Consider the following 57,671-nt stretch of genomic DNA (forward strand, 5'->3'; position numbering starts at 1 on the left):
AGTCCGAAGTTGGAGTGGCGCCGTAGGTGCCAAATTATGGTTTTGAAGAGGTGAGTAGTGAGTGGTGAAGAGTGAAAAGGTAAAAGACGGAAGTCGGCAGCTGGACGACCGAAGAAGGAGTGGCGCCGTAGGTGCCAAATTATGGTAACAGAGAAGATCTTAAAATTTTTTGGCGGCGCGAACAAATGGTCAAAAATGCATCTGCCGATGAACCGCCGCCTGAATGGAACGGTGAATATATCGGGCATATTGGTTCCTCAGTAATAAAGAAGTGTTAAAATACGGAGACGTTAAAGGGTAAATGTTAAAGGTTAAAAGACAGGAGTCGGAAGTCAGGAGACCGAAACGGAAGTCCGAAGTTGGAGTGGCGCCGTAGATGCTAAACGTTGGTTTTGGAGAGTGAATGGTGAAGATCGGAGAGCAACGACGATCCCGCGCTAGCGGGGGTGAATAGTGAATGTCGGAGTGCAACGGAGATCCCGTGACAACGGGGTCGGAGAGCAACGACGATCCCGATTTATCGGGGGTGAAAAGAAGAGAAGTCCAGCGTTGTAAATTCATGCACGTTAAGGCGAAGAGGATCGCCATAGCCTGTGCAACCGGGGCCCCTCAGGCCGAAGGGAGCGTAAAAACGGCGGTTGGTCGAGCGCAGCAAGTTCCGACGTTTTAGCTCGCAAGGCCGTAAAGGGTCGGCGAGCAGGCAAGGCTTGATCTTTTGTTTCTTTTCCATCGAGGGAAAAGAAAATTAGATTGATTTTCAAGGGTCGAGGAGTAATGAAGGGATAGTGGACAGCACTTTTCAAAAGCAATTTGCCGGGTTGCGCCGCCAGATCTTCTTACGCTAAGATAAACAGAGGAAAATAAATGGATCACAGAGGCACTGAGAACATATAGAAAAAAGAGAACCCGGTAACCATTAAAAACCAGAAGGAACACCAATAGGTTGTTGTGCAGATTTCCTCCTACCTATCGCCCTTTCAGGGCTTTAAATAATGACTGATTTGCACACAGGCCTACGCTCCCGATAAATCGGGATCTTCGATACGCTTTGGCCAGTGCTTTTACCTTTCGGAGCTTCGCCCCTGTTGTTTATGCAGAAGAAAGATTAGGCCTGAAAGGCCTGCCTGTAAAAGCACAGGGCGCAGCCCTGTGTGAACGCAAAGAACCACTTAGGGCTGAAAGTCCGACATGTTTCCTTGTCGAGCGGACGTCCTCGCCATCATTCTGCACGCTCGGCATGGCTGACCAGCTACCACTACGATGCAGGGTTTTCGTTATGTTTTTCCATGGCACGGCTTACGACACACAGACGAGAAACACATCTGCGCGAGCTGGTGTTCTGCTCAATTTCACCTTCGTCGAGCGCGCAAGCTCGGTTCAACATTCACTTTCCCTGTAAACATTGGTAGTGCAGCTAATGGGTTATATACTAGACGACAGTGATCAAAATAATTTTAAAATAATTGATAAAAAACTGGATTTTTTAAAAATATTGCTTTAATTTTGCTTAAAGGTTCTTTGAAATAGTCGGCGTAGCAAAACTCTATTACTATGAATAGAATATTTGAATCGAAGTTATCAATGATTCACGATGTTTTAGCTGTAGTTGCTAGTTTTTCCTCTATCCTTATGGCAAATGTTAAGGTTGAAGGAATAGTTCACAGAATTCAACTGTTATTAGGACACGCAGAGCAGCATAGCGCAGTATTGGTGATATCGACAAAGGATTATACCACAAAAAAGAAAAATCTCAAGAAAGATCTTTTGCGCGATGCCAAACTGATTTTTGCTGCTTTTAAGATTCTCTTTGCAGAAGGTAAGGCACTGGATGAAAAAATTCAAATACCTTTGTTTATGAAGGGTATTGTTCATTCGACTTACCAGAAAATGTACGATGAATTATTTGAACTTAATAAAGCGGTGGAACGCAATAAAGTTGATTTAATTGCTGCTGGATTGGAAACCGAAATCATTGATCGGATCAACCTGCAACTGCCCAATTTAAAGGCGATGCTCGATATGCCTAGAGAGGGCCACACCATAGCAATCAATGCTCGTCTCGAGAAAGAGAATGCCATGAATGAGATAATGCTTATTCTGAAAAACGAGCTTGATCCCCTAGTTCAACTCCTGGGGGCAAAGAATCCTGAGGTGATGACAAACTACGATACTGCTCGCAGATGGATTAAACCTACCTCTAGTAGAAGATCCAGTGCCAAGGATGCCAATAGTTCCAAATAGTATTGGACATCCTATTTGTAAGAATTTTTTAAACCATTTACGCACGACTATATCTATTTCGAACCCCCGTAAGTAGTTTGCTTACGGGGTTTTTTTGTTACCTGTTGATTGTGGAACAAGCCGTAAGAGGTTAAACGTTAAAGGGTAAATGTTAAAAGACGGAGACGTTAAAGGTTAAAGGGTAAATGTTAAAAGACGGAAGAGGTTAAAGGGTAAACGTTAAAAGACGGGAGACGTTAAAGGGTAAAGGTTAAAAGTAAAAAGACAGGAGTCAGGAGACCGAAGACCGAAGACCGAAGTAGGACTGGCGCCGTAGGTGCCAAATTATGGTAACAGAGAAGACATTAAAACTTTTTGGCGGCGCGGACAACTGGTTGACAATGCATCTATCGAAGTTTCACCGCCTGAATAAAACGGCGTATAGGAGAATAATATCCAATCAAAACGACCACTATGTATCAGATATGTAGAGTCCTAACTGATTATTTGTGGATTTTATCGGCATATTGTCTCATTGAAAAATTGACTCATAGTCCCATTTCTTTCCTTTCTAATTATGACTTCTTCACCATTTTTTCGCACTTTTACCAATCGATATTTCGACTTATCTGTTTTAATAAAACCTACGTGCACCAGCCCAGTGTAACTGACAGGGCGAAGCTGTGAGTGAGTTAAAGGTTAAACGTTAATAGTTAAAGGATGTTAGGTGCGAGGCGCAGGCATAAGATGGAAGACGGAGACGTTAAAGGTTAAAGGACGGAAGTCAGGAGACCGAAGACCGAAGTTGGACTGGCGCCGTAGGTGCCAAATTATGGTAACAGAGAAGATAACAAAACTTTTTAGCGGCGCGGACAAATGGTTACAAGTGCATCTGACGATGAACCGCCGCCTGAATGGAACGGTGTAAATGGATAAAATTGCTTTCAGGTTGCAATAACCAGCTATGGATGAACCGAACAGCGTGAGTTCGCCGAAGGCAATAGTAAAACTGTTGCAGATGTGAGGAGAATAGCAAAAAGTTAATAATCAGGCATTTTATTAAGGTTTGAAATGACAGAGACAGATATTCGTAATGTTATTATAGCTGGTGAAGGTGAACGAATTGAGTTTTATAACCCAGGCAAACTTTATGGTGGAATAACCGTTGATAGCTTATTGTCGGACAACTATATATCGCAAACTAGAAATAAATTAATTGCCAAGGCATTTAAGTAGGTCGGGTTGGTTGAGCGATATGGATCGGGTATAAAACGAATCTTAAGTATATGTAGAGATTATGGTTGCATTAGACCAATATTTGAGGAGATATTTGATGGATTCAGGGTTACTCTTTTCAAGAATAGCTTAAATGATACCGATCGTGATACCGATCATGATACCGATCATAGATTAGTCATGATAATTAGGTTTGTTCAGGAGATTGGTAATATTACAACTAAGGAGTTGGCGAATAAATGTGCGGTATCGCAGATTACGATAAAAAGAGATATTGAGAAGCTGAAGTCACAGAATAGATTAAGGAGAGTAGGCTCAGCAAAAGGTGGATATTGGGAGGTTACAAATTAAGGCTGATTGAAAAGATATAAGACAATAGAATTTGCTATACCAGAATGGTGTTTGCAAGTTCGCCGAAGGCAAAGGACGGAAGACGTTAAAGGGTAAACGTTAAAAGGTAAAAGACGGAAGACAGAAGACTCAAGGTGGACTGGCGCCGTAGGTGCCAAATTATGGTAACAGAGAAGATAACAAAACTTTTTAGCGGCGCGGACAAATGGTTACAAGTGCATCTGACGATGAACCGCCGCCTGAATGGAACGGTGTAAATAAATGATATTGTTTTTAGGTTGCAATAGCGGCAAAGGTATACCGAACGAAGCAAACTAGCCGCAGGAAAACGATAGTAAGTGCAAAGGGGATGGTTCTATTCTGCGTTTTGGAATCAAATAGGCTTAATGACAAGTAATTAAGGTATATATATAATGAAAAGGATACTTGTAACCGGTGCTGATGGTTTTATTGGATCGCATTTAACCGAGTTGTTACTGTCGAATGGATTTGAAGTTAGAGCTTTGGCTCAATACAATTCCTTCAACCATTGGGGATGGTTAGAAGATATTAGTAATAGTAAAAATCTAGAAATTGTTACCGGAGATGTCAGAGATCCCTTCTTTTGCGAGGAGATAGCTATTGGCGTTGATACTATTTTTCATCTTGCGGCATTAATCGCTATTCCTTATTCTTATAAGGCTCCTCAAAGCTATATTGAGACAAATGTTACAGGTACTTTGAATATTTGTAATGCTGCGCTTAAGAATGGTGTAAAGAGAGTATTAGTAACATCTACCTCAGAGGTGTATGGTACAGCTCAATATGTTCCTATTGATGAGAAACATCCGAAACAACCTCAATCGCCATACTCTGCTTCAAAAATCGGTGCCGATGCAATGGCATTAAGTTATTTTAATGCCTTTAATTTGCCCGTTACTATTGTTAGACCATTTAATACCTACGGTCCAAGACAGTCGGCTAGGGCAATAATACCAACAATAATAACGCAGATAGCTGCAGGAATTAAAGAGATTAAGCTGGGGGATCTCACTCCAACCCGAGATTTTAATTATGTAAGAGATACATGTCGTGGTTTTTTGGCTATTGCTCAATGCGATGATACTATTGGTCGGGAAGTAAATATTGCCTCCAACTATGAAATATCAATGTTCGATACGCTAGGCATTATCAAGGATATTTTTGGAAGTGATACTCAATTTATTTCCGATGAGAAACGGTTACGGCCTCAGAACTCTGAAGTATTACGCTTATGGGGCGATAATTCGCTTATCAAACAGATGACCGGATGGAGTCCTGAATACGATATTCGGAAAGGGATGGAGGAGACCATAAAATGGTTTACCAATGCCGATAATCTTAAAAAATATAAAACTGGGATTTATAATGTCTAGTAAATCAACGTAAAATACTGTTACCTGTTTAGATATGACAAAAAACTTTGATGAAATAGTAACTTTCATCCGTACGCTATATAATAAACCCGAGGGTTTTATTGCGCTGCATGAGCCATGCTTCATGGGTAATGAAAAAAAGTATTTAGCAGAGTGTATCGATACTACCTTCGTTTCGAGCGTTGGGCCATTCGTAACCCGTTTCGAGGAGATGGTGGCCACCTATACGGGCGCAAAGCATGCTATTGTTTGTGTAAATGGAACAGCTGCACTTCACATGGCTCTTATGCTGGTGGGTGTTGAGGCCAATGATGAGGTAATTACCCAACCGCTGACCTTTATTGCAACGGCCAACGCTATTAGCTATACCGGTGCAAAACCAGTGTTTGTAGATGTGGACATGGATACGCTTGGGATGTCTCCTAAAAGTCTCAGTGTCTTTTTAGAGGAGTTTGGCGAGTTACGCGATGATGGGTTTTGCTATAATAAAGAAACGGGTAGACGAATCTCCGCTTGCGTTCCTATGCATACCTTTGGGCATCCTTGTCGGATTGACGAGATTGCTGCTATTTGCAAAAAATACAAAATTCAACTGGTGGAGGATGCCGCCGAGAGCATTGGCTCTACCTATAAAGGTAAGCATACCGGAACCTTTGGTGCTGTTGGTATTCTCAGCTTCAATGGTAATAAAACAATAACCACTGGAGGTGGTGGAATGATTATTACCAATAATGATGACTTGGGTAAAAGAGCAAAGCATCTAACCACCCAAGCAAAGCTGCCCCACCGATGGGAGTTTAACCACGATGCAATTGGTTATAATTACCGCATGCCGAATATAAATGCGGCCTTGGGAGTGGCTCAAATGGAGGTGATTGATAGAATTATAGTCAGTAAAAGAGGCATAGCGGCTCAGTATACTGAATTCTTTGCTGCAAATGGCATTGATTTCTGTAATGAACCACAGGATTCAATCTCCAACTATTGGCTAAACTCTATATTATTAGGTAGTAGAGAAGAAAGGGATAGGTTTCTTGGTTACATGAATGATAACGGTATAATGAGTAGGCCTGCTTGGACATTAATGAATAAACTACCTATGTTTGAAGGTAGCCAAACTGACTACCTGAAAAATGCTGTTCTTATAGCAGAGAGATTAATTAATTTACCAAGCAGCGTAATAAGTTGAAAAGCGAAGGAAACATGAGAATTGGAGGTGAATTTGAGATAAATCCAAAAGATCTTAAAGGTTTACCCGACTTTTCCCCAAAATCTAATATATTGCTTTATTCGAATGGAAGATCTGCTCTAATGGCAATTCTTAGTCACATAAAAAAAACTAATCCTTCAATAATTCATATCCCCTACTATATTTGTCCATCTGTAGTTTTTGCTTGCGAAGCAAGTGATTTCCAAATCCATTTTTATGAATTAAACTCATCTTTTTCATTTCCCATAGAAAATTTAGAATCAATTAAAAAAAATGAAGTTCTATTATGTGTTAACTATTTTGGATTTATAGAAAGTAACCTATTGTTTCAGCGAATAAAGGAAGATAGACCTGATATTATTATAATTAGCGATCAAGTTCAATCCTTTTGGAAAAATGAAGATATTTGGCCTGACTATTCGTTTACAAGTTTTAGAAAGCATTTTCCTACACCTGACGGGGCAATTGTGGTTGCCAAGAATACAGAACTGAATCATAATAAATATTTTGATACAAACACTTTCTTTTGGCCTAAGTTTATTGGAAGTGTGCTAAAGCACTATCATGTTCACGATAGCGTATATTTAAAATTTCTGAAAGAAGGAGAATGTAAAATTGATGCAACTAATGAAATTACCAAGGCCTCTGAAATAGCATATTATATTTTTGAAAATACTAATTTTGAAACCATTAAACAAAAAAGGAAGGAGAATTATAAATTAATTTTTGAGCTAGGAACAAAGCATGGGCTTAACTTTCTCTTTCCTTACAATGAAAATACTGTTCCCCTTTGTGTCCCAATAATACTAGAAAGTAGAGACAGCGTTAAAGCCTCCTTACATTCTTCAAATATCTTTTTACCTATTCATTGGCCATTAGCAGATTATAATTCAACATCTTTAATTTCTCAAAGAATGGCAGAAAAAGAACTGTCTTTAGTAATTGACCAACGCTATTCTACTGCAGAAATGGAGTATCAAATAAACTGTTTAATAAAATCGTTGTGACATGGAAGATAGAGTTTACTTAAGAGCCTTTGAAGTTGATGATTATATTCTGATTAATCGATGGAGACGAGATCCTGAAATCATTAAATATCTAGCTGGTAATGTTTTTTTTGTTTCAAGCGAAAGGGAAAAGAAATCAGTCGAAAATAAAATATTCGATGATTCTGTTAATCTTTATTTAGGAATTTGTGAGAAAAACACAAATAAACTAATTGGATATACCAATATCAATAATATAGATTTAAGAAACGCTAAAGCGGAATGGGCAGGTACATTCATTGGAGATAAAGATTTTGCTGGACAAGGTTATGGAAGAGAAGCTTCTATTTTAATGCTTAGTTTTCTTTTTAGTCAGTATCCAATACACAAATGTTATGGAAGGTGTCTTGAAGAGCATCCAACAACCGCTAAACTATTCATCTCATTGGGATTCACTCAAGATGGAGTTCTACGAGATGATGTTTTTAAAAATGGCGAGTTTAAGAATGTTTTAATGTTTTCAATATTAAGAGACGAGGTTAATGGTCAATTTTGAAATAATCAATTTATCAGATTCTGTTAAATGGAATAAATATCTTCATCGATTGCCTCAAAAACTACAAGATATTTATTTTACTCCTGAGTATTATCGGCTATATGAAGAAAGAGGAGAAGGTCTGGCGCAATGCTATGTATTTGAAGATGGTAGTGGTCTTGCTCTTTATCCTTTTTTAAAAAACAATGTCAATAGTTTAGGATATAGTTTAGATAAAGAATACTTTGACATTCAAGGGGCATATGGTTATAACGGTGTCATATGCAATACAAATAATTTTGATTTTATTGATAAGTTTAATAAATCATTTCAAAATTATTGTAGAGCAGAAAATATTATTACTGAATTTACCCGATTTCATCCTATAATTGAAAATCAAAGGTTTGCAGTTAATCATCTTCAGATACTTTTTGATAGAGAAACGATAGCTATCGATCTTACTCAAAGCTATGATGAAATATGGTTTAAAGAGTATTCCTCCAAGAATAGGAATATGATTAGAAAAGCGGAAAAACTAGGTTATACAAGCAAGATTATAACACAACCATCAAGGAATGAGATAAACAACTTTATTTCCATTTATCAGAGAAATATGGAAATGGTTGGGGCCGAAGATTACTACTATTTCAACAAAGAGTTCTTTTACAATATATTCTCTTTACAGAAAGGGTTTGTATATTTGTTTAATATTGAAGATTGCAATAGACAGGTTGCCAGTTCTACTATTTTTTTTTATTATGGTGATTTTTTTCATTATCATCTTTCGGGTAGAGCCCCAAGTGCAGATAATTCTGTAAACAACTTTCTTTTGAATGAAGCAGTTAAATTTGCAAAAGATATGGGGGCTAAAACATTCCATTTAGGTGGAGGAAGATCATGCGCACCAGATGACAGTTTGCTAAAGTTTAAAAGCAATTTTTCAAAGACATACCTGCCATTTTACATTGGGAAGAGGCTACATAACCATGATGTTTATGATGAAGTGGTAAGGCAATGGGAAGCTAGGTTTCCAGAAAAAAGTGAAAAATATAAGAATCACGTATTAAAATACAGGTATTAGGATGTCAAAAGTAATTATTATTGCCGAAGCTGGAGTTAATCATAATGGAGACATCAATTTAGCGTATAAACTCGTTGATGCGGCATCAGAAGCTGGTGTTGACTACATTAAATTTCAGACCTTTATATCAGAGCTTATTGTCGACAAAACAACTCAAAAAGCAGATTACCAAAAAACAAAACTAAGGGAAGGGGAAACGCAATTCGAAATGATAAAGAAGTTGGAGTTATCATTTGAAGATTTCCACAAAATAAAAAAGTACTGCGATAAGCGAAAAATTAAATTCCTTACTTCTGTTGCTGACTTCACTAGTTTGGAAAAAATTGATGAGTACATACTTGACTACATAAAAATTGCCTCAGGAGAGTTAACCAATAAACTATTTCTTAGAAAAGTTGCATTAAAGAAGAAACCAATCATTTTATCAACAGGAATGGCAACTCTGGGTGAAATTGAAGAGGCACTTTTTACTCTGCAGAACGAAGGGATACAAAGGAGTGATATTATTGTTTTGCATTGCAATACAGAATATCCAACACCTATGAACGACGTTAATTTGAAAGCAATGCAAACTATTGCAGATGCATTTAAAATTAAGGTTGGTTATTCAGATCACACTTTAGGGCTAGAGATTCCCATTGCTGCTGTTGCGCTTGGTGCTAAAGTAATTGAGAAGCACTTTACCCTTGATAAAACCTTACCTGGCCCCGACCATAGTGCTTCACTTGAACCGCACGAACTGAAAGCAATGGTAGTTGCTATTAGAAACGTTGAAAAAGCAATATCTGGCTCTGGTAGAAAAGAACCAAGTGATTCAGAACTTAAAAATAGGGTAGTTGTTCGTAAGAGTATATTCACCTCTAAAAAAATTTTTAAAGGTGAAGTTTTTACAGAATCAAATATTACGATTAAAAGACCCGGTGATGGGATAGCAGCTGTAGAGATAGATTTGATTTTGGGCAGAACAGCTGCCGTTGAATTAGAGCAAGGGAGAAAATTAGAATTCAAGGATATTCAATGGTGAAAATTGGAGTATTAACTAGCTCTAGGGCTGATTTCGGTGTCTATTTACCACTACTAAAAGCATTTTTAAAGGATACTGACATTGACTTTGAAATAATTGCATTTGGAACTCATCTCTCAAATTTGCATGGATATACAATCGTTGAAATTAAAGAGAATGGGTTTGATGTAAAACATGCTATTTCATGCATGCTTGCCGATGATTCAGAAGTTGCTATTGCAACTTCTGCGGCTCTTACATCAATGAAATTTGCTGAGTTTTGGGCAAATCATAAAAATGAGTATGATATTGTGCTTTGTTTAGGTGATCGATTCGAAATGTTTTCTGCAGTTATTGCTGGTGTACCTTATGGCGTAAAATTTGCTCATTTATATGGTGGAGATTATAGCAAAGGGGCTATTGATAATGTTTATCGAGATGGTATGACGCATGCGTCGATTATGCATTTTACATCTAATCAAAAGTGTGCCGAAAGGGTTTTGGCTCTGACTGGATCCAAGGACAGAATTGAAGTAATTGGCATTTTGAGTTTGGATGAATTAGAAAAAACACACCTTCTTACCATTGAAGAATTTAGAAGTAAGTGGAAGATTGACTTAAGTAAGCAAACTTTACTCATTTCATTTCATCCCGAGACTGTTAATGCTGATAAAAACATTGCTTATGCTCGGATCGTAAAAACGGTGCTAGAAGAACTATATAATCAATATCAATTAGTAATAACGATGCCAAATGCTGATACTAATGGCTCAATTTTCCGAAAGGAATTCGAATTATTGAAAGCAGCGAATCCAAAAAACGTTTTTCTAATTGAAAATTTTGGTAATCAATCCTACTTTACGTGTATGAAGCACTCTCTTCTATTGTTAGGGAATTCATCCAGTGGGATTTCAGAGGCAGCATCATTTAATAAATACTTTATTAATATAGGAGAGAGGCAAACTGGTAGAGTGTTAGGAAAGAACATAATAAGTGTTCCTTTTTCCCCAGAGCTTATTCTAAATAAAACCAAAGCGACTCTGGAATTAGGGGAATTTAAAGGGGAAAATATATACAAAAGCGAGGGAGCCGTTAATCACATTATTTCAAAACTTAAATCCATATCAATTTGAACACTTACAGGAAGCATTTACTTGCAAAAGGGAGCAGCATTAGGCAAGCACTTGAGCGTTTAAACGCCCTTGCTATTGATGCAATAGTTTTTATTGTCGATGAACAGAATAAACTTTTAGGTTCACTTACCGATGGCGATGTCAGAAGAGGATTACTTAAAGGCTATACTATAAGCAATATGGTTGATGATATTGTTCAACCATATCCAAAGTTTATCAGGAAAGGGGATCATGATATCTATAAGGTGATTAAGTTCAGGGATAATAATTTTCGTATTATTCCTATACTTGATGAAAATGATTGTGTTGTAAATGTCATCAATTTTAGATTATTAAAATCCTATTTACCTGTTGACGCCGTCATTATGGCTGGAGGTAGAGGCGAAAGGCTCAAACCACTTACCGATAAGACTCCAAAGCCCTTGTTGAAAGTTGGAGACAAACCAATCCTTGAACATAACCTAGATCGATTGTCTTTATATGGAATTGATGATTTCTGGATAACCGTAAACTATTTAGGCAAACAGATTGAGGATTATTTTGAGAATGGCCAGAAAAAAAATATTGTGATACAATATATTTATGAAAATGAACCATTAGGAACTATTGGGGCTGTATCCAAAATAAATAATTTTTGTCATGATTTTATCTTGGTTGCAAATTCAGACCTTTTGACTAATATTGATTACGAGCATTTTTTCTTAGATTTCATAAAACAGGATGCAGATTTTTCTGTTGTTACTATACCTTATGCTGTTGATATACCTTATGCTGTATTAGAAACAAACAATGGGAACGTGATCAGTTTTAGCGAAAAACCTACTTATACCTATTATTCCAACGGTGGAATTTATCTGTTCAAGAAAGAAGTTTTGAGCCGTATTCCAATCGAAAAACATTTTAATGCCACCGACCTGATGGAAAATCTTATTCAATCAGGTAAGCGAGTAATATCTTATCCCATAACTGGTTATTGGCTTGATATTGGGAGGCCAGAAGATTTCAATAAGGCACAAAGGGATATAATGGCAATAAATTTCAAATGAAACCTCTAATTGTAATACCTGCACGTGGTGGCTCAAAAGGAATACCTCGAAAGAACATTAAACTCTTAGGTGGTAAGCCACTAATTCAGTATACAATCGAGGCTGCACGAGAAGTCTTTGATGATTCAGTGATTTGTGTTTCGACAGATGATATTGAGATTAAAGATATTGTTGAATCGCTTGGACTTATTGTTCCATTTGTTAGGCCAGTAGAATTTGCTCAAGATACGACTGGCTCTTATGTCGTATTGCTTCATGCTATCGATTTCTATGAAATGAATGGCTACAGGCCTGACACTATTATATTATTGCAACCAACCTCACCTTTTCGAACAGGAAAGCATATTCGCGAAGCACTTAAGCTTTATAGGGACGATTGCAAGATGTTGATTTCTGTTAAGTATGCAAAATCTAATCCATATTATAATTTATTCGAGGAAAATCCGGATGGGTTTTTAGTCAAATCAAAAGCTGCCGATTTTACAAGACGGCAAGATTGCCCCATTGTTTATGAAATTAATGGAGCGATCTATGTAATTAATGTTGAAGCACTTAAAGAAAGACCTTTAGCACAATTTTCTCAAATAAAAAAGTATGTTATGGATGAAATAAGTTCACATGATTTAGATACTTTGTTTGATTGGGACTTTGCTGAATACTTTGTGAAAAAATGAAAACAGAAACAAGAGAGCCAATTTCTCCTTTAGATTGTTTTTTTGACCCAATAAAGGACAATAAAGGTAGTTATTTAGTGTTCAATATGTTTGATTTTGATTTTTTTAGCAAACAAGGTTATAATGTAAATCTCGAAGAAATTTATTTAGAGGGAATTTTTCAAAAATGGAAGGAGACAATTATTGAAAAGGAGACAAGAATAGCATATATTGAATTATCAAGCCTCAAATATACTATTGATTTAAAAGCATTCTGTTTATATCATTCTAATTTGGATTCGTATAAAAATATTTGTGAGAAAGTGGTTAGCGAAAAACTTAATAGATCAATCATATTTAAACCATTACCATTTAAAAATAACAATGTATTGCACGAAAATTCTTTTGTTTCTTTCGTCCATAAAATTCATAAAATTAGTAGTCAGATTAAGGAGTTACTATTATATCGATCAATACTTATTGAAGATCATAATTCTATATTGCAGCCGAGGGGGAGTTTTAATATATTTAGCAACCGCATTTTTAATATTATTTTTAAAAATAAAGTTCAAACGCTCTCAAATCGATTATGGGATTTACATGGAGAATACTTTCTTGAAACCCCTGATTTTTTTAAAAAGCAGTTACAAAAATTGGTTGCCACTTTGCTCTACTTACATTATAAAAAATTCAAAGAAATTCATTTAAGTAACTTTACAGCACCAAGCCAACAGGCAGCAATAATTTACGCAGAGGGAACAGGAACAAATTACAGTGTCGTTCAACATGGTAGATGGATGGTGCATCATCTTCCAAGCCCTTTGCATATAGAATACTGCAAGCCTTCTGTTTTTAATATATGGGAAAAAGAATTTCTTCAAAGCATTGGTGAAAACTTAGCATTGGTGAAAACCCGACCTAAATCTCGGTTAGAGATAAATGCTCCAGATACTATTGAAGATTATATCTTGATTGCAACATCTACACCCATGTTTATTGATCTAGATATTTATTATAAGTTTTGGACATTGATATCTGAAATTCAAAAAGAATTCAAAAAGATAATAAAAATCAAATTTCACATCCGCGACAATTTAACACCTCTTTTTATTGATTTTTTTGAAATAAAGACAATTTGTTTTATTGATCGAATAGAGACTGTTCCTAAATATGCTTTAGTAGTTAACTCAACTATATATTACGAATTAAAAGAGTATACAAAAGTTTTTGACTACAAAACAAACACCAGCAAAGAAGAAATTACTGCATTTCTTAATTCTTAAACTCACTTCATTATTGTAAATGGTTAATCCTTTTAATAAAATCAAGAGCAACTCTTTTCTTGCTGCGATAATTTATCGTTATTCTGCCTCTTTATTTTTACAACTTACTGCTTTTGTTGTAGGAATGGTTGTGTCGAAATTACTTGGGCCAGAGATGTTGGGCTATTGGGGCTTATTTCATATTGTCACAAACTATTATGTTTTTTCTAACCTAGGTGCAACAAATGGTTTGACCAGAGAATTGGGACTTCTAATAGGGAAAAACGAACGAGGTTCAATAAAAAATAACATTGGTGCGGCTAGTGCCGTACATATTATTTTGCCTGGTACAGCTGGTGTAATCTTAATTGGATATAGTTTTTTTCTTGTTAGCCCATTGAGTTGGATTTTTCTTTTTGCGGGTATAGTCGGCTTTGTACAGTTATATGAAGAAACACTTATAAGAATCACCAATGCATTTGAAAAACATAAGACGTTGGCTGGAATTTCTGTTTTTCGTTCACTTATTTCTTTTTTAATTGTAATACCATTGGTCTATTTTTTTGATTTACAAGGCAGATTAATGGCAGCGCTAATATTAGCCATAATTGGACTCTTAGTTACTTATAAGTATTTGCCGGTGCCTCTGAGTATTAGTTTCAATAAAACCCACATCACTAATCTTATTTCTATAGGCTTTCCAATAGCATTAACTGGCTTTTTATCTGCAAGTTTTTTCTTGGTTGACAGGCTTGTCATTACAAGATTCCTTTCAATAGAAGATCTTGGCTTTTACACTTTTGCTTTTTACCTTGTAACGGTTGTTATAAATATCAAATCCAATGTAGCTGGTATCTTATATCAAAGACAAAATATTATTTTTGGGGCAGATGGGGTTATAAGCAAACAACGATTATTTGAAGTATCAAAAAGTTCTGCATTGTTTACCACCGATCTTACAGGTGTATTGTCTGGACTAATTCTTATTGTCTTTTCTTTTTTTGTAAAATACTTTATGCCTGAGTATCTCAACTCCATAACAATAACCTATATAATAGTTTTCAGTCAGGTTATGGGAAGCATTAATGTGTTTAATACAGTGGGTAAACACACACATTACCTCTTGATTATGGCTGCCTCCCTTGCCATCAATGTTGCATTATGCATTATCTTTGTAAATCTATGGGGTATTATTGGAGTGGCCTACGCTACTTTTTTATCTTTTATCTTTTTAAATATCGTGATAAATTTCTTTAACTTAAAATATTTTGATTTGTCATATTTACAAAACTTCAAACTTATTTTAAGGATAATAGGGGTACCTCTTTACTGTTATGTAATTGCAAAAGGTATAGAGTATTTTCTATTTAAGAATCTTACCACACATATATGGTATGATATTGGTCTAATGGTTTTTTTAATTTGTGGTTACATTTTTTTTATGATTCCTCTTTTTTTTCTGCTAAAAGGGCATCTTAAATTTTTAAATCAGGTAAAACTTGAAGAACAATAGTTTGACAAATAGATTATATTTCAAAATTTATTTTAGAGACAAATAAGTTATGAGTTCAAATCCACGTATTGTAATAGTGTCTGAAGCCTTTCCACCCGATTACTCTGGGGCTGGTTTGGGAGCACAATTTTTAGCTAAAAGCCTTAATAATAAAGATTTGCTTTATAGAGTAATTACTCGAACAAAGAGTAGGTTTTCCGATGAAAATTCTCCATTCTATATTGATGAAATCAAATTTTACCGTATTGTCTATTTTCAACAACTTTTAAATCGTGTTACAAATAATCGTTATCTTAAACTTTTGATTCTGTTACTAGATTTCCCTTTTGTTTTTATCAAAACTACTTTCTTTTTCTTTCGTAACAAAAACCATGTTGACGTATTTTTCTTCGTATCTACAAAGTGGATATCATTAGTTCTAAGTTTTTGGTGTGTCTTGTTTAAGAAAAAGTATATTATAGAAACAACACTACTAGGGCATGATGATCCAATTGTAAATACAACAAAAAAATATATTTGGTTCAAAAGAAAAATTAAGAATTATCAGTTCAAAAATGCATCTGCTGTTACTAATATATCAATGCTCCTTGCAAATCAATGTCACAAATTTGGGCTTCCATCAAAAAAGGTTTTCACTATACCTTATTCCGTAAATCTTAGTAAATTTCATTCAGTTGAATATGATTATAAAATAGAGCTTAAGAAGAGACTACTTAAGAATCACTTAAGTTATCCAATTATTTTATTTACCGGAGTGCTAATTGCGCGAAAAGGCATTGATATTGTTTATAATACATTTAAGGAAATCCTTAAGGATTATCCTGACGCGGTTCTGATTTTTGCAGGACCTCAAGGTGCTCCAGGACAGGAATTACACTTAGCTGAAATTATTAGGGATATTAAAGCCGAGGGTATTGAAAAGCATGTTGTTTTTTCCGGTGCAGTTACAAACATTGAGGACTATTTCAATATTGCTGATCTATTTTTTTTCCCTTCAAGGGAAGAGGGTTTTGGACGAGTTTTCATAGAGGCAATGGCTTGTGAACTACCCGTGGTTACAAAGGAAATAGTAGGCATAACAGATTATATCTTTGGCAACAATGAAAATGGAATAGTTGTTAAAAGCGAGCATACTACTGATTTTGTTAATGCAATAAAAAATGTATTGGAAGATTCAGATCTTAGAAACACCTTAATAAGTAATGCCCGTATAAAAGTTAATACCGAATTTTCAGATAAGGAAGTGTTAAATAAATATTTAGGGCTCTTTGAATGGGTATTGAACACAAAATTAAATTTTCAAGATTGATTATTCGCAAAAGGTATTTATTAAGAGTATTTTTGAGCACAATCAAAAACAGGTAATGTCATGCTTTTGTTTTATTATATTTTCTTTGGTGTCTCAATTATATGGCTTTTTGTTAAAAAGAGCGATTTTATTGTGTGGTTGCCTCTTTTTTATGTTATTTTGGACTCAAGTTTTTCTTTTTTCTTAACTCTTTCAATAGTTACTTTTTTAAGACCCATTGTTTTTCTTATTATTTTGTTTTTTTATTTGAAAATCAATTCATTTAATATATTCACTAAGTACCTATATGTTTTCTTTACTTATACTCTAGTATTAGTTCTTTTTTCAAGTCAACTCTTTTATTCTTTTAAGGGTTTCCTGCAAGTGTTTATTTCAATGATGTGCTTTCCTGTAGGATACATTTACTTCGACTCTGTTTCGAAACTTCGACGTCTCAACAAATCAGTTCTTTATCTAATTATGTTCTCCGTTTTCTCATCGGCTTTAGGATATATATTTGGGATAGGTAGGATTTTCGAATATGATGTTTCAGAAGAACAAACTATCGGTATTCTTGGTAGTAGTGGACTCTATTCTGCAGCATTAGCTGTGGGGATTTTGCCTTTGTTATTATCAACAACAACTCGTCGCCTCTGGCGATGGGTTTTGTTTTCCTCATCTTTAGTTGTATATATTTTTATACTTCTCAATGTACGCCGCACGGCAATTTTTATTCCTGTTGTAGGATTATTAACCTATGCTTGGTTTACTCCGAATAAATCTAAGATTTTCTCTGGAATAATTGTGGCTATTGCTGTTTTGTTATTGGCCAGTCCTTTATACTTTGATAAATTGATGAGTAGGTATAATGTTAGAGCCGATGCTGGTCGCTTTGACGAGGATTTTTACAAGACAGAAAACCGTTATATTGAAAATATTAATGTATTTACAGAGGTTTTTAGTTTTGACGATCCAGTAAAAAGTTTTTTTGGTGAAAAGATCTATGCTAGCGGAAGATTTGACGATAAGAAATCAAGAATGAATCATAGTGATCCAGCAAATTTAATGGCTGGAACTGGAATTGTTGGTTTTCTTCTTTACATCATAGTTTATATAGGTTTTTTTAAGTTTCCTCGTTTCTTCAAACACAAGGTTTCTTCGCTAATGCAGATATATAAAACGACTTACTATAGCTTACTTTTCATGTCACTATTTGTTTCACTTAATGGAAGTCTTATGCTTGTATCATTGCGCTCAATTTTATTTCTTTATTTAGGGGCAATGTTAAGCTTAATGTGTCAAGAATCTCAAAACAATGAATCTGTTTAACCTATGAATTATCCCACAATAATTATTTCAACTGATTTACCTGTACAAAATAGTGATGGTAAATTTAGTTTGTTAGAAACTGTTGGCTTTAATATTGCTTACAATAAAAGTGTTGAAGGGAAAATATTTATTTATGAAAATGCCAATATCTTAGTTTTAGCGCATTGCAACTATGGTTTTTTGAGTTTACTAAAATTGAAAGATTCTATTTTTTTTCAATCTGAATTACAAATAATTGAATCTTTGAAACTATTGCAATGGGGTTTTCTTTCCGTTTGCAATAAACAAGACAAGAGTATAGTTCTTTATAATGATATATATGGTTTATACCCTTTGTATTATAGTAACAATAATGACAAAATATCCATATCGAATGATTTTGATGAGTTGGCTTTAATGCAAAACTCTTTAACTATAAATAATAATGGTGTATATGACTATTTATTATTTAACTATACCTTAAAATCACGTACACTCTTCAACGAAATAGTTCACTTAGAGGGTGGCTCAAAAATATTTAAAGATAAAAGTGGACTATGTATTTCTGTAGTTTTAAATGTGGCTGATCTGATCAAGCAAGCACATCCCCTTGTTACAATTGAAGATATGTGCGCTAATTTAAGTGATCATGTTCGTGATAATATTGAATTAAGTTTACCTATTCAACTGCCATTAACGGGTGGTTTTGATTCAAAGATCATATTGTCCCTTTTACTGCATAACGATCATGAATTTAGTGCATATACTTTTGGCGATAAAAGTAGCCCTGATTGTGTAACTGCAATGTCAATTGCCAAAGAATACAGTATTAAGCATAGGCATATTAGTTTGTCTGAAGAATACTTGTGTGATATAGAAAAAAACATAAAACAATTTATACGTGATTATCCTAATGCTCCAATGCTTGATACTCTAATGTATTACCAAATGGTACGTGATATATTTCCTCCCTCAAATATTGTAACAGGTAAGATGGGAGGAGAATTGATTGTTGGCCCAGTTTTAATTTCTGAGTTAATTACAACTCGAGTCGCATCGCTATTAACTTTATGTAAAAATGGTCAAGAGTTAATTTCTGGTTTAATGATTAATATTGAGGAGGTTGGGTTTGTAGACCGTGATCTGTTCATGAATAATATTAATGAGTATACTCAATCGCTTTCATGTTATAGGAAAGGTGAATCCAATGTTGAAAACTTGAACATTGCATTGTTCTTATTGAAGGAAACTTATGCAAAGTTTTTTGGTCCTGTTTTTTGCGTTCTTTTTTATAAGCATAATCTTATTAATCCACTAGTAGATTTAAGTTTTGTAATAAAACTATTGAATTCGAAGTTCAGTTTTTTGAAGAAGAAGCCATTCTCAAAAGAGCCGTTTTCTCATTTTATGTCAAGGAGATTGTATCCTCTTTTAGTTAGAAATATTAGCCCTTCCGTTTTAAACACGCCGATGGATCGAGGATATAATTTGAAAGATTTTCTTCATTGGTACAATTTCCCAAAGCCATTTCTGAATTATTTCACTCGCCATTTTCTACCGAAGAAACCTGTCAAAAAGCCTCTAGTGAGCTACATGCCAAGCATTAAAGGTCTGGTTAAAGAGAGACTGATTTCATCTTCTGTATTAGACTTGAATATATTTGATAAGGATGAAATCCTAAGGCAGATTACTGACATGGAAAATGGGAGAACTTCTCGATTCCAAGACCAGCGATTGATTCAACTTCTAACCCTTCATTATATTTTTAGCAGGTATACAAATAAAATAATAGTATGATTACTTTGTTGTTTACTAGAACTCGAAATGCAATAATTGCCATTAAAAGCAAACTATTTGTTTGTTGGTATGGATCAACCAAGAATGTGAAAATAGGTAATCAAGTCCGTTTTTTCAAGAAGCCATCAATATATGTTACTGAAGGATCTTCACTTTATATCGGGGACAATGTGATCTTGAATTCAGATAATTTCCGCTACCACTTAAATATGCATTCTCCGTGCAAGATTTTAATAGACAGATCCGGAGCAGAGGTTTATATTGGATCAAATTCGAGAATACATGGATCATGTATACATGCTTACAAAAAAATAGTAATTGGTAAGAATTGTTTAATTGCTGCAAACTGTCAGATAATCGACGGTAATGGTCATAGTTTATCTTTTCCGGATACAGCCAATAGAGTAAATACAATCGGCAATTCTCACGCTATTATTATTGAAGATAATGTTTGGTTAGGTACAAATGTTGTCGTATTGCCAGGGGTTACAATCGGTCACGGTAGTGTAATATCTGCAAATAGTGTTGTTCATAAAGATGTTCCACCAATGGTTGTTGCTGGAGGTAATCCGCTCCAGATAATTAAGAGTTTTGAGTAAAATCAGTAAACTATTTTTTACAAAAATAAATGATGAATGCGATTAATATCATCCTAGACTATAAAAAAAGGTTCGAGACCAAATATACAGCTGTTCCATACCGCAGTGGATTTGATAAAGATTTATTGCAGCACTACTTTATGGAGCAAGGCTATGCTGTTTGTTTTACGACATTTTCGGAGATAGATTTTCGAGACGAGAAGCTTAAGGGTAAAGTTTTCTTATACAGCTCATCGGAAGATCAAGATGGTTTTTATAAGACCTATATTGAGGATATGGTGCTAGGGTTGAAACTGGCCGGAGCAATTGTAGTTCCTGATTATATATACCTTAAAGCGCACAACAATAAACTTTTTATGGAAATATTGCGCGATACAATGGGGCACGAAAGTGTAAAAAACATTAAGTCACGCTATTTTGGAACGTTAGAGGATCTACAACGAAGCGAGGATGCACTCAATAACCTCAATTGTGTTATAAAACCAGCGATGGGAGCAATGAGTAAAGGGGTTTCTAGAGGGGCTTCTTTTCATGAAATTTATGATCACTCTAAAACAATTAGCAGAGCACCCTTTCACGTTGGGGAGATAAAAGATTGGTTAAGAAAATTTAAGCATAAAGGATATATTGTTGACTCAAAATACAGGAAGAAATTTATTGTTCAAAATATGGTTGAGGGGCTTGATGGGGATTGGAAGATACTCATCTATGGTGATAAGTATTATCCATTAAACCGAAAGAATAGGGAAAATGACTTTAGGGCTAGCGGGGGAGGTAGGTTATCCTATGTAAAGGAACTTCCGGAAGGATTACTCTCTTTTGCAAAAACGGTTTATGAATCATTTAATGTTCCTAATCTTTCAATCGATGTTGCCTTCGATGGGAGTGGCTATTACCTGATTGAATTTCAAGCCTTATATTTTGGAACCTATACCATCGAGAAATCTGAGTTCTATTTTATGAGAAGGGATAATGAATGGGGGATTTGTGAGGAACGTTCAATTTTGGAAAGGGAGTATGCCCGGAGCATTAGTGCGTTTGTATCAAAGCTTCCGTTGGAATAATAATGCTAGGCAATTTGAGTATAGATTTACCGAAAGCAGTTCGGTAAAAATATTTTGTCACCTGCAACGATTTTAAATTCATCTATGCATATTCTCTTTATTTGTCGAAGTAAAGTTGGTTTTGATCAGAATATTAGCCCAATAGTTAAGAACCAAGGGGATTCTTTAGTCAAAAATGGTCATCAGGTTGATTATTATCTTGTAGGAAAGGGCGTTGTTGGGTATGTTCAATTAGTTGTAGGCTTACGTCGCTTGCTAAAAACTAATAGGTATGATATAATACACGCACATTATTCCATTACGAGCATTTTTACAACACTTGCAATTCCAGGTAGAAAGTTAGTTGTATCACTTATGGGTAGTGATACAGAACGAAAAGGATTAATGTTATTTTTTATTAAAATATTCTCACGGTATTGTTGGTCGAAAGTAATTGTAAAAACCGAAAGGATGAAAATTCGGTTTAATAGTGAGAGAATTACAGTTCTACCCAATGGTGTTGATTTTGATCATTTTTCTATCTTGCCTAAAAATGAAGCATTAGCAGCAGTTGGGTTTTCTGCAGACAAAATAAATATTCTTTTCTTGGCCGATTCCACACGTAAGGAAAAGAATGTTGGTTTAGCTCGCGATGCTGTAAGTTTATTACATGATCATTCGGTTGTTTTGCATGAAATATATCCGGTTTCGCACAAAATGGTACCCTATTATCTCAATGCTGCTGATGTTTTGGTTCTTCCTTCTTTGTATGAAGGATCTGTAAATATTGTAAAAGAGGGAATGGCATGTTGTACACCTATTGTGTCTACCGATGTTGGTGATGTTCGGGAAAATATATCAACAGCAGCAGGGTGTTTCATAGCAAATGGACACTCAGCTGACTTTTCTAAGAAAATTAAAGAAGCCATACTTTTCGGGAAGAAGACTGATGGTAGGGAGCATATTAAACACTTGAATAGTTGTGCTATTGCCGAGAGGTTAGTCTTAGTTTATAAATCAGTATTAAAGTCATAACCATGTTGCGAGTTGCACTATCTCATGATGTTGATCGTATAAGAAAGTCACATCAATATATTACACGTATTGGCCGATCCTTGGCTAAACTAAACATAAAGGGTGTTTTCAATCAACTTCGGGATATAGGAAGGAGCGATCAGTATTGGGGATTTGATGAGGTAATTAAAATAGAGTCGGACTTTGGAGTAAAATCCACATTTTTTCTCTTAAATGAATCTATGAGATTGGACATTTGGAAACCATCTTCATGGAAATTATCGTTGGGCCGATATAAGATAAATGAGAAGCGTATTACAAATATGATTAAATGGCTCGATTCGAATGGATGGGAGGTTGGCGTACACGGTTCATATCACTCCTATAATAATTCAAAACTGTTGGCCCATGAAAAGGGAGTTCTTGAGGATATTGTTGGGCACGAAATAATTGGAATACGCCAACACTATATCAATTTAGATGATTCTACATGGCAAATGCAATCTGAAGTTGGTTTCAAATACGATTCTACATGGGGGTTGGGTGACGGAATTGGTTTTAGGGAGAATCGAATAAAACCTTTTACACCTTTTAATAATTCGTTTTATGTAATTCCCTTTGCGGTAATGGATAGTTGTTTTGCCTCAACACTAGATCGTTGGGAGCAGTTAAATAATCTGATTGAACTGTCCATTAAAAATGAATCGATTCTAGTTATTAATTGGCATACCAACAATTTTAGTGAACTTGATTTTCCTCACTATAAGGATAATTACATACGAATTATAGAAACTTGCATTAATCGCAGTGCTAAGTTTTACACTTTAGAAGATTATTATAAAGAGATATCTGCAATGAATTCTTAACTTAATTAGATTAATTACACTTGTAATCAATTTTTGTATGGAAACACAAAGCGGAATAGAGTATTTACATGCACAACCTGAAGATTCTGAAGAAATATACAATTTTCATTTATCTTATTTTGGTGACATAAGGTCTAAATATGTATGGCAGTGGCAGTATGGGGATTTCAATCCTAATCAATCTGTTTTAGTTGTTGGAAAAGTAAACAAAAGGGTGATTGCAACTCAAGGTGCAATGGCTATCAATTTAATCATTAATGGAGAAAGGCAAATTACTGGGAAAAATGAGTCCCTATTAATCGAGACTGAGTTTAGGAAAAAAGGAGTATTTACAGCATTCTATGATTATGCTTTTGACGAATATCGCAAGGTAGAAATTACTTGTCTTTGGGGATTTACTAAGGCTATTGGACCGTTTAAGTATGTTGGATTCTCTTTTGATAGAATTATAGAAAGAGCAATATTCCCAATTAGTTATAGTAAAGCAATTAAGTTATCTAAGGTTGATACAATGCCATTTTTTAAAGGTATAATCTATCGAATTGGAGCAGTCGTATTATCTTTATATGCTAGGTTATCTTTAAGTTATTATACTTGTTTTCTCAAGGTGAGTCAAAATGTTAAAATCGTAAGTCATCTTAGGCGTAAAAATGATATTATTGATTTCTTTGCTCTTTTACGACAAAATTGCCCGGATCTAATTCATATCCATATGGATTCAAGTTTTCTAGATTGGAGAATCAATAACTCTCCTAATGAAATTGAGTGCTATTATGCCTATAACCAAGATAGTTTAAGAGGATACTTGATGGTTGAGAAAAACAAGGATTATACGGAGGTATTAGATTTTAATTTTCTCACAAAGGAGGATGGCCGTTCCCTGATAAGTTCTCTCATGAATTATCTTACTAAATCAAAAGCAGAATTCGTAATATATAGCGGAAATAAGTTAAACGATCAAAATAATTTGGTATTTGAACTACTCTTCCGTTATGGATTTTTTAGAATTAAGGGGCCGAATGGATTTGTTTTAAAAATTCTTAATAATGTTGAGAATTCTAAAAAATTCGACTTAAAGAATTGGTATATTACTAACTTATGGAACGAGGGCAACTAGCGTATATATGAATGGTGTAATCATTATCGAAGGTCATGTTCAAGGATTGTCTAATACACGAGCTCTTGGAGAGCAAGGCATTCCTGTGATTGTAATCGATAAGAATAACTGCTTGGCTAGGTATTCTAAGTATTGTAAAGGTTACTTCAAGTGTCCTAACTATAATAGCGATGATTTTGTTCCGTTTTTATTGGAACTAGCGGCAAAGGAGAATCTAGATGATTGGCTGCTGCTGCCATCTAATGATCATGCCGTTTGGTCAATTGCAAAAAACAGGGATTTGCTTTCTTCTGTTTTTAAGATTGTTACACCAGAACTTTCGGTTGTCGAAAATATATACGACAAATCAAAATTGCTCGATGTTGCGGTATCATGTGGTGTAGAGATACCCAGAACTGCATATTTACAAACTTCGCAAAGCAAAGTTGACCAACTCGTTTTTCCGGTGATTACAAAAGGACGTCAGGGCCTCTCTTTTTATAAGGCAACAGGGCGCAAGGTCTTTTTTGCAAATACAGAGGCGGAACTTGCTGCTCAATTAAAGCAAATAGAGTTGGTATTCCCTATTGAGAATACATTTACCCAAGAATTCATTCCTTTCGACGGCAAGAATAAGACACTATCATTTACTGCATTTTGTATAAAAGGAGAAATAAAAACATTTTGGATAGGAGAGAAGTTACGAGAGCATCCCATTCGATTTGGTACCGCAACCTATGCAACAAGTGTTGAATGCGAGCCTCTGCTTGAAATTAGCAAATCACTGTTAGGTGCTCTTAACTATTCGGGTGTTTGTGAAGTCGAATATTTATTGGATCCTCGTGATAACCGGTATAAATTGATTGAGATTAATGCACGAACCTGGCTTTGGGTTGGATTGGCCAAGGCTTGCGGTGTTGATTATGCTACAATTCTATATCGATTTGTTAATAATTTAGAGGTTGAATATCCAAAGAAATATGCTGTTGGTATAGGTTGGGTAAACTACATCACCGATACAGTATTTAGTTTTTCAGCAATGGCTAAAGGCAAACTGAGCATAAAAACTTATCTTCGCAGTTTTAAGGCGAAAAGGGTAGATGCCTTTTTCTCTTTTAAGGATTTAAAACCGAGCATAATGTTTTTTATGCTTGCCGTGTATATTGCAATAAAAAGGAGTTAGTTTTTTATTATTAAACATTCACAGCTATGAAGGAATTGGTAATTGTTTTAACAACGATACTACTCTCAACCTCAATGTTTATCTTCTGGGTGGCAAAGGGTGGGTTTAACAAGAAGTATTTATATACTGATAATATTATATTAGGGATTGTGTCGTCGCTAATAACGCTTGGAATATATTTTTTGATTGATATACCATTTTGGATGATTGTTCCATTTGTTAGTGGAACTGTGGTTTTAATTTTATTTATTCTTCTTTTTCTATATCGTTTTTTTAGGAATCCCACCAGAATTATTCCAGGCGGAGCCAATGATATTGTATCACCGGCGGATGGTCGGATAATTTATATAAAGGAACTGGAAGCCAATCAAATTCCTGTTACGGTTAAAAAGAAGCGAATTGCAAATATTAAGGAGATCACTAAAACTGATATACTCGAGCAACCGTGTTATCTCATTGGAATTGCAATGACCCTTTTTGATGTTCACTATAACAGAGCCCCAATCGATGGTGAAGTTGTTTTAGTAAAACATACAGAAGGCACATCTATTGGGCTAAATACACCTGAGTCTACTTTGACTAACGAGCGGAATACTACCGTTTTTAAACGAGCGGATGGTGTTATGGCCGGTGTTGTCCAAATTGCGGCTCGCGGTGTGAATAGGTGTATTGTGATGTCGAAAGAGGGTGAAAAGATGGAGCGAGGCCAAATATTTGGTAAGATTAGATGGGGTTCGCAAGCCGATCTTATCATTCCACGTAATTGTGAGATATTAGTAAGAGAGGGTGAACAGGTTCACGCTGGATCTACTGTAATTGGTAAATTGTTAGTTGACTAGAGACAATTATGAATATACTTTTTGATATAGGACACCCAGCACATGTGCATCTTTATCGATACGCCATTAGCAAGTTAAAAGCAAATGGTCATAAAGTAATAGTAACTGTCAAAGAGATTCCAAGCGCAATTGACCTGCTAAATAAGTATGAAATACCGTATGTTTCACTCGGTAAGAAATTTGATCATATTTTACTAAAGGGACTTACTCAACTCAAATACAACTTCAACCTTTATCATATTGTAAGACGAGAGAAAATCGATATAGCAATTGGTTCATCAATTACCATCACGCATGTTTCGAGGATAACGCGTATGTGTTCAATTGTATTGGATGATGATGATGCGAATGCGGTTGTTCTTTTTTCAAAGTTGGCACATCCTTTTGCACACTCCATTCTCTCGCCTGCTGCACTGAAGCATGATAGGCTTCGTATTAAGGATGTTACCTATAAGGGAACTCATGAGTTGTTTTATCTGCACCCAAACTATTTTAGCCCTGATCCTCATGTGTTGGAGGAACTTGGTATTAATCAGAGTGATAAATTCTTTGTGCTAAGGTTTGTTGCTGTGAAAGCATACCATGACTTGGGTCAAATGGGGTTGACTACGGCGCAGAAACTTCAAATTGTAGAAACGTTGAAACCATTTGGCCGAGTTCTCATTACAACTGAGCGTGAAATAGAACCTGAGTTAGCTGAGTATGCACTTAAAATCTCACCAGAACAGATACATCATCTTTTATACTACGCCACGCTTTATGTTGGAGATAGCCAAACAATGACATCGGAAGCCGCAATCCTTGGCACACCTGCCTTAAAGTGTAATAGTTTTGCGCATAAACTCTCTGTTCCTAACATGTTGGAGACTCAATATAATCTATGTTATGCATTCCAACCCGATGAGTTTGAGCAGATGATTCAAAAAATGAAAGATCTCCTTGCTAATCCGGATTTAAAGAAGAGTTGGGAGATTAAGCGTCGTCAATTCTTAGACGAGAGTATTGATCCAACTGAATTCTTAACTTGGTTTATTGAGAAATGGCCTAATAGTGCTAATGTGCTAAAGGAGAATGGCGATTATGCAAATCGGTTTTAATAAATACTAGAGATGAATCCTTATGAGAGATTTTACAATTATTCAATATACTAAAATGCTTAAAACCCTGCTTGCTCAGGGTTTTTCTTTTCAACCCTTTTTCGCATTTATCGAAAACCCTAATCCGAAGGTAATTATGCTTCGACACGATGTTGATAAATTACCAGAGAACTCCCTGAAAACTGCCCAACTTGAGGCTTCTTTGGGTATAAGAGGTTCTTACTACTTCCGAACGGTTCCCTGCAGCTACAGCGTGGAAATTATCAGGGAGATTGCTCGCTTGGGGCATGAGGTGGGGTATCATTATGAGACGATGGATTCTGCTAGGTTAAAAGTTAAAGGGGATAAGTTAAAGGAAAAGGGGTTCGAGGTTAAAAATGAGAGGTCGAAGTGCAGCGAAGATCCCGATTTATCGGGGTTAAAGGACAGGAAAGACAATAGAGAAGCAGATATTGATAGGCATATAGATGCGGCGTATGAGGAGTTCTGCGAGAAGTTGGAGTTGATTAGAGGGCTTGTTCCTGTAACGACAATTTGCATGCATGGTAGCCCTCAATCGGCATACGACAATAAGGATATTTGGAGAAAATTTGATTACAAAGCACTTGGGGTTATCGGCGAACCTTACTTTGATATCGACTTTGATAAGGTTTTCTACCTAACCGATACTGGTAGGCGATGGAATGGATATAAGGTCTCTGTGCGCGATAAGATGCCGCAACAGGCGCGATGGGCTAGGGAAGGACTGATTTTCAAAACCACTACCGATATTATAAATGCAGCAAAGAGTGGCAGGTTACCCAACCAAATCATGATAACGGTTCACCCACAGCGGTGGAGCAATGCCGCAATTCCATGGGCCAAGGAACTGGTGTTGCAGAATATAAAGAATGTGGTGAAGTGGGCGATGATAAGAATGAGATAATACAATTTGAAAATTTGGTGATTTGATAATATGCCAATAAGACAATGTGCCAATGAGACAATTATTCAATGTGTTTACGCTAGCGCGGGATCTCCGCTGCACTCATACAACTCACCCTTTTCCGACTTCTGTTCACCCCCGATAAATCGGGATCGTCGTTGCTCACCGACCCCGTTGTCACGGGATCTCCGTTGCACTCCGACCCCGCCCGTTGTCACGGGATCTCCGTTGCACTCCGACATTCACCATTCACTTTTTTTCAGTCTACATTTCACTGTGTTACTCTGTGTAAAGGGGTTAAGTTAAAGGTTGAAAGTTAAAAGACAGAATACAGCAATCGGAAGTTGCTCGTCTTCAGTCTAAACTACTCTGTGTAAATCTGTGCGAATCTGTGGTATTAGTGGCTGAGAGTTAAAAGTCGGAAGTTGCTCGTCTATAATAAAAATTTCGCTGTGTAACTCTGTGTAAATTGAAGTTGCTCGAATACAGTCTGTATCCTAAATTTCTCTGTGTAAATCTGTGCGAATCTGTGGTAATTGAGGCTGAGAGTTAAAAGTCGGAAGTCGCTCGTCTATAATAAAAATTTCTCTGTGTAAATCTGTGGTGATTTTGGCTGAGAGTAGGGAATCAGAAGTTGCTCACTGGAGCATTAATACAATACACCACAATTTTCCTTACTTTTGAAAAGTAAAAGCGACAAACAAATGGAAAAACGGTGGGAGCAGCGCTTTCGAAATTACAGCAAAGCGCTTAGTCAGATGGAGCTCTTCATTAGCAAGGGTGAGTTGAACAGCATGGAAGAGCAGGGGCTTATTAAGGCTTTCGAATACACATTTGCGCTGGCATGGAAAACCCTACAGGATTTCCTACGCGAGCAAGGCTACCCCGATATTGCAGGCCCAAGGCCTACTATTGAGCAGAGTTTTCAGGATGGATACATTGCCGATGGGGAAGGATGGATGCGCATGCAGCGTAGCCGAAATTTGACCAGCCACACCTATAATGAGGATACTGCCGCCGAAATAGCAACCCTGATTAAAGCGGAATACATTCAACTTTTCCGTAGTTTATTTGCCAGACTTACGAAAGAGGAAACCTCCTCTTCGAGCCAGCTCTTCAGCTAAAGCTATTACTATGCCGTGGGGAATTTCCGATAGTTTACTTGCCGCTATTGTCTCTGTTTTTGTGCAGGACACGCATGTTCGCGAACTCATACTGTTTGGCTCTCGAGCGAGGCACACTAATAGGCCGGGGTCCGATTTCGATTTTGCCATTAAGGGCGTCAATTTGAATTTAGAAGTGTTGCTCAACCTCAATCTTGCCCTAGAGAATCTTAATACTCCTTACAAGTTCGATGTGGTTATATACGAACGAATAACCGACCATAATCTTATCAGTGAAATTGATACCCATGGTGTGGTTCTGATGAAAAAGGAGAATCTTTGAAATTGAAGATGAGATAAAACAATTTGAAAATGAGCCAGAACAATTTGAAGATTTGGTGATTTGATAATGTGCCAATTGCCTCAATATGTCAATGTGCCAATTATTCAATGTGTTCACGCTAGAACGGGTTCTCCGCTGCACTCATACAACTCACCCTTTTCCGACTTCTATTCACCCCCGATAAATCGGGATCGTCGTTGCTCTCCGACCCCGTTGTCACGGGATCTCCGTTGCACTCCGACATTCACCATTCACTTTTTTTCAGTCTACATTTCACTGTGTTACTCTTTGCAAAGGGTTAAGTTAAAGGTTAAAAGTTAAAAGACAGAAGGTTGTCTACATTTCACTGTGTTACTCTGTGTCTCCACTGTGTTACTCTGTGTAAAGGGGGTTAAGTTAAAGGTTAAAAGTTAAAAGTTAAAAGTTAAAAGTCGGAAGTCAGGAGTCCGAAGTCCGAAGTGGCTGGCCTACAGTCTGAATTCCTCTGTGTAAATCTGTGTAAAGGGGTTAAGTTAAAGGTTAAAAGTTAAAAGACAAAAAAAGACAGCAGTTATAAGTTACTCGATTACAGTCTATAATAAATATTTCACAGTGTTACTCTGTGTTTCCACCGTGTTACTCTGTGTAACTTGAGGCTGAGAGTTAAAAGTCGGAAGTCAGAAGTTGCTCGTCTATAATAAAAATTTCACAGTGTTACTCTGTGTGTTACTCTGTGTGTTACTCTGTGTGTCCATTGTGCAACTTTGTGTAACTTGAGGCTGGAAATCCAACACCATAAAAATTTCATGTCCACCAGTTAATGAAAAACGCCCCGACTTATTAGATCGGGGCGTTTTTTTATTGTGCAAAGTTGTTGGGCACATGGTATTGTGGACCCGTTTCGGGTATTTTAAATACGGTTACCTTTTCGTTCCCAATATTTGTCCGGGTACACCCATTATTATCGGTTAGGAAAGTTATCGTGTAATAATAATTGGTAAACGGTGTTGCTCCATCAACATATGCAGGAGGTGTTGCCGGCGAAAAGGTATACGGATCTGCTGCAATTGTTGGTATAACTTGGGTTATTGGTATTGCAGCCTGATCGGAGATAGTTACCGTAAATGGACTTGCGCCGGCTGTAAAGTCGATAACAATTTCGGTATTATCGCCGTTGCAAAGCGTATCGAGCACCGGATTAATCGCTATAGTTGCATTGGGTAATGGATTAACCGTTACTGTTCTACTTAAGTTCATGTTTTCGGTACATAGAGTGGTGGTGTTTTGGGCTATAGCGGTATACGTTCCAACAATGGTTTGTAAACCGAAGCTGATCACAGCACCTATTCCGGCAACGGTATTCCCGGTAGTTACACCATCGCGATACAGGGTATAATCAACGCCTACAACAGAGCCATTCAATCCAACGGCAACCCCTGTTCCTCCCGTACAGTATGCTCCGCCTCCCGTAACGCTGAAGATCTGGGGTAATAGATTAACTGTAACACCCATGGACAGCGGAGCGCTATTGCCACATCCGTTTGTTGTATACACACTGAGCGAACCACTTCCTGCATCGCTTGCAAAATTGAGGCTAGCCGAATTGCCGTTAGCGGTAACTACTGTATTTAATCCTGTATAAGCCCAAGTATATGTTACCGTTGGATCATTTGCTACGGAATAGAGAACGTTTTGTTGACCGCGACAAACACTCGACGAGCTTAAAATAAATGAAACAGGTTTAACCGGGTTTAACGGAAAGGTTATTATAACATCGTCGAAAGAGGAACAGCCACCATTGGTTATGGTCCACCGGAGGGTGTACGATGAGCCATTGGTGCCGGTAAATAGGCTATTAAAAATAGTAGGGTTACTTACTGTACCGCCAATACCGCTAATAATACTCCAGAGTCCGGTTCCGGTAGTAGGTTCATTGCCTGCTAGCGTGGCACTTGTTGCCCCACAAATGGATTGGTCACCTCCTGCGGTGGCGGTAGTAGGAACTGTATAGGTTGTCACAATTGCAGGATCGACAACTCCAGTAACTACCGGCGCAATATGAGGCAGATTATTGTAAGTGAAGCTGATTAGTTGATAGGTTGTCCCAGATGCATCTGTTGGCAGAGTAAAGGGTAATGCACTTACGGTAATGGGCGCTTGTGCAACTCCACCCTTTTCATAATTCAGAATATAATTCAGGTTGGTTGCATCGACACCGGTAAATGACACCGGTATTCCCAAAGCACCACATACAGCTGCTGCGGGATTTAACCTAGCTCTGGGTTTGGTTACATTGATACATGCAGTAGAAAAATCGCTCGTTCCTGTTCCCGGGATAGTTATCCTACTCGTGGTTGTAACCGTTCCGTTATTGTTATTGCCAGAGGCTGTCGAGGTTGTTATTTCTTCCCACTTGGTTGTACCCGTATTGTAGGTTGCAACGCGCATATCCGTCAATCCATTTTGTGTCATTAAAGGAGTTAAATCGCTTGATGGATCCCATTTCAAGTTAACAATTGCTTGACTTGAGGCAGGAGCATTTATTGTCCAATAATCTTTTGAATTGACATAAGTAAGAGGCGCAGTAAAGCTGGTATAGGTAGGATTTGGATTAAAATACTCAGCAGTCCAGAGCAAAGTGCCTGTTTGTGTTTGCGATAGGGTGAGTTTGTTTCCAAGATTCGTATCTTTTCCAAGAGGGAAAATGAAGTCATCACCCTGATTGATACTCTTAATTAAGGGGCCGTCGACAAATGAAGAAACACTACCGCCTGAAGGCGTAACACAGTTAATTGCGGTATTGGTTATCGTCAATTTACTGGTTGAATTGGTTGTAATGTTTCCATTGGTCAATAATAGATTTCCACCAACTTCAAAGGCACCTCCGGTATTAATGGTGAGTCCGGTTGGATTATTTATTTCGAAATGGTTGAATGCATTTGCTCCGGAAAAGTCACCCAACGTACCACCAATAATTTGTGGAGCCGAACCTGCAAAGCTGACAATAGCACCTGCACCACTACCACAAATAAACGCACCGGTATTGTAGCGCTCCATCGTTCCTTGAATGATGAGTTTTTTATTACTTACACTATTGTCGAGGGTTGGACCATCTATTAATAGCTGCGTGCAAATGGTAAGGTCCTTGTTTGGTAATGCCCTTACACCAGTGCCAGTAAAGTGGAGTTTAGGAATTGATGAAAACAGGTCGGCAATAATCGTAAAACTTCGTGTTCCACCATATTCAAGTGTAGCACTGTTTGCACAATCGAAGAAATTGGTATAACGTCCGGCAGGGAAAGTGGCACTTTCGAGATAAAGGGTTCCATTTCCGTAAACGGTACCAAAGTTGTTGCCCATGTATGGATATACCACTCTCAATCGACCATTGATTGTCATACGGTAGGTGAACGCATAATTTGCATCAATTGAAACCGTATCTTGAGGACTGATGGTAACAATAAATCCATTTGGACCGGTGGTAAGTACATAAGGATCAATTATGTTTATTTGTTCCCAAATGGCTGGATTATTCCAGTCGCCATCGGCAATACTTCTAAATTCAGGAACATTATTGGGTAGTGCCGCATCAATACCGCAGGTATACTCTCCACTAAGGTTATCGGAAAGAGGATAATCAAATGTAATGGTATTGATTGTTTCATTAACATTATCGGTAGTTGGCCCGGTGGCCGATTTAATCCAGCTTGTTCCGATAGGAGGATTTAGTAACGCCGCTGCGATATATTCGGCTTCGGTATTTATTCCGTTTACCTTAACATCGGCTTGCAGGTAACTAAACACAAGCGATCCGGCAACACCCTTAATTCCATCACTTTTTACTTCCCAGTAATAACCCAAAACATTGTTTGGATCGAATACTCCCGGGTGATTAGAGTTAACATTGCTTACCCGAATATAGCCAACTTGTGTATTAGCGGTATAGGTTAATACTGCCGGGGTGTATTTATCGGAGGTACCTAACGGATAGACAAATGTTAACCCCGGACCACTATACACATCGAAATATTTTTGCAAGCCTAAATCGCTAAAAACTCCATCGGTAGTAATCATTTTAGTTTTGCTAAATGAACTTCCTTCAATCGAACTATTCACCCCTAGGGTAAGCAGGAATTCGTTAATATCGAAAATACCGGTAGTAAGTTTAAAGTTTTTCTGTAGGGTAATATCGTTGAGCAGGGTAGCACCGGCGGAATTGTTCAATTCTAAACGGCCGAAGGTGCCGGTACCGGAAATGGACTGCAAGTTGCTGCCATTTAAAATCACACCTCCCTGAACGGCATCGCCATCGTAGTTGGCCTTATTAATCAGATTCCCCTTAACATTAACATTAAACGTGCTATTTAGCAGCTGACCCGTTCTGAGTTCAAGGTTATTGAAAACGGTAATATCTCTGATTAAGGTAAGTGAGGTAACCGGATTGACCAACAGATTATAGAAATCGGTGGCCGTATTGCCTTGAATAGATTGAATACCACCACTAAAAGTAGTAAGGTTGTTGTAATGGTTGTATGCCCCATTATTGGTAAAACCACCTTTAACAGTAAGGTTTATATTGAGGTTTGTATTCATGTCGAGAATACTGTTTGCATTGCTCAACATCAGGTCGCCATTAAGCGTTAATGCGCTAGTGAAAATGGTGACTTTTGCATTACGAGCTGTTCCTGACGTTTTGCCGGTAATTGTTAAGTTATTTAGTGCAACGTTTGCATCAAGGATATAGTTTTGAACGGCGTCAACCACTGGTCCAATCGACGGACTTTGGGTAAAAATTATTTCGCCACCGGTAACCGTACTCGATGCGGCACGAATGTATAAGTCGCCGAAAGTAGTTCCGCCACCACGCACAATAGTAATGGTACCTCCGGACATATTGAAAACACTACCCGGATTGTTCTCCACCTCAAACTTAGCATTTCCAGGAATTGCCGCTTGACCGTTAACTATTAAATTACCACCACTCTGGTAATATTTCAACACACCATTTGTTGAAGAAGGGTTTCGGCGTATTTGGCCATTAACAATCAGATTACCCCCACGAATATCGATGGTTGACGCACCACCGCCGGAATATTCAATATCGTTATTATTCACAGTGGTGCCATTGATTGGGCCAACGTATACCTTTCCGTTCGCTACCGTTAGCTTACCATTCAGGTATAAATCGTTTGTATTAACATTGCTATTGGCAATTAATATATTTCGATTGGACGCATTGTCCGGATAGTCGATATATAAGCCCGCTGTTGATGGAATGGTAAATGGAGTTGCTCGGGTGATGGTAAAATCCGTACCGGGATCGGTACGACTATATTTTAGCGTTCCGTTTTGTAGGGTCAACCAATTATCATTTGGGGTGGTGAGTGTGCCACCAATGTTTATGGTAAGAGTATCGGCCTGCGATGTACCTTTGTTTACGGTAACATTACTAAATACTGTTGTTGGTGTGCCGGCAGTATTTGTAATTGATGCTGAATTCATTCCAAAGAAAGTAGTATAAACATTATATGCACGACCACCGCTAGTACTACTCAAGGTAACACGATTATTATTGATAAGTGAACCACCAATAGCCAGCGTATTTGTAATAACAGGAGTGGCAAAAGGATATGCAGCATAGTATTCCATAACTGCTCCTTCGGCAATCGTAACATTCCCTTCAACAATTAGGTGTTGTGGCGTTTGGTCGTTAAAAAACTCAAAAGAACCCGCATTTATATTAAGATTCCCCATTACTCTTATGGTTTTCTCAATAGTTGGATTATATGCTGTTGCATCCCCATAAGGCCAAATGTTCGTATTCCAACTCATTGCAATCCATGCTGTTGTTGCATCGCCTGTGCATGTTAAATCACCATAAATTGTTGTATAGGCATTATTTGGCAACACAAGATTATCGCCTCCTTTTGCCCTTACAATAAGGTTGCCGTATTGAGTAACATTTGCTGGAAGAATGTATAAGGCACCCACGTCTCCATCAATATCGTAAAACTCGGTTGTCCCGGAATTTACATTGAAATCGGTAAAATCCCCCGAAGGAAATGTGAAAAAGCCGGGTATTGTATTATTGGCTGTTGCTGGAGTTGTAACCCGAAATAGGCCATTTCCGTTGGGATGTGAAAGAACAATACTAAACGTACTTCCAGTGTAAGTATAAATATCCAAAATTGCTCCCGTTTCAATTTGTAAACTAGCGCAGCTGGCATTTGCCGTAAGGGTAACGGTGTTATTATTTCCTATTACAACAACATCGTTAGCTCCTGGAGTAGTTGATGCTGGAAGTCCTGCATGTCCTGTATTAGACCATGTTGAAGCAACATTCCACGGGCCAGAAGTTAAACTGTAAAACTTAGTAGGTGTTCCAAATGGTTCGCCCCCATTATCGTCGCCAGCCGTAAACTCGCCATCAATATAATTAACCCCGGCTAATGTAGTTCCTGCTCCACCAATAACATTATTAATAGCGTCGTCTACATCGTTTACAGTCCCTTTAGTCCAGGTATAAGTTGTATTGTTATATTTAGCTGCTTTATATTCATCCTCCGTAATTCCAGTACCTGTAACCACATCGTTTTGAGAATAGCTATATGAATGGGTAATCGTTGCCGAACCTAATGTAAAACCAGCCGATTTCACCCTCCAAAAATAGGTAAGGCTTCGGTTTTTCATTGTAGTGTTCGGGTGTTCATATCCAACAGGAACTATCGTAATTGAACCATAAGTTGTTGGAAGCGTTCCAAAAGCAATGGTGGCAGGCGTATACTTTACTGCTCTTGCCGGGATTAGCGTAGGGGCTCCTACTGGGAAGGTAAAACTGGTGGCAGAAGATGAGTATACCTTAGTGATACCCCCGTCGCCGGCATTTCCGCTGGTTTGTATATATCGGGTGGCGCTTGCTCCGACAACGGTTGCCGATGCACCCAATTTTAGGTTGTATGTCTTTAAATCGAATAGTTTATCCTGCGAAAGGGTAAGGGTTCCGTTCACGGTAATATTGGAGCCCAATGAAATTGGGGCTGTACCCGTATTATTATTCAACTCCAGATTCTGAAAAATACCATTTCCATCGCCGGTTATTAGCTGCGAAACATTATCATTGAGCACAATCTTGCCTGTGCCGGAATGAATGCCTGAATTGTATAGGTAGGATGCAGTGGCGATTGTGCCTGCAAGATTTATCGTTTTACCGCCATCGGCTAAATTACCGCCAACGATCATCATGGAGTCGGCAACCGAGATTGTTGTTTGTGATCCTGATAGGGTTAACGTAGTTCCTACAGGTTTATCAACCTTGAATTTATTTAAAGCAAGGGCTGTTGCTAAGTTTATCGTAAAATTCTGAGATCCGGTTCCATTAAAAATTGTCCAGTTTGTACCCGGAGTATAGGTGGTTCCATTGGCAATAGAGAAATTACCGCCCACCGAAACATTCAAATTATTAGCCGTTACCTCTCCTGATGTAAGGGTTAAGTTTTTTATGACGGACAAGGGATAGGTATCTAATTGCACGGTGGTTGCACTGCTTGCTCTTTCAATAATTACATTGCCAAGTGGAGCATTTGATCGGACGTAATGAATGGCCGCATCGGCGCCTCCGCCGGTTCCAGTAGTTGGAAGTAAATGGATTGTACCATCGGTAACGTTAATATTGCCTGTGGAAGATAACACATCAAAAACTCTACCTCCAACGCCACATGCATCATAAATTCGAACGGTACCTCCCGACATGGTAAACACATTGGTTGCTTCATTTAGGTTGAAGGTTCCTAACGTCGGATCCAAATAACCATCAGCTCTAATGGTATTTAGTGTGGTATTTTTCAACGCCGCGATATTCGAATAGTCAAGTGTATGCTGAAAGCGTCCACGAAGAATAAATGTACCTGCCGATTGATCGTAAGAGGCCAAACCGCCTCCGCCACCTGCAGAGCGTAGTTGCTTGGCATCAACAGTACCGCCTCTAATCACAAATTGCCCTGATGCGATACTCCAAGTAATTAAACCACCCGATTCTCGGGTCGAAAAATACCCATTGTTTACCTTAAATTTCCCATATACCGAAAAGGAACTACAACCGCCTTTGCCCACTCCATTAACCAAACCGGTTCCACCGGCCACACCGTAAGCTACATTTACTTCGCCGTAATCGTCGGCAGTTGATAGCACAATAACTTCCGATCCATCAAGGGTAAGCGCACCATTGGCTGGGATATAAAAATCGGAATTTGGACTAGCAGCAACACCTTCGGCGCATGTGCCCTCCGAAAGGGAAGGAATAATAGTTAATCCTTTTAAGACTAATGTTCCTGTGCGAATCCATAATGCTTTTTTAAGATTAGGATTACTTCCTCCACCATCGCCCCCTGCAATATTTGCTCCATATAAGCGAAAATTAGGATATGCCGAGGAGTAAACGGTTAGCGAGAAACTCTGATCGACTCCTTTGTCTAATACTAAATTATAGAATATGGTGGTATTATTACAGGTAAGGGTATTGTCGTTAGCTCCCTGAAAATAAACTGTTGCAATTCCGGTGGTAGCATCCTGAACTGTAGGTGGAAAGAGATTGAAAATAGGGTAGGCAATATTTGTAAATTTCACCGTTCCATTATTCGTAAAATTTCCCTTGATTACCACTCGGTGCGATTGGGCATCATAGTAATTAATAAATGGAGCAGCCGAAACAGATGCAATATTCAGTGGACTGGTTACGGTATTTGTTACTCCGGTACCAACGGTCATTGAAGCTCCTGCATCTACCGTAACATTACCATTTATGGTAAGCTGTCTTCGCGCTGCAGTGGTATTATCATTTATTCGGTATGTACCTTGTTTCACTTGCAAATCACCGTTGAGGATAATGTCGTTCATTTGTGTTGCGATAACTCCCGGAGCCTTAATGCGCAGGTTGTTATAGGTTGTTTGGACTGCAGGTAGTGTGAAATCGGTTGCATTATAGTACTCAGTTGTACCACCTCCGCTATTGACAAATGTATTTGTTGTAGCAGTAGGGAAACTTGCCGAAGCCAATCGCAATGTTCCGCTGCCGTTCAATGTCATTAATCCGGAGGTAAAGCTGTAGGTTGCCATATCAAGAATACCTCCCTCGTTGATATTCACTTCGAGGTTTGCCACGGCAATATCCGAAGGAAGGGTAACCGTTCTGCTAGTTAGAATAACTACTGCATCACCTGCACCTGGGATAGTAGAACCCACCTGAGTTGTTCCACCGGGGTCGGATGTCCAGGTTGTGGGCACATCCCAGTTGCCGGTTTGGTAAGAGAAGTAGGTTCCCGGCACTGGGCCTGCTGTCCATAGGGTGCTGGTACCCTTAATATCGGTGGTCCCGGTTATGGTAAATGAGTTGGCCCCAAATGTTTTGGTTCCGGTTGGAACTTGCCAAGTTACATTGGGCTTGTTGTATATTTCTGTAGGAAATGTAGTTATCTCTGCCGGAGCGTAGGTGAAGGTAGCCGTTATGGTTTTTCCTGCACTGGAGGTAATAACATCCCAAAATTTTTGGAGGTATTTCGAACCTAGTGTAAATATTTTTTCGGTTCGGGCATTAACGGTGCCGGTAGTTGCGCTTATGGCATCGATACTTGCCGGAGAGTAGAATCCGCCTGCACCAATTGGAAAATGGATAGGAAGAGTGGCGATGGCATTCCTAATAAGGTAACCGGTGCCATTCGTCTCTATCATGTTTGTGGCACTAAAGGCTGCGCCTTGTATGGCGTTGGTTGCATTGTTGGATATGGTTAAGCTGTTGTTGCCCAGCTGTAGTATGCCGGAGGTTAGGGTTAGGGTATTGGCAACCGTGGTGGCTCCTTGTAGCGATTTTGTTCCGCCCCCAGACACTGTTAAATTTTGGTAATTTGCACTTGCAAAGACCTGTTGTGCCAATGCACTTGTGTAATTTACATTACTTCCTGATGCTGCAGTTGTATTCAGTGTGCTTAGGGCGTTGTTTGCTCCACCTAAATTCAATGTATGGGCAAGGCCGGCCCCAGTCATGTTAATTGTTCCGGTTACATTAATCAGATCTCCTGTAAGATTTAGAGTTTTGGCAAGAACGGTACCAAAATCTAGAATTCCATCAACAGTTGCACTTCCTGCAATATTCCAGGTTGCGGGTGCTCCTCCTAACGCCAGCGTTGCATTATTATTAATTATCAGATTGCCGGCTATGTTATAATTTCCGGAAGCATTTTTTGTAGTTGCTGTGCCACCTGTAGTTAATGTAAGGTTACCGTATACAGGTGTATTTGAAACAGTTTGACCCACATTGGCTTGGTAAGCAATTGTGCTGTTAGCATTTAAACTGTATGCAAGAAATGTTGGTAAATTTACCACGTTTGTAGTAGACGTTGAACCCAAGGTCAGGGTAGTTCCTGCATCCATGGTCAGTGTTCCAATGCCATTTCCTGTAATTTGTCGTGCACCAGTTGCTAGGGTTGAACTGCCTTGTATTGTAAGGTTATTGTTTACTGTAATATCGAAGGCGAGAGTTTTTGTGCCGCTTGTTGCAATTATAAGGTTTCCATATGCTGGCGCGTTTGCAACAGTTTGGTTTCCATTGGACTGATATATTACCGTACTGTTGTTGTTTAATGTAATATTTGCAGCTGAAAAATTTGAAGGAAAAGTAGTGGCAGTTGCACTCCCTGTGTTTCCTAAGGTTAAAGCTGTTCCAGCATCCATGGTGAAGGTGCCAGCAGCATTACCGGTAATATTATATACATCGGAAGCTAAAACAGCACTACCCTGAATGGCCAGATTCCTTACTGTAGTTGCGCCAATAAGGGTTTTTGTTCCGCTGGTCGATACGGTTAAATTATAATATGTGTAATTACCTATATTTTGTGCTCCTGCATCATTATAGTTGACTGTTCCTGATGTTGGTGCTGTAGGGCCACCACCAGCGGTACTGGTTATAGCCCCTCCGGTAATAGTTCCACCAACGTTTAATGTACCTTCTGCGGTAAATAGTAAATAGGTTTCGAAATTGGCACCGCTCATGGTGATATTTCCACTTACCGTTACAATACTGTTGGCATCTGAAAGCAAAAGGTAGTTGTCACGGTTTGCCCCAGGTGTATCATTCATTGTAATGCTGCTGCAAGTCAGTGAACCACCTGACACATCAATACTTGCATTTTCATTACCGTTTCCAATATTTGTAAAGGTAATAGCGTTAGTTACAGCTAGGCTTGTCGATGCCGGAATGGTTAAACTGATTAGGCCGTTAGCTCCTCCAGTATAATTTATAAGCAAGCTGTTGCAGGAGTAGTCGCCATCCAGGGTAACTGTTAGATTGCCATTCCTTGCGATTACAACATCATCGCCTAAGCCTGGAATTGTGCCTGCTGAAGCCCCCGCTGCGCTTACAGTTGACCATGCGGTTAAGCTCGACCAATTATCGTTGCCCGCGGCAGTTCTCCAATAGTAGGTTGCACCAAATGAATTTAACCCCATCATAACTACTAAGAGTAGCGTTATAGTCAGTGTTTTACGCAGTATTCCTGTTGTTTTTTTGGAAAACAAGTGCAGGTTGAGTAGAGATTGTTTCATTGTATTGGGGTTGGTTGCAGGGGCCATTATCTTCATTTCGAGTAGCGTTTTAGCGTAATGTATTCTGTTCTCAATTTACGATATTATTGGGAGTATTGATGCTTAGCGCCATTAATTTGGTTGGCTAAAAGTAAAACTTCCCTCTCAGTTACTTATTACTAGCAAAGAATGTCCTAAAATCGGGTTAGAAGCAAAAATAGTAAATAAGAAGCAATATTTGAACCATTTGCTACATTGCGTTGTAATAAAACCGATTGATGTTTATGTTGATTATAATATACCATAAAACGACCGTTTTTGGACATTCTATTGCATTCAAGTTATTTACGCTGTTCAATTTAGTGTAAATCACTCATTGTCCTAACGAACAATAGAGCAATAAGGTTATTCAGGATATGACGCAATGCTCTTTTTTTTGATGTGATGCAGCAATGCTTTGAGGAATACAACTATATATTGAGGTAATGAAGTCAATTGGACAATACGGCAATGTGCCAATTATACAATGAAAAATTAGACCTATGTTGTAAGTTGAAGTGCTTATTTACTAGCTATTACCCCCGCCTTTTAGGCCGAGGTAACTCTGCTTGTGGTAGTGGATAATTTGCCCCGTCCTTTAGGCCGCGGTAATGTTTGTTGTGGCAGTGGACTACGGATAATTTGCCCCGTCCTTTAGGTCGGGGATAACAAATGCAAAATGGATAGGTGGCGCGCACTACAACCGCATATCGAATGGTATCATCCTCGCCACCATTTAGATAGTAAAGGTTATCTATTTCTCATTTTTCCTCTGTGTTCTCAGTGTCTCTGTGTTCCTTTTATTTTCCCACTGGTTATCTTAGTGCAAGGAGACTAGAAGCATGCCGGACTTTCAGCCCTGAATAACTCTCTGCTCTTACACACAGGGCTGCGCCCTGTGCTTTTACAGGCAGGCCTTTCAGGCCTATTTTCTCTTCGGCATAAATAACTGGGGCGACAGGTAACAGACGATTTATTCAACAACTTTTCGGTGTTCCTTATGTTTTCTAATGGTTCCCTGTTTCTCTTTTGTTTCTCTATGTTCTCAGTGCCTCTATGTTTCTTTTGCTTTTATTGGATTGAATGTTTCTCCGTGTTCTCAATGCCTCTGTGTTTATTTTCCAATATCAAGAAAAACACCCCGACTTATTCGATCGGGGCGTTTCTTTTACTGTGCAAAGTCGTTGGGCACATGATATTGCGGCCCCGTTTCGGGAAGGCGATGAATGGTTACATCCCACTCAAGCGCAACGGGACATCCAGCAGGGGTTGTATTTACCACAACAAAAACCTTTTTGGAAACGCTAGTTGCAGCAGCCAATGGACCAATAAAGATTGCAGCATTAGGCTTCCATGTCACGGTTACGGAGCTGGTATTGCCCGGAAGTGTAACGGTTCCTATATTATCTTCAATACTCCACAGATAGGTCCATGTTGCATTGTTTGTCACGGAAAAACCATCGCCGGCTTGACCTGCGCAAGTAGATGCGTTGCCCGATATTTTTACGGCACTAGGTGTCGTATTTACTGTAATATCGATGGTTCGAGCTGTGCTGGTTCCACAGGAATTAGTTGCCGTAACGTTTAGTTTGCCAGAGGTTGCTGTGGCACCAAAGCTAACCAATACGCTATTGCCAGTCCCGGTAATTGTAGCTCCAGTTCCAACGGTGTAGCTCCATGTGTAGGTTGTAACCAACGGATCGTTGGGAACGGTATACACAACGTTGCTTTCGCCCTGGCAAACGGATGCCTTGCTGGCAGTATACGCCGCTGGTTGATCCGGAGTTTTATTCCAGGTAATGGTGCGGGTATCTGTGGCATTACTACAGCCATTAGCCCCGGTAAGGGTAAGGGTAGCGGTAGTTGTTCCCGAGGCAGCGGCAGGTGTAAAAGTAGCCAACGCCGGATTTGGGTTTTGTGTCCAAGTGCCACCTGCGCCCGACCATGTTGGTGTGCCCGTGTAAGATCCACCAGCCGAAGCACCGGTAAGGGCAATGGGGGCGGTGCCAGTACACACATTCGAATTTGGTCCGGCCTCGGCCACTGGTGCCTGGAATACAGTAACTGTAGTGCTAGCTGTTCCCACACAACCCTTTGTGTCGGTTACGGTGTAAGTCAGGTCGTAAGCACCTCCTGTGGCGTTCGTAAAGGAGGGGTTAGTTGTCGTTGTGTTCGAGAGGGAGGCTGCACCCGTTCCTGTCCATGCGTTAAGGGTATAGGGCAGGGCTCCTCCTGTTGGGGTTGCCGTTAGTGTAATAGGGGTTCCCGAGCAGGTGGATGGCGATGCCGGTGCAATGGTGGCAGTGGGTGGTGTAAAGGCTGTAATTGGGTAGTTAGCCGAAGCTGTTCCCGTGCTACAACCGTTGGTTCCGGCAACGGTTAGGTTTCCGTTGGTTGCCGCGGCGGAGAAGTCGATAGTAACGCTATTGCCCGTCCCGGTAATGGTAGCACCACCACCTGAGTAGCTCCAAATGTAGCTGGTGGCATTGGTAACTGCCGGAACGGTATAGGTGTATCCTGTGGCTCCCTTGCAAATTTCAGATGGACCCGAAATTGCGCCTGCGGCCGCAGGGGTGGAGGCAGTATTTACGGCAACGGTAAAGGTTGAAACAGTCCCGTTTCCACAGCCATTTACTCCCCTAACCGTGATGGTTGTAGTACCGGCAGTTGGGAATGTAAGGTTAATGGAGTTTGTGGTGCTGGCGCCGGTTGCTCCATTATCTCTTGTCCAGGTGTAAGAGGTTGCGTTAGCAATTGCAGGAACGGAGTAGGTTTGTGTCGATGCCCTACATACCGAAGCAGGACCCGAAATTGTTCCGGCTGCTACCGGTAGAGGATTTACAGTAACGGCAATGGCGCTACTAGTTGAGGAGCAAGCACCTGCATTTGTTCCAATCACATCCACCGATTGAGTCCCAACGGCTAGGGTAGATGTGGTGTAGGTATTGCTGGCTCCATTTTGAATGGTTGCACCATTAACCCTAAACCGATAGTTGGTTAGGCCTGCAGTGGCCGTAAAGGTAATGCTCGTTCCTTGGCAGATGGTAGCTAATGCTGGGCTGCTGGAAAGAACGATGGTTGGAATAGGGCTCACGTTTACGGTAACGGAGGTTGTTCCCGTTATGGTGCCTGCCACACCATTGGCGGTGATACCGGTTAGGGTATAAACGGTAGTTGCCGATGGGGCTACTGTAATGCTGTAAGGACTTGTTGCTAGTGCGGGAGTAGTAACGTTGGTAGCCCCAACCTTATAGGTCAAAACCCACGGGGGAGTTCCTGAGAATGCAACAACCATGGTGGTTGAACTTCCGTTACAAAGATTCACAACACCCGGGCTTGTAAAAGAGGCCGAGCTGGCCGAAAGTGGGGTAACCGAGGCTAGCGTAAAGTAGCTATAGCTCCCAAAGTTCACCGCCGAAGTGGTGGTAATTGTCCCATTAGTGCTTGTTCCCGATACCGATGCGCCGGTTCCAACAACTTCCCACTTATTGGTTGCGCCATTCCATCCCACAATCCGTAGGTTGGCTAAATCAGGAATTGTGCTAGCCACATCACTCGATCCGTCCAGAAATATGCTTATGGTAGATTGACCTCCTGTAGGGGCTTGTATCTTCCAGTATTCTGAGTGACTTACAGTGGTTATAGGACTCCCAAAATTAGCGGTTGAATATCCTGCTAAATCGGGATTTGCATAGAAGTAGGCTGCATTCCAATCGTTAATACCTGCAGGTCCGGATACGTTTTGCAGTGCAATAGGGCCGTGGGCTTTGGTGTTGGAGAAGTTACCAATTGGGAATGTAAAGCTGTTGCCGGTGATCATCTCCTTGGTGAGTGTTCCATTAACAAAGGAGAGTGGCGATCCGGCTGTAGGTGTTACAAATGCATTGTAGTTTAATCGAAAGAGGCTTCCGGGGGTTATGTTTACTAATCCATTAGTAAGCTTCAACTCACGGTCTATCTCTACATCGTTAAGGATATTCACGTCGTTTACATTGTTTACCTCAAGGTTGTTTAGCGCATTGGCGTTGGAAAACGAACCGGAAATACTCTGTGGAAGAGAACCAATTAAGGCAATGGTTGCATTGGCACCGCTTCCAGCATCATAGTTTCCACTTGTGCGGGTAATATTTCCCTTTACGCTTAGCTTCCTATTGTAATAGTTAAAGGTATTTAGTCCGGCTCCTCCCGCGATGGTTAGATCTCCATTTAGAATAAGATTGTTATTAGGGAAGCGTCTATCGCCACTACCGGTAATCTTAAGGTTATTAACTTCCAAGACGTTTCCAAGAAACTCATAGTTGAGGCCGGCTCCTCCAAAATCGAGGGTGCCGCCTGCCGAAGAGAAGAAGTTGTCGTAAACCGCTGCAGGAATATCGCCCACCTCAAGATAAATGGTTCCGGTTCCATTTACAATTCCTAACCTATGTCCGTATGTAGAGTATAGCTTCAGGGTGCCGAAAATCTCAGTCATGTATCCGGCAAGGTTGTTTGTGGTAACATCTACCGTATGAGGCGCATTTATTTTAGCAATTGCACCACGTGGCCCCCCCGAAACATTGGGTGTCCAAATTGTTCCGGTTGTCCAATCGCCATTGCTATTCGTTTCATAAATCGATACTTGATCGGGAATAGCACCATTCAACGATGCATCGCCAGCACCTGCGGTATAGTCGCCGCTGATTCCGGCATCATTCTTAAGGGTGAAGTTAAAGATCAAATCTTTTGTGGCTTCATCGAAATCGGTTTTTGGGAATTTCAACCAGCTACCTAATCCATTGGCCAGTAAGCTGGCAGTGTGGTAGTCGGCAACTGAGTATGGTGGGGTTACCTTTACATCGGTGTCGATGTAACGCATTTTTGCAGCTGCACTAAACCCTGATATCCCACTAGCTTTGAGCGTCCAGTAGTATTGAAGCGCATTATCTTTATCGGTTATTTGTGTAACCGATTCAGCATCTTCGAGTATGCTTGGGTGAATTTCATTGGCAGGCTTCACGGTAATACTTCCAGTGCTATTTCCGTTTGCCGAAATGGCAATGGTTACGGGTGTGTATTTATTCGATGAGCCTACAGGGAAGATAAAGTTGGGTTGTGCCCCAGCCGGAAAGGTTTTTCGAAGTCCATTATCGGTAAAGGAGATGTTGGTGGTAATCATGTTGGTGTTGGAGAATGGTGAGGCTTGTTCTATGGAAGCGCTTACCCCAAGGTCCAACAGGTTCTTTCCTATGTTGAAAACGCCGGACTGCATCTTCAGGGAGTTGATGATTTTAAACTGGTTAGCCACCGGTACGTCAATGCCATTTAGGTTGTTGATGGTGAGTTTACCAAACGTTCCATTACCGGTAAGTATTTGTGTGGTAGTTCCGTTGAGGGCAATACCATCGCCAGCACCGTATATATGGGTGGCATCGTTCAGCATATTACCCCTAACGGTCACCGTGTTGCTGGTGGTTGTAAAGGTTCCGGCTCTAAGAAATAGTTCATTTGAAATAAGCAGGGGAGTGTTTGCTCCATTTAGCACCACGCTATTGCTGCCTGTTTTATCGAGGTTGTAAAAGTTAATTGCAGAACCATTACTCGTGATGGTTTGCGTTGAGGTTCCCGATAGGAAGGTGGTGTTTCCGTTGGCGAGAAATGTTCCACTGCTGGTCATATCACCTTTAATAATCAGGTCTAATCCATTGGCATTAAATGTTGCGTTAGCATCAATGAGTAGGTTCGAGGTGATGGTGGTAGGAACAACCTCGAGTTTAGCAATTGGGTTTCGTGTGCTTTGGTTGTTAACGCGAAGTTTTGGAAGTGGTTTTCCTGCATAAATACCGATTGTTTGCCCAGCAGGGGTAGATGTATGACCAATATTTATGTTTGCGGCTAATCCAATACTATATGATGCTGGGTTAAAGTAAAATGCCGAAATTTCGGGACTGGTTTGGGCACGGGCAATAAACAAATCGCCACCAGTCATGGTGAATGAACTACCTGCATTGAGTATTTCAAATACTCCACGATTGTTTGCAGAGGCCGCATTTTGACCTGCTACTACCGTTCCGCCTGTTTGTGCAAAATGCAATACGCCAGCATCGGAAGTCAAGCTGCGACGAATTTGACCACCCACATTTAAGTTCCCACTTGATATGTTAATTGTAGCACTTCCTGAAGCACTGTATTCAATCGGGTTTTCTCCTCCTGAGCTAGCCATGTCGAGGGTTCCTCCACTGATGGTAAGGGTTCCATCGAGTGAAATACCAGAATTACCACTTGCTCTTGCTGTTCCTTGGAGTAAGGTTAGCCCAGCTGTTGAAGGAATATCGAAGTAGTCGTTACCTGAGGTTAGCGTAAGTATTCTTGCAGCATTGGGATTATTTGAAATGAACGTACCATTTTTCAACTCAAGCGCCTTGGCAACACCAATACCCGTGGTTGGTCCATTGAGCACGAAGTCGGTATCGAATTGGGCAGTTGTTGCCTTGCTGGTTCCTTTGTTAACTACGACTCTATATAAATTGGGAATATTTCCACTTACTCGATTGTAAACCATATTGCTGCTCCCATCGAGAAAAAGGGTAATTCTATCGTTGTTTGCGCCACTCCACAAATCGAGGCCGACTGGTGCAAGAGCTGCAGTGCCTTGAATAATATCTCCTTCAACGTGGAGTTCATGATCGACGAGCGGTGCAGTGGCATTTGGCGTTCTAACGTTAATTATACATCCTGCATTCTTCATAATAAGATCGCCCTTTACCACAATTTTTCGGGCGGTGCCTGTATTTCCATAGCCGATTTCTGCTCCACTACCGGAGTTTTGGCTGACAAACATAATCAGGTTTCGGCCAGCTGTAATATTTCCGGTAGTACCGGTAGGGAGCAAAAGATTCACATTGCCCAGTAGCTCAACATTTCCCGTTGTTGTAATGTCGCGGGTAAAAGTAAAGTTATGATTTTGTGATCCCCAGCCATCATTCGAAATATAGAGATTTGGAAATAGAGCGGGTGTGTTATTGATTATCCGATTATTTGTGAAGTTTTCATAAATTACATAGGAAGAGTCCTGACGGGCAAAATCTCCGATATCCATAAGGGTATAGTTGGGATCGGATTGGCGATTCCAGAACAACCCCTCGCCCTTAACAAGTTTAGTTACGAGTTGACCGGCCGGTTGATTTATACAAAGGGTTGGTCTAAACTGGAAGTTTGATCGGTAAACTCTAGCTACTGGGTTTCCGCCAATATCTGTCATTTTGGTGAAAACCACTTCTGCTACTTGCTGTATGTTATTATCAATCCACATTCCGTGAGGTTGACCAAGAATGGTGGGTCTTCCTGCATCGTTCCAAGGTACCCAGCCAATAACGGCAACATCACCAGCACCCGGAAACGATCCTGCAGCGGGTTGGCGGCTGTCGTGGGGTGCAAAAAGAGGATCAAGAATATTGCTTCGAGTCCAGGCATTACCATCTGTCCATCGAGGCTCTTGTTGATAGTCACGAGTATAGTAAATGAGCACGCTCCCGGTAAAACGAGCTGCCACACCGGTAGTGTAGTTGGCATTTTCGAGGGTAATTCCTGCCGAGGCAGGGCTAAACAGCCCGTTTGTGCTTGCTCCATTTATGGTAATAAATCGGGAATTATTTCCGGCACCAAAGGCTTTGATCACATCGTTTTCGGCGAGTGGTTCGTAAAGGCGGGTGTATGGGCTTTCGTCCAACACCTTGCCAGGCACGTAGGAGGCTTCATTTACTGCACCGGCAGGTAAGTCCACGTTGGCGGTGCCAAGCTGGTTGCGGTAGTAGAAGCGATAAGCTACTGTGGGAACAGTTGTAAAATCGCTATGCGATACGCGCCAGTAGTGCTGCAATACTTCTCCCCCTGCTTGGTTGGTTGTTTGTAGCGAACCAAATACGGGCCGGATGGTAATATATCCGTCGTCGCTATATCCTTTTACAACCACTTGAGCAGGACGGAAATATAGGGTGGTTCCAGCGTTGGGTGTCAATCCAACAGGGTAGGTGGTAGGTCCAAAGTTGTTGATGATGTTCGGCTGATTTTCGGCTTGGGAGTTTGCTGTAATCTTTATAGAAAGACCGCCATCGCTGGCTTTTCCATCGGTAAATATCATTGAACTACCTGAGGCGCCATTGTTGGCAATCTTCATGTAGCTGTTTGCGGCACTGTTTTCGAATAGTCCGGTCTCCATATTCCAGAGGTTATCAACCTTGAGGTTGTATCCCTTCAAGTAAATAAGACCTTTCACATACTCCATGCGTTCAATATATACGTCGCTGGTGAAGGTGATTTTAGCGGGAGGGGTCACGTTAATTTGAACGTTACCAAAAATGGCACCTTCGCTTGTTGTTAAAGTAAGTGCAGGATTCTCTACCAGCTGAATTTGAGCCCTACTGGGGGTAACTCCGGGATACCATGTACCCATGCGACCATTGTTGGTAATGGCGCCCCATGTGCGGATGGTGAATAGGTTCTGATTGAGAATACCCGAAAGAACGGATGCGTCGCCGTTAACATCCAAGGCAACCGACTCGTTGGCTCGTGCTGCTCCCGAGGTAAGCTTAATTTCGTAGCCCGATGTTCTATCAACTACTAGCTTACCAATTTCAAGTGGAAGGGTAGTTTCTCCAATATAGAACACTTCAACTGCATTGGTTCCGGCAGTTTTATTAAAGTAGGTGGTGTTCCTTGCAGTTGGTTGATTAGCTGTAGCATCGTATGGTGCCGTTCCTCCGGTAATTGCAGTGTAGAATGCTCCCTTTTCAATATAGAATGAACCCCCAATGTAGAGGTCGTTGAGAGCCGCATCGAGGGTAATTGTAGGGTAAGCTGCTCCTCCCGATTCTTGGCCCCAAATGCGCAAGTCGTTTAGAACTTGAAGAGGCTGGGCAGCAATGTTAATGTTTAATGGGCCAATATTTGCAGCAGCACCAAGCGTAAATTTGCGCGCAACGGCTGTGCTATTTTTAAGTTGAAGGTTCCAGAATGGTGCACGCGAGGTGATGAGAAAGTCTTCAATCGATGTTGTCTCGCCAATTACTGTTCCTCCAGTTATCTTGAGGTTTTCGGGATCGGAGTTTATCAGAATTGCCCCATTTCCCGGAGCTGTATTTACCTTAAGCGTTCCGCCCGACATGTTAAAAACGCTGGCAGTGCTAGGTAAACTGAACACGTAGTAGTCGTTATTAGTCGTTCCGCCAAGAACATTCACTGTTCCATTCGATTGAACGTAAGCACCATTGTTTGGATCGGCGCCCACATCGGAGGTTCGTAGCTGGTTGATATTTACAGTTCCGCCATCTACATTCAATGCTCCATTCTTACACAGCGTAACACCACTTGCTACTTTTGCCTCAAGCAACCCTGTTGTGGTCTTTATCTTTCCATATATAGCAATGGTTTGACCAATGTTTTTCTGCACTGTTCCACCATTAATCCAAAGCTGTGCTGCTTCCGAAATACTATACACGTTGGCAATTGATAGCGTTGGAATTACAACACTGTTGCCAATTCGTACCGTTCCGCTCACCAGACCAAGCGCATTGGCATTGTCGGCGAGCTGAGCTACAGCAGCATGGTTTTCGTTGGCAAATCCTAAAAGATTGAAGTTGGCTGGAGCTGTTGCATCAATGTTTAGGGTAAAGGTATTATCGACTCCCTTATTTATTTTGATTCGGTAGAAGTTAGTAATGCCTCGGCAGAATATGCTTTGGCTAGCGGCAGTATTCAAAAAGTTGGCATCTACAATACCGTCGGTTGCTTCAGTAGCAAAGTCGGCTGTTGCTCTATTTGTAAAGCGAACATCACCACTGTTGGTGAAATTTCCATAAATGTTCAGCTGGTGGCGAGCATTTGCTGATCCAGTAGTTATTTTCCCGGATGCAGCAACGGCAATATCTCCTTTTACTATTATGGATAGCGGTATGGTAGATAGGTTGTCGTTTATTTGCAATGTTCCATTCGAAACCGTTAGGCTTCCGTTGGTGGTATAGTTGGCAAGAAGGCTTAAAACATTGCCAACGCCCATATTTACGTCCACGTTGAAGAATGTGCGTGGAGTTGTAATAGTGCGGGTAACACCGTAGTATTCCACGGTTCCTTCGCCTTGACCTGCTGTAATGAAATCGGTAGCATCTCCCGATGGAAAGTTATCGCCTGCCAAACGAATTCGTCCGGTTCCGTTTATGGTTGTGGTGAATCCATGTCCAATAGTTATGCCAAAATCGATGGTTCCAACAACCGTGAGTTTATAATTCTGCTTGTTATTGGAGGATACGGTAACGGCTCTTCCCGAAAGCACAACAACTTCATCGAAGATCGATGTAGTAGAGGTGGTTGGTGTGTAGTTGTTTGGATTTAGAGGTTGAGTTCCCGATGGGTCGAGAGTCCAAACCGTGGGATCGTCCCAACTGCCGCTCTTTAGGGAGTAGAAAATTCGTTTCACAGGAACAACAGCAGTCCATTCCGCATCTAGCGTTGTAGCCGATGACGCTAATAGTGGATTACTCCCTGCAATTCCAGAACCGTTGGGTAGTGTCCAGTTATCTAGTGTGGGTTTGTAAATAATCTCATAAAGCGAAGCGGTTCCGCCAGTTGGAATATCTGATGCTAAGTAACCGAATGAAATATTGGCGATAACCGATCCTGAAATGCCATTTGTGCTGGTATTCCAATGCCTGTTTAGCGGGTAGTTTCCCGGAGCACCTGTAGAGGGTGCTGTGCTGCTTTGCAGTCTTAAGGTAGATCCCGGAGCAATGGATGTAGCCGAGAAGGTGCTTAATGTGATCGGGGTGTAGGTTGTGCCTGTGCCAATGGGGTAGGTAAGCACAAAATCGGAGTTTGCTGAACCTTGTTTTACCAATCCACCTGTTCCATCGGTGATAACCATATGGGTGTTGTTAAATGTACCCGAAACAGGATTCACAATAGTAAGATCGTTGTTGCCAAGGGTTAAGTTTCCGTTGGTAAGGGTTAGTGTTCCGTTGATGGTGGCATTCGCCTGTAGCGATTTATTGCCACCACCCGAAATAGTGACATTACGGTAGTTAGGGCTCCCAAACATGGTTTGATCACCGGTGCGGGTGTAATTTACATTGCTTGCAATTGCTGCAGTCGTTAATGTGCCTATAGCGTTGGTTGTCCCTCCTAAGTCAAGAATATGAGCACGATTTCCAGAACTCATATCAATGGTGCCATTTCCGGAAAGATTTCCAATGACTGTAATTGTTCTTGCTGCAGCAGCATTAAAAGCAAGAGTGCTATTGCTAATACTTAAATCGCCGTTGATGTTTATATTTGCAGCAGGTAAGGTTTTAATGCCGCCCGTTGATGATGATAGGTTAAAGTAAGTATAATTTCCAACACTCTGCGCACCAGCACCATTATAATTAACTGTTCCTGTGCCGCAATTGAATGTTCCTGTATGATTGTTGTTTCCTGCAATATTTAAAGTACCACTGCCAATTGTAATTATTCCAATTCCTGTCAAATTTCCAGTCATGGTCAAATTGAAATTTCCAATGCTCAATGTGGCTGTTCTTGTTCCGGTATAATTAATTGAAACATTAGAGACGCTTTGAGTGATGTTCTGATCTAGAGTTAATACTCTGCCAACACCATTCCCTGTTACATTGATTACAACTATATGATTTTCTCCATTTACTTGCCCTGGATATGTCGCGGTTGTGGTTGTTCCCGTTTTTGTCCAAGCAATTCCGGTCCAATTTCCAGTTGGATTCACAGGCGTGGTGAACGTTGTTTGCCCCCATGCACTCCCAACCGAAAGTATCATCACGATTCCCAACAACAGCCGCACCGCCAACTTGAATGGAGTGTAGCTGCTCGGAATAGTCGAAGACTTTGTGTTCTGGAAATTTTCTGTTCTCGCAATGGCTATATTTTGCATTATATCAGTGTTTTTCGATGGAAAAATGATTGTAAACATGATGAATCTTTGATAAAAACAGTTAACGCTTCAAATTTTTAACTACAAACGAAAATCCAATATTATTGTCCAAAAATAAAAAGCAGACAAAAATACTCTATATCTTCCAATAATTGATCCATTTGTGGCATGTAGTTGGTATAGAGAATTTTGATGTTTTCAATGCAGCTTTGTTCTGTTAGATTGTCCGAATATGGGCTTTCCTTGGCATTTGCTCCATTTAAGCAGCAAATAACGAACATCTTTATGTTCCGCAAACGAGAATAATTGGAGAAGGTTTACCGAAAAGGGGTAGATAAGCGTGTTTTTTTGATGCGGAGTATGAATTATTTGACTATGAGACAATGCGCCCCCGATAAATCGGGATCTCTGCTGCACTCCGGCCCCGTTGTCACGGGATCTCCGTTGCACTCCTACATTTCACTCTTTTTTCTTCTGCCGTCTGTTCACCATTCACTTTTTCCCAGTCTAAACTCCTCTGTGTGAATCTGTGGTAATTGAGGCTGAGAGAAGGGATTCGGAAGTTGCTCGATTACAGTCGGTAATAAAAATTTCACCGTGTTACTCTGTGTGTCCACTGTGTTACTCTGTGTAAAGAGTTTAAGTTAAGGGTTAAAAGACAGAAGGTTGTCTATATTTCTCTGTGTAAATCTGTGTGAATCTGTGGTAATTGAGGCTGAGAGTAGGGATTCAGAAGTTGCTCGATTACAGTCGGTAATAAAAATTTCACCGTGTTACTCTGTGTAAAGGGGGTTTAGTTAAAGGTTAAAGGTTAAAAGACAGAAGGTTGTCTGCATTTCACTGTGTAACTCTGTGTAAAGGGGGTTTAGTTAAAGGTTAAAGGTTAAAAGACGGTATGTTGTCTAAATTTCTCTGTGTAAATCTGTGTAAAGGGGGGTAAGTTAAAGGTTAAAAGACAGAAGGATTCAGCATTTGGAAGTTTCTCATCTACAGTCTAAACTCATCTGTGTAAATCTGTGTGAATCTGTGGTAATTGAGGCTGAGAGTAGGGATTCAGAAGTTGCTCATCTATATTTCACTGTGTAATGGGCAATGTGCCAATCATTCAATGCATCCCCAATAAGTAGGAATATCCTCTCGCTAATTTATCTGTATTAATACAACTTCATTCTCGAAAAAAGTATATAATTTGGCCACCATGAAACTGATTATAGCGAAGCTCGATTATATTTTTTGGTTGTGGATTGGAGCGCTTTTTGTTGGGGCGCTAATTCCCGGGTTAGGTGTCGGTCGGGTAACCATTGAATCCTTCTCCTTCCGTGCCGATTATCTCTGCCATGCGCTGGCCTTCTTTGGAATTGTAGCCATATTTACAATGGCTCAACTCAATGATATCGTTATATTTAAACGGTTTGCATGGATTAAGTTGATTCTGCTATGTATTGTGCTGGGGATTTCCATTGAAGTTCTTCAATACTTTATACCGGGTCGATCGTTCAACCTATTCGATATACTATCCAACCTAGTGGGGCTATCTTTTGGACTGCTGCTTTTTCGCGTAGTAGCACTTCTTCGGGATTAAATAGGCAGAAGGTTGTTCATGGCGCTTTTAATGGTTTTGAAACGGAACTCGAAGCCAGCTGCGCCCAGCACAGCCGGGGAGATGGTTTGATCAGTCAAAAATATTTCTTTACCCATGCCTCCCGGTAGCAACTTAACCAGTAGTGCTGGGATGTGCAACCAGAATGGCCTGTGTAATCGGGTAGCAACTTCTCGGTTGAACTCCTCCTGCCGACAAGGTTCCGGTGCCACTAGGTTAACGGCACCTCTAATTGTGCTGTTTTTCAGGAGAAAGCAAATAGCCCTCACCTCATCCTCAATGTGAATCCATGGAATCATACGGTTTGCCGAGCCAATATTCCCTCCGAAAAAGAGTTTAAATGGTTGGATTAACTTGGGGAATGCTCCGCCTTTTTTGGAGAGAACTATTCCGGTGCGGAGGTAGACTGTTCGGATGTTGAGGATCTCCGCTTTGTTTGCCGCCCCTTCCCACAGTAGGGTCAACTCAGCCAGGAAGCCTTTTCCGTTGGGGCTACCCTCTTGTGCTTCGTTTATTTGGGGCCCGTAGTATCCAACCGCTGATCCTTGTATAAGAACCTTAGGCTTCGTATGCATTAAAGCAAAGGCCGTTGCGAGGTTTGTTGTGATATCGTAGCGGCTTTCGAGTAGCCGTTTCTTACGGGCAGGGCTCCAAAATTTGTTTGTAATTCCTTCGCCTGCAAGGTTTATAACGCCATAGAAACCGTTAAGGTGTGATGCAAGTTCACCCGGGCTTATTCCATCCCACTGAATATGCTTCACACTATTCCCGGAATGATCGTCGGGAATATGTTTCCTTCTTGAGACAATAACGGGCGTGAAGCCTTCTGCCAATAGCACGGGAACTAATTCTTTCCCGATAAAACCGGTACCACCAATAATCGCAATATTTTTCATTGGACTGTCATTGATAAATTTGGATTTAATGATGCACGGAAGCGGTCTTCAGTCTTCAGTCTTCAGTCTTCAGTCTTCAGTCTTCAGTCTTCGGTCTTCAGTCTTCGGTCTTCGGTCTTCAGTCTTCAATTTTGCCTTCGGCGAGCTCGCTTCACGGTTCACCTGTTATTGCAAGTTGAGAACCAATTTCATTCATCTATTGACCGTTTCGTTCAGGCGGCGGTTCATCGACAGATGTATTTTCAACCATTTGTCCGCGCCGCCAACTCAAGTGTATTTTCACTTTTACCATAATCTGGCACCTACGGCGCCACTCCGTCTGCCAACTTCAGACTCCGGTCTTCCGTCTTTTAACCCCGATAAATCGGGATCGTCGTTGCTCTCCGACCCCGCTAGCGCGGTATCGTCGTTGCTCTCCGACTTTCAACCTCTTCCGACTTCTGACTCCCGTCTTTTAACCTTTAACGTTTACCCTTTAACGTCTCGGACTTCCGTCTCCTGACTTCCGACTTCCATCTTTCAACTTCTCCTGTCTTCCTCTATTCCACAGTCACCTTCACCTTCTGAACCATTTTGAATGCGGTGGTTAATGAGGAGATATCTGGATTTAGATTACCGTTAGTGCCATTGTAGCTACTAATGCCAATGGGCTGCAAAAAGTAAACTTTGTCCTCGTTATCGGTATCCACGTCGATGGAGTAGACTAGTGCCGGTTGGCCTGATGCGAGATACTCCTCATCGCCCGGAAATTTGTCGTTGAACCAGTAGTTATTGAAGTCCCAAGGCTGGTTTATTTCCATCAGGATTTTATAGCGCTTAAATGCCACTGCGCTTTTAGCTTTTAGAGTAAACGAACCTGATGGTGTTGCTCCCGAAACGGCGTCGGGAATGGGGTTTTCCTTAGTTGGAAGATACAGGCCGTCGGTTGTTTTGTTGCCGAACTTGTGACTAAAGTAAGGAAGGGCAGAGGGATGACGGCGCGTACCTTTTTTCCATACCCCATCTTCCATTACCCCGTATCGGAATACACCGGTAGCAAAGGATTTGGAAACATATAGTGTCTGCAGGAAATCACCATTTTCTTTTTCTGTCCAAATGGCAATTAGTGGGTGCTTAAACCCGGGACCTTGCTGAACCTCCACGGTAATAATCTTTCCACTTACATCGGGTTTTGTTTCAATCAGCAAAGCCGTTTCACCCGTAGATGATTTCTGGGTGGAGCAGGCCGCAACACTTAAGGCGGCAGCGGCAAGGAGTAGTAACTTAAATGTGCTCATATCTGATGTGATTTAGAGAAGTATAATTTAAGAAAAAAATAGATGCGTTGCGATTCTTATTTTTAGTAGGTAGCCGTTGGTGTTTGTTTTTGTGGATTCATCTATCGGTTATTTTTCGTCACCCATCGATTCATCAACGCAACCCATCGTTCTCTACCGAGGGCTCCGTAGGAGCCAGACGTTGGTAATAAAACAACTCCAATTCCCATTGCACCCCGTATGTGGCGTCCCTATTCCGTTAAAACTCTACAATTATTCCAATGGTAGGCAATACAGT

33 protein-coding genes and 1 pseudogene (1 of these 34 cut by a window edge) are annotated in these 57,671 nt (G+C 39.9%); 29 read left to right on the forward strand and 5 right to left on the reverse strand.

The window, feature by feature from the left end; translation table 11 throughout:
* Positions 1-1,551 precede the first annotated feature (1,551 nt).
* The 28 genes and pseudogenes from BLS65_RS00140 to BLS65_RS00275 all read left to right on the forward strand — a co-directional run bounded on the left by BLS65_RS00140 (position 1,552) and on the right by BLS65_RS00275 (position 30,124).
* Entirely contained in the window at positions 1,552-2,241 is a 690-nt protein-coding gene (locus BLS65_RS00140) for a hypothetical protein (RefSeq protein WP_092433926.1), read from the forward strand.
* A 1,050-nt stretch (positions 2,242-3,291) separates the two neighbouring features.
* Positions 3,292-3,561: pseudogene (locus BLS65_RS18970) on the forward strand (ATP-binding protein); the annotation flags it as partial.
* A gap of 75 nt (positions 3,562-3,636) precedes the next feature.
* Entirely contained in the window at positions 3,637-3,807 is a 171-nt protein-coding gene (locus tag BLS65_RS18975) for a DeoR family transcriptional regulator (protein WP_394331443.1), read from the forward strand.
* A 413-nt stretch (positions 3,808-4,220) separates the two neighbouring features.
* Positions 4,221-5,201: an NAD-dependent 4,6-dehydratase LegB gene (locus BLS65_RS00155; protein WP_092433934.1), complete on the forward strand. Its 981-nt coding sequence runs from the start codon at positions 4,221-4,223 to the stop codon at positions 5,199-5,201.
* Positions 5,202-5,235: 34 nt separating this feature from the next.
* Positions 5,236-6,390: a LegC family aminotransferase gene (locus BLS65_RS00160; RefSeq protein WP_092433935.1), complete on the forward strand. Its 1,155-nt coding sequence runs from the start codon at positions 5,236-5,238 to the stop codon at positions 6,388-6,390.
* Between the two features lie 14 nt (positions 6,391-6,404).
* Positions 6,405-7,418 (forward strand): hypothetical protein, encoded by a 1,014-nt coding sequence (locus tag BLS65_RS00165; protein ID WP_125869709.1) that lies wholly within the window; start codon positions 6,405-6,407, stop codon positions 7,416-7,418.
* A 1-nt stretch (position 7,419) separates the two neighbouring features.
* Entirely contained in the window at positions 7,420-7,953 is a 534-nt protein-coding gene (locus BLS65_RS00170) for a GNAT family N-acetyltransferase (protein WP_092433942.1), read from the forward strand.
* Entirely contained in the window at positions 7,940-9,013 is a 1,074-nt protein-coding gene (locus BLS65_RS00175) for a GNAT family N-acetyltransferase (protein ID WP_092433944.1), read from the forward strand. Before BLS65_RS00170 ends, BLS65_RS00175 begins: the two co-directional genes overlap by 14 nt.
* 1 nt (position 9,014) lies before the next feature.
* A complete protein-coding gene (gene neuB, locus BLS65_RS00180) occupies positions 9,015-10,037 on the forward strand; it encodes an N-acetylneuraminate synthase (RefSeq protein ID WP_092433948.1) in 1,023 nt (340 codons plus the stop codon).
* Positions 10,031-11,149, forward strand: a complete 1,119-nt coding sequence (gene neuC / locus BLS65_RS00185; RefSeq protein ID WP_092433952.1) for a UDP-N-acetylglucosamine 2-epimerase — start codon at positions 10,031-10,033, stop codon at positions 11,147-11,149. Before neuB ends, neuC begins: the two co-directional genes overlap by 7 nt.
* Positions 11,146-12,195: a nucleotidyltransferase family protein gene (locus BLS65_RS00190; RefSeq protein WP_092433956.1), complete on the forward strand. Its 1,050-nt coding sequence runs from the start codon at positions 11,146-11,148 to the stop codon at positions 12,193-12,195. Before neuC ends, BLS65_RS00190 begins: the two co-directional genes overlap by 4 nt.
* Positions 12,192-12,869, forward strand: coding sequence for an acylneuraminate cytidylyltransferase family protein (locus BLS65_RS00195; protein WP_092433959.1), 678 nt, complete (start codon positions 12,192-12,194; stop codon positions 12,867-12,869). The genes BLS65_RS00190 and BLS65_RS00195 overlap by 4 nt, the downstream gene beginning before the upstream one ends.
* Entirely contained in the window at positions 12,866-14,131 is a 1,266-nt protein-coding gene (locus BLS65_RS00200; RefSeq protein ID WP_092433962.1) for a hypothetical protein, read from the forward strand. Before BLS65_RS00195 ends, BLS65_RS00200 begins: the two co-directional genes overlap by 4 nt.
* Before the next feature lie 19 nt (positions 14,132-14,150).
* Complete coding sequence (locus BLS65_RS00205; RefSeq protein WP_092433965.1) at positions 14,151-15,623, forward strand: oligosaccharide flippase family protein; 1,473 nt, start codon at positions 14,151-14,153, stop codon at positions 15,621-15,623.
* A 49-nt stretch (positions 15,624-15,672) separates the two neighbouring features.
* Positions 15,673-16,932 (forward strand): glycosyltransferase family 4 protein, encoded by a 1,260-nt coding sequence (locus BLS65_RS00210; RefSeq protein WP_092433968.1) that lies wholly within the window; start codon positions 15,673-15,675, stop codon positions 16,930-16,932.
* 459 nt (positions 16,933-17,391) lie between these two features.
* Positions 17,392-18,240 (forward strand): hypothetical protein, encoded by an 849-nt coding sequence (locus tag BLS65_RS00215; RefSeq protein WP_125869710.1) that lies wholly within the window; start codon positions 17,392-17,394, stop codon positions 18,238-18,240.
* Positions 18,241-18,243: 3 nt separating this feature from the next.
* Positions 18,244-20,016, forward strand: coding sequence for an asparagine synthase-related protein (locus tag BLS65_RS00220; protein ID WP_092433974.1), 1,773 nt, complete (start codon positions 18,244-18,246; stop codon positions 20,014-20,016).
* A gap of 209 nt (positions 20,017-20,225) precedes the next feature.
* Entirely contained in the window at positions 20,226-20,615 is a 390-nt protein-coding gene (locus BLS65_RS18980) for an acyltransferase (RefSeq protein WP_394331444.1), read from the forward strand.
* Positions 20,616-20,644: 29 nt separating this feature from the next.
* The gene (locus BLS65_RS00230) at positions 20,645-21,679 is read left to right on the forward strand and encodes an ATP-grasp domain-containing protein (protein ID WP_092433978.1); all 1,035 of its coding nucleotides are present in this window, start codon (positions 20,645-20,647) and stop codon (positions 21,677-21,679) included.
* An 84-nt stretch (positions 21,680-21,763) separates the two neighbouring features.
* The gene (locus BLS65_RS00235; protein ID WP_092433981.1) at positions 21,764-22,693 is read left to right on the forward strand and encodes a glycosyltransferase family 4 protein; all 930 of its coding nucleotides are present in this window, start codon (positions 21,764-21,766) and stop codon (positions 22,691-22,693) included.
* A 2-nt stretch (positions 22,694-22,695) separates the two neighbouring features.
* The gene (locus BLS65_RS00240; RefSeq protein WP_092433982.1) at positions 22,696-23,538 is read left to right on the forward strand and encodes a polysaccharide deacetylase family protein; all 843 of its coding nucleotides are present in this window, start codon (positions 22,696-22,698) and stop codon (positions 23,536-23,538) included.
* Between the two features lie 37 nt (positions 23,539-23,575).
* Positions 23,576-24,655, forward strand: coding sequence for a GNAT family N-acetyltransferase (locus BLS65_RS00245; protein WP_092433985.1), 1,080 nt, complete (start codon positions 23,576-23,578; stop codon positions 24,653-24,655).
* Positions 24,656-24,662: 7 nt separating this feature from the next.
* Entirely contained in the window at positions 24,663-25,817 is a 1,155-nt protein-coding gene (locus BLS65_RS00250; RefSeq protein ID WP_092433987.1) for a carboxylate--amine ligase, read from the forward strand.
* Between the two features lie 26 nt (positions 25,818-25,843).
* Positions 25,844-26,656: a phosphatidylserine decarboxylase gene (locus BLS65_RS00255; protein WP_092433990.1), complete on the forward strand. Its 813-nt coding sequence runs from the start codon at positions 25,844-25,846 to the stop codon at positions 26,654-26,656.
* An 8-nt stretch (positions 26,657-26,664) separates the two neighbouring features.
* Positions 26,665-27,753, forward strand: a complete 1,089-nt coding sequence (locus BLS65_RS00260) for a DUF354 domain-containing protein (RefSeq protein ID WP_092433993.1) — start codon at positions 26,665-26,667, stop codon at positions 27,751-27,753.
* Positions 27,754-27,775: 22 nt separating this feature from the next.
* Complete coding sequence (locus BLS65_RS00265) at positions 27,776-28,678, forward strand: polysaccharide deacetylase family protein (protein WP_092433995.1); 903 nt, start codon at positions 27,776-27,778, stop codon at positions 28,676-28,678.
* Between the two features lie 704 nt (positions 28,679-29,382).
* On the forward strand, positions 29,383-29,802 hold the full coding sequence (locus BLS65_RS00270; protein ID WP_092433998.1) for a nucleotidyltransferase substrate binding protein: 420 nt from the start codon (positions 29,383-29,385) through the stop codon (positions 29,800-29,802).
* 10 nt (positions 29,803-29,812) lie between these two features.
* Positions 29,813-30,124: a nucleotidyltransferase family protein gene (locus BLS65_RS00275; RefSeq protein ID WP_092434001.1), complete on the forward strand. Its 312-nt coding sequence runs from the start codon at positions 29,813-29,815 to the stop codon at positions 30,122-30,124.
* 837 nt (positions 30,125-30,961) lie between these two features.
* On the opposite strand, the gene BLS65_RS00280 is transcribed toward BLS65_RS00275, so the two are convergent.
* Together BLS65_RS00280 and BLS65_RS00285 are read right to left on the reverse strand one after the other, a co-directional pair.
* On the reverse strand, positions 30,962-41,731 hold the full coding sequence (locus BLS65_RS00280) for a beta strand repeat-containing protein (RefSeq protein ID WP_092434003.1): 10,770 nt from the start codon (positions 41,729-41,731) through the stop codon (positions 30,962-30,964).
* A 1,150-nt stretch (positions 41,732-42,881) separates the two neighbouring features.
* Positions 42,882-53,621, reverse strand: coding sequence for a beta strand repeat-containing protein (locus BLS65_RS00285; RefSeq protein ID WP_125869712.1), 10,740 nt, complete (start codon positions 53,619-53,621; stop codon positions 42,882-42,884).
* A 1,198-nt stretch (positions 53,622-54,819) separates the two neighbouring features.
* Between BLS65_RS00285 and BLS65_RS00295 the strand changes: the two genes are divergently transcribed.
* Positions 54,820-55,203, forward strand: coding sequence for a VanZ family protein (locus BLS65_RS00295; protein WP_092434014.1), 384 nt, complete (start codon positions 54,820-54,822; stop codon positions 55,201-55,203).
* On the opposite strand, the gene BLS65_RS00300 is transcribed toward BLS65_RS00295, so the two are convergent.
* From BLS65_RS00300 to BLS65_RS00310, 3 genes are all read right to left on the reverse strand, one after another.
* Positions 55,200-56,117, reverse strand: a complete 918-nt coding sequence (locus BLS65_RS00300; protein WP_092434015.1) for a TIGR01777 family oxidoreductase — start codon at positions 56,115-56,117, stop codon at positions 55,200-55,202. The genes BLS65_RS00295 and BLS65_RS00300 overlap by 4 nt on opposite strands.
* A 539-nt stretch (positions 56,118-56,656) precedes the next feature.
* On the reverse strand, positions 56,657-57,394 hold the full coding sequence (locus BLS65_RS00305) for a hypothetical protein (RefSeq protein WP_092434018.1): 738 nt from the start codon (positions 57,392-57,394) through the stop codon (positions 56,657-56,659).
* 238 nt (positions 57,395-57,632) lie between these two features.
* Positions 57,633-57,671 carry the end of a TonB-dependent receptor gene (locus tag BLS65_RS00310; protein ID WP_092434020.1) on the reverse strand. It continues 2,349 nt past the right edge of the window, so 39 of the gene's 2,388 nt are visible here — the last part of the coding sequence; its start codon lies off the right edge, out of view; the stop codon is at positions 57,633-57,635.

The organism is Williamwhitmania taraxaci (assembly GCF_900096565.1).
In the GTDB taxonomy this organism is placed as follows: Bacteria; Bacteroidota; Bacteroidia; order Bacteroidales; family Williamwhitmaniaceae; genus Williamwhitmania; species Williamwhitmania taraxaci.

Excerpts from the sequence above, each read along its gene's own strand:
- BLS65_RS00140 (WP_092433926.1), top strand. The coding sequence starts at position 1,552 with ATGAATAGAATATTTGAATCGAAGTTATCAATGATTCACGATGTTTTA.
- BLS65_RS18975 (WP_394331443.1), top strand. The coding sequence starts at position 3,637 with ATGATAATTAGGTTTGTTCAGGAGATTGGTAATATTACAACTAAGGAG.
- BLS65_RS00155 (WP_092433934.1), top strand. The coding sequence starts at position 4,221 with ATGAAAAGGATACTTGTAACCGGTGCTGATGGTTTTATTGGATCGCAT.
- BLS65_RS00160 (WP_092433935.1), top strand. The coding sequence starts at position 5,236 with ATGACAAAAAACTTTGATGAAATAGTAACTTTCATCCGTACGCTATAT.
- BLS65_RS00165 (WP_125869709.1), top strand. The coding sequence starts at position 6,405 with ATGAGAATTGGAGGTGAATTTGAGATAAATCCAAAAGATCTTAAAGGT.
- BLS65_RS00170 (WP_092433942.1), top strand. The coding sequence starts at position 7,420 with ATGGAAGATAGAGTTTACTTAAGAGCCTTTGAAGTTGATGATTATATT.
- BLS65_RS00175 (WP_092433944.1), top strand. The coding sequence starts at position 7,940 with ATGGTCAATTTTGAAATAATCAATTTATCAGATTCTGTTAAATGGAAT.
- neuB (WP_092433948.1), top strand. The coding sequence starts at position 9,015 with ATGTCAAAAGTAATTATTATTGCCGAAGCTGGAGTTAATCATAATGGA.
- neuC (WP_092433952.1), top strand. The coding sequence starts at position 10,031 with ATGGTGAAAATTGGAGTATTAACTAGCTCTAGGGCTGATTTCGGTGTC.
- BLS65_RS00195 (WP_092433959.1), top strand. The coding sequence starts at position 12,192 with ATGAAACCTCTAATTGTAATACCTGCACGTGGTGGCTCAAAAGGAATA.
- BLS65_RS00200 (WP_092433962.1), top strand. The coding sequence starts at position 12,866 with ATGAAAACAGAAACAAGAGAGCCAATTTCTCCTTTAGATTGTTTTTTT.
- BLS65_RS00205 (WP_092433965.1), top strand. The coding sequence starts at position 14,151 with ATGGTTAATCCTTTTAATAAAATCAAGAGCAACTCTTTTCTTGCTGCG.
- BLS65_RS00210 (WP_092433968.1), top strand. The coding sequence starts at position 15,673 with ATGAGTTCAAATCCACGTATTGTAATAGTGTCTGAAGCCTTTCCACCC.
- BLS65_RS00215 (WP_125869710.1), top strand. The coding sequence starts at position 17,392 with ATGTTCTCCGTTTTCTCATCGGCTTTAGGATATATATTTGGGATAGGT.
- BLS65_RS00220 (WP_092433974.1), top strand. The coding sequence starts at position 18,244 with ATGAATTATCCCACAATAATTATTTCAACTGATTTACCTGTACAAAAT.
- BLS65_RS18980 (WP_394331444.1), top strand. The coding sequence starts at position 20,226 with ATGCATTCTCCGTGCAAGATTTTAATAGACAGATCCGGAGCAGAGGTT.
- BLS65_RS00230 (WP_092433978.1), top strand. The coding sequence starts at position 20,645 with ATGATGAATGCGATTAATATCATCCTAGACTATAAAAAAAGGTTCGAG.
- BLS65_RS00235 (WP_092433981.1), top strand. The coding sequence starts at position 21,764 with ATGCATATTCTCTTTATTTGTCGAAGTAAAGTTGGTTTTGATCAGAAT.
- BLS65_RS00240 (WP_092433982.1), top strand. The coding sequence starts at position 22,696 with ATGTTGCGAGTTGCACTATCTCATGATGTTGATCGTATAAGAAAGTCA.
- BLS65_RS00245 (WP_092433985.1), top strand. The coding sequence starts at position 23,576 with ATGGAAACACAAAGCGGAATAGAGTATTTACATGCACAACCTGAAGAT.
- BLS65_RS00250 (WP_092433987.1), top strand. The coding sequence starts at position 24,663 with ATGAATGGTGTAATCATTATCGAAGGTCATGTTCAAGGATTGTCTAAT.
- BLS65_RS00255 (WP_092433990.1), top strand. The coding sequence starts at position 25,844 with ATGAAGGAATTGGTAATTGTTTTAACAACGATACTACTCTCAACCTCA.
- BLS65_RS00260 (WP_092433993.1), top strand. The coding sequence starts at position 26,665 with ATGAATATACTTTTTGATATAGGACACCCAGCACATGTGCATCTTTAT.
- BLS65_RS00265 (WP_092433995.1), top strand. The coding sequence starts at position 27,776 with ATGAGAGATTTTACAATTATTCAATATACTAAAATGCTTAAAACCCTG.
- BLS65_RS00270 (WP_092433998.1), top strand. The coding sequence starts at position 29,383 with ATGGAAAAACGGTGGGAGCAGCGCTTTCGAAATTACAGCAAAGCGCTT.
- BLS65_RS00275 (WP_092434001.1), top strand. The coding sequence starts at position 29,813 with ATGCCGTGGGGAATTTCCGATAGTTTACTTGCCGCTATTGTCTCTGTT.
- BLS65_RS00280 (WP_092434003.1), bottom strand. The coding sequence starts at position 41,731 with ATGAAGATAATGGCCCCTGCAACCAACCCCAATACAATGAAACAATCT.
- BLS65_RS00285 (WP_125869712.1), bottom strand. The coding sequence starts at position 53,621 with ATGCAAAATATAGCCATTGCGAGAACAGAAAATTTCCAGAACACAAAG.
- BLS65_RS00295 (WP_092434014.1), top strand. The coding sequence starts at position 54,820 with ATGAAACTGATTATAGCGAAGCTCGATTATATTTTTTGGTTGTGGATT.
- BLS65_RS00300 (WP_092434015.1), bottom strand. The coding sequence starts at position 56,117 with ATGAAAAATATTGCGATTATTGGTGGTACCGGTTTTATCGGGAAAGAA.
- BLS65_RS00305 (WP_092434018.1), bottom strand. The coding sequence starts at position 57,394 with ATGAGCACATTTAAGTTACTACTCCTTGCCGCTGCCGCCTTAAGTGTT.